The sequence below is a fragment of the Paenibacillus melissococcoides genome, from assembly GCA_944800085.1.
Taxonomy (GTDB): domain Bacteria; phylum Bacillota; class Bacilli; order Paenibacillales; family Paenibacillaceae; genus Paenibacillus_B; species Paenibacillus_B melissococcoides.
On record CALYLO010000009.1, the window covers coordinates 1 to 57450 of the forward strand.

Here is a 57450-nt window from a genome sequence, read left to right on the forward strand (position 1 = left end):
AGCTCGGTTTTAATATCCGTGAGGAATCCTTCTGCCTGGTCGGAACTATCAGAGAGGATGATCGGGTAATGTTTGTACTCATACCACCGAGTGCAAAGTGTCCTTAAAGGTGAAGTTTGTCGACTTCGCATGCCACGTGAGGCGGCTGTAGCACGGCGGCAGCCTTTCGCCCTTGATATCTTCTTCCCATCCGGCAAAGGGTTCAGGCCCTTCATGACTCCTTGAGTCCATATACTATCCAGCTCTTCGTGAAATTGCGGCGATTCCCTGACGAAGTAGTGGGGCAGATAAGCCCGCCCGAAATACCCCAGGTCAATGGCTCCTAGCTTCTTGCGCAAGCCATCCGGGCCTGTCAGTTCTGCGCCGCTTTGGTACTCCCTTAGCAACGTTTCCCGGTATTCGCGGTGCTGCTCATTACGCATGACGTAGTTTTCAAAGAGCTGCTTCTGATACTCCAGACTGAGTAGTTCTTCTTTGTCTGCCTCATCCTCCAGTTGCCGGAGGTACTCGTCCAGGTTAATCATCGGCCATCATCTTTTCCTTCGCTTTTTGCAGTACCGCCTTCAGTTCTCCGGCAAGTTGAGGATCGGCCTTGATGGCTGCCATGAGTTCTGCCTCCATCCCTTGGAATGCTAGTTCGATCTTCTTCTGCATGTCCTGGCGGACGCGGTCTTTATAGACCTTTGTTCTGGAGAGCGCGACCATAACGCGGGCCGCCTTATCCAGCGGCATGTAGTCCCATTCTTCCTGTGCTTGCGCCATCTTCTTCGTCAGCTCTCCGGCCATAATTTGTAGGCCGCCTTCGGTGTAATCGACGTCCGGATTTTTCCGGATCATCTCGACTAGCGCCTTTGTCTGTTCTTGCGCCTCCATAAGCCGCTGCGTCGCGTTCCCGACTCGGAGCGCATAGCGACCAATGGAACTCTTGGATACCTCGAATCCCTGGGCCTCCAGATACTCTGATATCTCCCAGTAGGTGTACCGTGTATCAAGAAGCATCGCGTCGACCTGATCCTTGATATGCAAAGGCAGGTCGTCAACTTTAGAGCGCGTGCGGTTTCTTCGTTTGCCGCTCATTAGATGGCGACTCCCGGATCATCCGGAGTTGAGCCCTCCAGTAAATCGATGCCCTTTACCGTTAGCCGGATTACGGCATCATTGGCATAAGCATTGTACGAATTCACACGCTCATTCGAATATTCGATGTAGCCCTTCTTGAATAAGTAATCCAGATGCTTGGAGATATCCGGGCTGATGATTACGCCATCGTTGACCATGACATTGACCAATTGCCTGCATAGGAGCGAATTGTTATGTCCTTTTGCGAGCGAGCGCATGATATAGCCCGAACCGCTTTATTATGTTGCACACCGTGATAGGTTTGTTCATCCATCTACCTCTGTCCTCCCAGCATGCTATCGTGTATTTTGTCGAGCTTCTTGTCGACGTTGTTCATCGTTCTAATGAAATCCTCCCGGGTCGTGTAGATGAACGGGAGATCGGAACGTAAGTCATCCAATTCTTTTTTCAATTCATCCACATCTTGAGCGTTTTTATTGATTTGCGTTTTGAGTTCTGCCATCGTCGTTTTTAAAAAGTAACCAATTGCTCCGATGCCTAGCATCGTCGCCGTCTGTATGATCCAATTCCACTCCACTAGCCAGCACGCTCCTTGAGCTCCAGCACCTTGGATTCAATCGTGCTCATGATGTACCCCTCTGCGTCGCCCAGGGTGTCATGTAGGGCCCGCATGTATTCGGGCTTGAGCTGGCGGACAATTTCCGAATACGCTTGAGGGGCAAGTTCCATTAATTCTTCTCTGGGTGACCATCCTTCCTTGACAGACTCCCGTAAATGACTGGCGACGGTCTGTTCAATTTGGTGGACGGTCTTGGTCGCAACATCATCCAATCGTTCAATAGCTGCCTGAACCAGCGCACGTTGCGCATCCGCATCAATTTTCGCCGTCTCTGCCGACAGCTTGGCGCTAGCCCGGCGTATGTAGTAAATCGCAAATGAAGACAGTAGAGTCAGGCCCGCCAGCGCCACATTCAATAACATCTCGTTAATTGCATCTTGCATCATGTAAGAGCCTCCTTTTTAGGCAATAAAAAAACCAGTAGGGCATAAGCCTCTACTGGTAGATTACCAAGTGTTTTCTTGCATGTCTGGAAGGGATTCCCCGATTTTTCGCCCCTCATTTTAGCTCGTCATCATCGAAAAGTTGGAGTTGATTCTCATCCCTCCGTGGAGAAACTGGAAGGATGCCGTCACAAATTTCTCTCACTCTACGTTCACTCAGTTCATACTTCTGTGCGATCTCTCGATGGTTATATCCATCATACTCTTGAATGATCCGCCTGTCACGTACCCGGCGGAAGAAGAAATCCAATGTGGGGATGTACACATGATCCCCTCCGGCCTTGCTGGCCAGCGTAATTAGGTTATCTAATCCTATCCATTCAGCATACTTACGGTATGGCATGGGCAGCATATCTGGCGTTAGCTCATCGAGCCATTCCATCCGGCGGATCACCTCCTCATATTATAGCAGGAGCTGAAAAAATCAATTTCTGCTCGTTGCGGCCTCCTTACGATACTGAATGGTCAGCATACGCCAGAAATCATAACTCCCGGTTTTCGTTTTCAGTTCATTCGCGTAATAGGCTGCCGCCTCTTTGGCCCATGAAGGAGGCTCGATGTCGCGCTTCTCCTCCAGCTCCTTCAGCCTCTTATCCTGCTTCTCTACGGTCTTGAGCAATTTGTCAAAGGCTTCTCTTTCTTCTTTGTTCATTCCTTGTTCATCCTTTCTGAGAAATGAGTTCACAAGTTCTTTAAACTGATGCCATCCAGTCCACTTGCCATTGTCATACATCAATCTGGGACATATTTTTCCGCTCCAATCGTAATGACGTCGCAGCCGTTCAACTCCCCAGCCCCTTTCAAGGAGCATCTTAGCGACAAGTTCAGCAGCATTCCGTAATGTTTGCTGATAGTTCCCAGATTCGCATATTTCAATTGCGATAGATGTACGATTGCCGCTTGCAGCGTTGCTGCCATCACCAGCATGCCATGCATTCTCAACGAGTGGGATACATTCAATAGCTTCGTGCTCGTCCACCACAATATGGTAGGATGCCGTTCGATCATTGTCTGGATTCGTCAGCCAACCACGTTCGTTCTTGGCGCTGCTCCCAGAATTACCTGTGTTATGAATAGTGATGGTGGTCGCATTCATCGGGTAACCAGGGCGACGATTCTTCATTGTATTTTTCGGGATATGATCTTGACGATAAATCACGTTTAACTCTCCCTTCCTTTGCCGAACTATTTTGATAATGGATTGAAAAGAATCTCCATTTTTTCCGGACTCTTTATCCAAGTTGATAGACGAGACGGGACGCTCCCCCGGTTGTTTTTGTAATTGGTGGAGAAGGCTCTCCAGGCTGACCGCTGCTGATCTGGCCGTCAGGGCAGCGGTCGAGAAAAGTACAAAACATCGATCCGGATCGGGCGGTACGGCGACAAGGCTCGGCTTCTGGACGGGCTTTCTTGCCATCAGTTTACCGCCCGTTGCACAATCGATTTAATCATGTGGCCGTTCCCGATCTGGATTTCGTTATCGAGTAGTCGGCGAACGCGATAACGCAAGGTTGAAGACAGGCGATGCTTCTCAATTACTTCGGCCTCCACGAGCTTCCGTCCGTCCCGCTGGTACCCGCCGAATCGATTGGGCACAAGTTTTGGAACGCGCACAATGTCGCCAACATTTGCCGATTCTCGCATAATGTTGATTTCTTTGACCCGTATCATAACATCCCGTTTGAGGGCTGCCAGTTGTTTGTTCGTGATTTTTGATACATATAAACTATAGTCACGAAGCCGGACGACGCGAAGGGCATAATCAAATTTTGCGCCATCGGCACATTCTAGGGCCAAGGCTTCCACACAAGCGAGACGATTTGTCCATTCAAACTTTTTAGGCTGCTGCACGGTCATTCCTCCCATTAAAATTTTTAGCAGTACCATTCGCCGCCTTTTCGCAGGTATTTACCGTTATGGCCCAGTTGTGGGGCAAGGATAGCCGTTTTTCCTTTGTAATCCCTGGCCCTGGGCTTCAGCGCATCGAGCCGTTTACGCTCCGCTTCAAGTTGCTGCGGCGTCAGTGTGTAAGTCGTTATTTTCTTATAGTCGTATTCGGTCATTGTACAGGCCTCCTACATCTTAAATCAGTCCATTAAATCGATAGTTCAAGGCCAGTGGGTCTTCGCCCACATCCAACAGCATTTTTCCGAGATACTTTTTCCCTTTCGGGCTCTTGGTTCGCTCGAACAAGCGGCCCGCTGTGGCTACGGATAAAAAACCAATCAATTCGGAAAAATACTCGCTTGTGTACACGATCGGTAATTGCTTTCGATACCGATAATCAACAATGCCATAAAACTCCTTAATCCAAGTGTCTTTTTGGCTTTCTTTGCAAATATCATCGACGAGAAGCAACTCGCAGTTGTAAATTCGCTTTCGGATTTCCTCCACCTTATACGCCTCGTCCGGGCTGTTGTAGTAGGAAAACCATTCCGTGAAGCTTTGTACCCAGTTGAAAAACAGAGGATATATGCCCAGTTCGATGAGCGGCGCGACCGTAGCCGTAACCAGGTGCGTCTTGCCGCTGCCGGATGTGCCCAAAAGCCCGAACCAAGGAACGCCTTTCAAGCTTTGGCCCTTCTTGATCCGAGCGACCAATCCATCCGAATATTCCCGCGCCAACTCGTATGCATCTATGACGCGTTGATCCAGGCCGTCCAAGTTGAAATTGTCAAAGGTCTTTAATTGCGCATCCTCGCTCATATTGGTGGTTTGCATGATCCGCTTCAGCTTCTTGCGTTCCATGCAGGCACATTGATAGGCCACGTTGCGAGCAGGGTCGTGGATGACGCCCTCGTCCCGGCATTTCGGGCACTCATAAGCCGAGTTTTCGGCGGAAGGCAGCTTCGGCGCTGATATCGATATCGCGTTTGCCTTGGCTGCCTGCCTGGCTGCCTGGATGCGTTCGAGCAAGTCCGGCATGACCTCTTTCAGACCTTGCATGAGCGGCACCGCCTTTCTTCAGAAGGTTGCGGAGAATGCCCCGGGTGTAGTTCTCTTTGATATTTGGATATTTCTCGATATGGATGGAGAGCGCTCTGATTACAAGACTAGGCTCATAACGCTCCCAATACTCGTATTCACGCTGCTTGATTCCCTCGGATATTTTCCCTGTTCCTCGTGTCCAGCGTATCGTCTCCCAATAGGCAAAAATGATTTGCCGTTGCGCTGGAGAGTAGCGTTCAAGAGCGTCTGGCATTGGACTCCACTCCTCCCCGTCGCTTCATTGCTTTCAGAGCTTCGATGACCTTGCTGGCCTGGGCAGGTGAGAGGTAGCTCGTATGACTTACGCCCTGCTGCTTCTCCAGGAAACGACGCAAACGGCGAGGGTCAGATTTCCAGCCTAATTCCTCGGCCAGCTTGTTAATTTGCCAGATTTGATTCGGCGTTGCCCGGGATGATGGCTTGGCTTTACCCAGCATCTGATTCAATCGTTCGATTACTTTAATGCCCTGGGCCTTGCTTAACGCCTTAATGCTCTCCGATCCGGTCATAGTCAAGACCAGGTCATGCAGCTCGTCGTTATTCATTCGGGCCTGCCTGGCAAGCCCGAATATGTTCTTGATTTGTGGATAGGTGATTTTGTCCATAAGGGCCCTCCTCACTCAGAAAAAGCTTCTAAGCCGACACTAATGCTGTCCTCGACGTACACCGAATTGCGTATCGTATCGATTTCTTCCGGAGTGAGATGGCCGAAGAAGCGTTCAACCAATTCGCCATGCTTCGCCAGGCGAATGGCGTCGAGCTCCTCTTCAAGCTCACCAGTTATGCCTACACTTCCGAGTAGCTGCTTGTCCTTCAGATAGTCGCCCTTTAGCTTCTTTTTTACTGCCTTTACTTTGTTGCTATCGAGCCCAAGGCCGCTCAGCACGTCATCAATAGAAGTGTCAAAGCAGTATTCGCCTTTGTAAAGGGCAATGAGCGCTTCCTTGAAACGTGCTTCTGTCTCGAATTTAACCTCATACTTCCGGCTGACTTTGGCTGCCACCACATCACCAAGCACTTCAACCAAGCGTTCATAATTATCAATTTCAAACTTTTCCTTGTATGTCAGGTTGAATCGGCCCTTGCTTCCAGGGATCTGATAGTGAGATAGGTTCTTATTGTCCATGACAAATATTCCAGCAGATGTAAGGGTGGCCTTCAGTTCATCCAGCCGCTTCTTGCTTCGCTTCATATCCTGTTCCAATCGGAGTGCTTCATCAACAAGGGGAACCAGTTCCGAATTCATCGCCCGTCCCCCCCTTCAAATGCATTGGCCGCTCTCCGTTCCGTAACATTGGCCTCCAGATTCTGAATGCACTGGGAGCACACAAACCGACCGGAATACACAACTAGCTCTTTATCGCTCCGGCAGAATAGGCAACTTCCTTGCGTCCGCTGTAACAGGATTGTGCCGTCTTCGCTATCGACGATAATATTGAACTTTTCGCCGCCTGATAGGCCATACTCCCGGCGTATTACGGCCGGGAGTGTTACGGAACCACTCTTGCTTAATTTTTTGTTATACGACTGCATACAACGCATCCTCCTCAATCATGTCTTCTACTGGCGTACCATCCTCACAGGGGATTGCAATCCGGTGCAGGTCATACAATGTGACAACCTGCTCAAGCGTTAGCTCACCGATTAAAAGTGCTAGTCTTGACGGCTTCTTCATGCCTCTGCTCCTCCATAAATGTATTCACAAGCCTGCCAGCAGCCACATGAAATGCATAATGCAGTTCACGATAAAGCCAGCACGCTTCCAGAACGGTCAATTCCTCACCTAGCCGCTGCCGCATATCCATCAACGCCTTTTCATATGGATCTCTGCTACGGATGCCCTCATCGTCAACGATGTAATCAGGTGAATCCCTCAAGGCAATACGGACTTCGTCCTCTGTCAACCCCGACACGATAGCGGCTGGACGTACCGGGACGGGAAGCATCACATGCTGTAAGAAACGGAACAAGCGTGCCACTGAATGATTCGAGTATTCATATCTCCACATCGTCATCCCCCCTACAGCATCATCATGTTGCTGGCCTTAGCGATAATGTCGACGGTAATTAGGGGAGCCCCTTCAGCGGAGCCGTGCATGTTTAATATGCGCAAGATGTTGTTCAGCGTCCGGTCGAGTAAGCGGAAGCATCCGTTTTTGTTGTTAGTTGCACGGACAATCATCTCCTGAATGGCATTTTCTTCGAAGTTGAAGTTTTGTAGGTAGCTGCGAACCTCGTTAGCGGATAGTCCCTTCAGTGACACATAGAAATCTACCCGGTTCGCAAAACGGCTGATATAGCCCTTGATTTGCGCTTCAAGCTTCGGTTCCCCGGCGATAATCATTCCCACATCTGACTGGTCGAAGATGGCACGCAGGATCTCCATTTTTTTCTGTGAATACTTGCTAACAAGCTTGTCCGCTTCGTCGATAATGAGCAAGTAGCCCGGATTGCAGTTGAAAAATTCACGGATACCGTTCACCCGTTCCCATATCGTGCCATAGCCAACGGGTAGGCCGAGAGCTCTTTCGATGGCCTTAACCAGATCGCGTTGCGCCATCGTATCGTCGCATTCGATATAAGCAACTTTAGGAGACCGCGCATAATACTTGAGCGTATGAGTCTTGCCGTATCCCGACTTCCCAACCACAATTCCAAGCCCGGTAAATGACTGGCAGGATTGGCAAGCCCCGATGATTGCCGTTGCGTCCCGACTCTCAACGAATGCAGGCTTGGCAAGTCGCATCGTGCCTGTTTGCTCGATGGCTGCCGCCACTTCTTCGCCTTGTGCGGAGATGAAGTTCGTTATTGCCTGCTCGATGTCAGTAGGATCGGAAGAGTATTTACCGCTCAGATATTGTGAGAGGGCCGAGCGAGAATAATTGATTTCTCGCGCCAGCTCCGTAATTGTCATGCCGTTTTTGTCCATCATATTTTTAACCTGTGCTGCAAGGGCTGTTGGTGTGCCACCTTGAACCGGATAAAATGCCACTGCTTCCATGTTCGTTCCCTCCAATTATCCAAGTTTACGGAGCGCCGCGAGGGCTTTCTCCGCTTGCCGTTGGTAAAAGTCATCTGCATCGTCTTTTCCTGCTTTGGCTGTTTTTCTGGATCGCAGCTCTTCCCGGAATTGCTGATCGTCCGGCAATGCGACCAGCTTCGTGTTCTGCTTCGGTGCTGCCTCAGCCTCATTTTTGAAAATGAACCCGGCTACGTCGTTTCCATATCCTTGATACTGAGGATCGCGTTCTTCTAATGGCGTCGTGTAGTATGTCAGGTCATCCATCGTCTGGCGGAGCTGACGCTTCTGCATTTTCAGGTGATCTTCCAGTGCCTTTTGCGGCATTTTCGGGGCGATGAGTAGCAATTCTTGACTGTACGCCTCGCAAATTTTTTGCCCGTCAACGGTATACACATAGAGCTTTGTCACATCATTCGGGTCCCATTTGATGTCAACTTTGTCCCCGATATAATGGCAGAGTTCATCGGCGCGGTACTCATATCCAAACTTTTTAATTCCAATGTTCCGGACAAGGACGCGTTCCGCCTTCATCATCAATATCGTTGCGTAGGACTTTGGCGGCGGCGCTTTGACATAGCGGTCGGCGTTCCAAAACACTTCCAGAGGCGTATGCCACTTATCGCCTTGTCCCTTGAGTCCACTATGGAATGAACGATGGTACTCGTCGCGCCACTCGCACCATAGAGCATAAAATTCATCCAGTGTCAGCAATTCGTCACGTTCGAGCATCTTCTTGATGTCCTTGTCCACTTTCGCCGCTGTCTTCGAACCTGTGAGCGTACCCGTGTAGCTTCCCAGCCACTTCTCGAACTTGCTAATCAGCGTGCCAAAAAACCGCTCGACTTGTGCCTTCGACCAAGGTTGGTATGGCAGGCTGCGCATGTCATCCTTGATGCCGATGCTACGATAAAAGCCTTTGGTCTCGCTGTCGAAGCTGACGCGTTCATTTCGCTTACGCCCGGTCATCGTCTCGGCGGTGTAGTCTTTCCCGTTGTCAATAAGCAGCCATTCTGGCACGCCGCCAATATCGGCGTATATCATGTTGAGCAGCGACTGCTTCAGCACTTGCGAATTTGCCTTGACACAAATTACATCGCCAACGATGCAGCGGCTTCGTGTATCTAGCCATGCGACGAGCTGCGGGCGGATGGCCTTGGTCTTGCCATTCGGGTATGTATATTTCACCCAAACATCGAATGTATGCTCGTCGCCTTGTACAAGCCCCATAACTGGCAACGCTTTTGTATTCCGAGACGCTTTGACCATTCGCTGATTCTTAAATTCACGCATGCCTTTTTCGGCAAGTAGACGCGCATTTTTGCCACGCTTTACATTCATCAGATATCCGATATAGCGGGCCACCGTTGGATATGATGGGATGTCCCAGCTATGCATTGATCCAATCTTCATAAGTTTGCTGTAGAGCATTTCAATCGTTCCGTTATTGCTCGCAAACGCGGGTTCAAACCATAAATTTTCGATGAAAGCTCTGACCTCCGGCGTAAGTGACGGAAATGTGTTTTTCTGCTTAGGCTTACGGCAGAGTGCCAGAACCTTGAAAAAGTCATAATTTTTCCCGTCCTGTTTGCTCATCTTCAGCGCCCAGGCACTTGCTTCCAAATAGCTTTGTGCATACCGATAGAGCGTGCGCTGACTCATTCCGTTTGCTTCCGCGATACTGACCGCAAATTCAGTCCGGTCACGGTCTCCATAGTTGAGAAACTCGCGGATGACCTTTGCCAACTCGACCGCTTCGTAATATGACTTACCGTGCTTCTCGATGTATTCAGCAGGATCAACATCGATGTACCACGGTATTTCCTTTTCATTGACATGTTCCTTGATAATGACATCTGCGCCTTCAATGCCTGTAACATGCTTATAAGCCTGTCTGGCCTTCTTGCTCAGCGTGGACATTGCAATAAGGACACGTTCCTTTCCACCACTTGCGGCAGCCTCTTTCTTTGCCTTGAAAGCCTCCGGGTTCCTTTGCACTTTCTTCTTTACTGACTCGTAGCTCACGCCCTCAAGCCCGGCGGCCACTTCCAGGGTAATGTATATTTCCGACAAGCTTGTTCCTCCTTTCCAAGTGAATCCGTTCATGCTACAATGGAGGAGATAAGTTTTTTGATGGGTTGCTTGGAGAGCGTCGACCTTGGAGGGGGGACGCTCTCTTCATTTATTGCACCCATCGATTTTAGCCTCCTGATGACCATGTTCCTCCACTTGTCCTTCTCTGTGATGTTCTAAGCCGTTCTGCTAAGCTCATGTAATTCTATGCCAAGGACTTGAGCTAGCTTAGGGATGAAGCTTTTTCCAGAACGTTCCCCAATCATAATCAGGTAGATATAGTTACTGTTCGTTCCTACCTGGGCCGCTAGTTCATATTGCGTCATATTCATTTCTGCGAGGCGCTTTTTGATGGTTACACCGATAGGTGATAGTTTGCGTTTTTTCATATATGCTCACCTGCTTTAATTCGTTCTTTGATGATTTCCCGTCTTTCAGCCTCTCGCCCTATCGCCCGTTGTAACTGGCGGTTTGCAGCGATTTTGGCGCTATACTCCAGCACCAGCCGTCGCAGTTCCTCAACGAGTTCACGCTCATGGGCTGCCAACATATCGCCATATGCATCAAGGGCGCTCCCTTGTGCAGTAGCTATTACTACCTCATTTCCAGCCGACGAAACATCTACACTTCCCACTAATTCACGAATAATCGTGTCAGTGGATTCGATTTGTTCCTTTAGTGTTTTACTCAAACTGGAACTCACATTTCATTCCTCCTTTCCAATTGAAGTGATTAATCTGTGAATCCCTTGCTTATTTAGTTTTCAAAGAGCAGGTAATTCGTATGTTTTCGACTCAAGTTGTGTGCTAAGATTTTGATATGATTTACTATCTATCATCATTATAGTTTCGATATCGTAACATGTCAACGATAAATGATTCGATTTCATAACCTTATTTAAGGGAGGGTTCCGTTATGGAAACAATCGGGAAGAGATTGCGTTTTTTAAGAGACAAGCACCAGCTTACACAAGAGAAGATGGCTGAACTGATAGGAAAAAAGAAGGGAAACATCAGTAATTATGAAAGTGATAATTATGAACCATCCGCACAAACGATTATCGCTATATGCAAAATATTTAATGTGTCTGCGGACTGGCTTCTTTTTGGGAAAAATAATGTTACGATATCAGAACAAAATGACGAACCTAAAAAGTTTCCGCCTGGTTTCGATATCGAATCAGAGGACTTAGAACTGTTGGCAAAGTTTCATCAATTAGGGGAAAGGCAAAAAGGGAAGATAGAGGGGCACATCGACGAAATGCTGGCAGCAAAGGATTCTGTCAGTTCTAGCAAACAATCATACTCGAAGAATGGAGACGGAAGAGAAGAAGCAGCCAGTAGAACTGCTTAATTTTTTGCGTAAAATGATAGGATTTCACATCATTTTTTGTCCCATTGCAGTACGCATTTTTTTGTTTATAAAAATGGAGCGTAACCCGCGCCATAAGTGCAATGGGACACACTTTAACTGAATTGTCCGAAATGTCCCTTTGATTCAACGATGTTTTTTGTATTTTTAGCGGCCTGGTCCGAAAATCTTTAACGCACGTGTAGCGAAGCCGTTAATCCGCCGAAGCCTTGATGTTGCCGGGTTTTTTTCGTTTTTTTAGTCTCCTATAACGCACGGCGACGTCGAAAATGACGCGCGTTATCACGAGAAGCTTCTTTCCGAGGCACTCCATCAATGATAAATTCCAAATGAAGCACAAAAAAACGCCGATAACCTTGATACATCAAGGCTTCCGCGCATTTTTTTTGAATTTCTTCTTCGTGAAGACGTTTATTTATTCTTTCATCATTTGTGTCTCAACTTTTATTCACTTAATCCCGCATAATCCCCGGTAGTATCGATGTTTCCCTCGTTTTCCCGGTTCTTTTTTGTCCCTTTGTCTTTGTCATTTATTCTGAGAGAGTACATAGCTGCTGTCACCTCATCGCATAAGGATTGTTATATTTTGTAGCAATCATGTTACTAGTGGGGGATAAGCAAAAACGAGCGCCCCCTGGACAGCTCAGGGGGCGCTCGCCGCTGTATGATCAACCTATGGGATTGATTGTGACAATCATCGCGCTTTTCCAAAACAATAAGAAATAGACCGCCCGGGTCAAGGATCGGTCTATTTCCACTTCCTGCAGCCACCGCCTTTGAAGCGGCTGCCATGCAAGGGAAGCAGTTGCAGCTGCTTCCCTTTTTAGTGAACTCCCTAATATCTAATTCCATTCTACTTGAACAACGTTACGTTTTCCAAGTCTTCAAGCCTATGAATCAGAGCTTCATGCGGCGGAACGATTCGTGCGCAGCTTCGATCGTGCGGTCGATGTCCTCGCCGGTATGCGCCGTCGTCAGGAACCAGGCCTCATACTTCGAAGGCGCGAGGCAGATGCCCTGGTCGAGCATATGGCGGAAGAAGGCGGCGAAGGCTTCGCTGTCCGTGTCCTGCGCTTCCTCGTAGTTCGTCACCGGATGATCGCAGAAATGCGTCGAGAACGATCCGCGAATCCGGTTGATCGTGAGCGGAATGCCGTAACGGTCGGCTCCTTCCTGAATGCCTTCCGTCAGGCGGATGGTCAGCTCCTCCATGCGCTCGTAGATTCCGGGCTCGGAGAGCACCTCCAGGCAAGCGATGCCTGCCGAGATCGAGGCAGGGTTGCCTGCCATCGTGCCTGCCTGGTAGGCAGGACCGAGCGGCGCGACCTGCTCCATGACATGCTTCCGTCCGCCGTAGGCGCCGATCGGCAGCCCGCCGCCGATAATCTTGCCCATCGCGGTCAGATCCGGCTCGATGGCCGCATGATCCGGGAAGGCGGCGTACGTCTGCGCCGAGCCGTAATGGAAGCGGAACGCGCTGATAACCTCGTCGTAGATGACGAGGGAGCCATTGGCGCGCGCGAGCCGGCAGAGCCCTTCCAGGAAGCCGGGCTTCGGCATGACCATGCCGAAGTTGCCCACGATGGGCTCGACCATGACGGCGGCCACCTCGTCGCCCCAGCGCTCAAGCGCCGCCTGCAGGCTGTCCAGGTCATTGAACGGCACGGTAATGACCTCTTGGGCGATGCTGGCCGGAATGCCGGCGCTGTCCGGCACGCCGAGCGTGGACGGGCCTGAGCCGGCGGCCACGAGCACGAGGTCGGAGTGGCCGTGATAGCAGCCGGCGAACTTGATGACCTTCTCGCGCTTCGTGTAGGTGCGGGCCACCCGGATCGTCGTCATGACGGCCTCGGTGCCGGAGTTGACGAAGCGGACCTTGTCCATGGAAGGGACCGCTTCCTTCAGCATGCGGGCCAGCTTGATCTCCAGCTCGGTCGGCGTGCCGTAGAGCGTGCCGTTCTGGGCGGCCCGGACGATCGCTTCCGTCACGTGAGGATGGGCATGCCCCGTAATAATCGGTCCGTAAGCGGCCAAGTAATCGATATACCGGTTCCCGTCCACATCCCAGAAATGAGCGCCCTGCGCGCGCTCCATGAAGACCGGAGCGCCGCCGCCGACGGCCTTGAAGGAGCGGGACGGACTGTTCACGCCTCCGACGATATGCTGCAGCGCTTCTTCATACAATTGGGCGGAACGTTGTCGGTTCGTAGTCATGGGGATGAATCTCCTTTATTGTCGTTGTTTTCTCCCGATGCGGAGTCCTTGATTTTGTCGTTCAGAGCATCTTGAATGTACTGCTTCAGCCGGTCATGGTCCAGGACTTGGAGCACGGCGGACTGATTGACCATCAGGTCTGCCACATTGTCCATCGGCGGAAGCTGATGGCTCGGACCGATCGTGCTGTCATATCCGAGCGCGGCGAGCTTAATGAGATCATCGGCGGTCAGATTGGTCTCCACGTAAGGGGAGACCTTATTGATGAGCATCGGAAGCTGGATGATCGACCAGGCGGACTTGAGCTTGCCGGCCACCGCCGTCAGCAGCTCGCGCTGCCGCTTCGTGCGGGCGAAATCGGACATGGCGTCATACCGGAACCGGACGTACATGAGCGCGGTCTCTCCGTTCAAGAGCTGCTTTCCTTTTTTCAGATCAATATCGAATTCATGGTTGTCCGCCTTGCTCGTGTACTTCATATCCTTCTCGACCTCGAATTCCACCCCGTCAATCGCATCGATCAGTTTAATGAAGCCTTGAAAATCGGTATACACGTAATACTGGACATCCAATCCGGTCAGATTGCCGACCGTCTTCATGGCGAGCTCCGGCCCGCCGTAAGCGAGAGCGGCATTGATGCGATCCTTGCCGAATCCGGGAATATCGACGTACGTATCCCGCAGAATGGAGAACAGATGCGCCTTGTTCGTGGCGGGATCGAAGGAGGCGAGCAGCAGCGAATCGGAGCGAGGCACCTCCTCCGCCTTCAGCCCCCGCGAGTCGCCCCCCAGCAGCAATATATTGACGCGCTCCGACCCTTCCCATTTCGGAGGCTCGACCTCCTTCGGTTCGGGGAGCTTGTTCACGACAGGCGCGAAACGGGATTGCTCCGGCGGCTTCTGGAGGCTGTTCAGACTATTGTACATCGCCCAGATGTAGTAACCGACGCTGCCAATGAGCAGTACGAGCAATACAACGAGTGCGTGCTTCCAATACTTTTTGATCATCGATAGGTCCTTTCCGCATCCGGCGGAGCAGTAAAATGATGGAGTCGTCTCCGGTGCATTCATTCAAGTCGATATACATGCTATATTTAAAGGTATGGATGTTATCCCCGCATCTTGTCTATTCATTATAAAATCTTTACGTTCCCAAAATCAATTCGGACCCCCGGGGTCATCCGGGGAGACTCGAGCATATAGGCATGGTTCGCTCCGTGGCGGACAAACAACCGGACAACCGATCGGAAAGGGTGAGGCTGACAACGATGAATGCGATTGAAGTACGGGATCTGCGCAAGACGTTCCGCGTGCAGAAAAATCGGGAAGGATTGAGCGGCGCCTTACTCGACTTGTTCAAGCGCGAATACAATGAAGTCATGGCCGTGAAGGACATTTCCTTCACGATACCGCAGGGGGAAATATGCGGGTATATCGGCGAGAACGGCGCCGGCAAATCGACCACCATCAAAATGCTGACCGGCATCCTCGTGCCGACGGCGGGCGACATTCGGGTGAACGGCTTCATCCCGCACGCGGAGCGGGAGCGGTTCGTCCAGGGCATCGGCGTCGTGTTCGGGCAGCGGAGCCAGCTCTGGTGGGATATCGGCGTTATCGAATCGTTCCGCCTGCTGCGAAAGGTGTACCGGGTGCCGGAGGCGGATTTCAAGCGGCGGCTGGACGAGCTGGTCGAGCGGCTCCAGCTTCAGGATCTGCTGAACCGGCCGGTAAGGAAGCTGAGCCTGGGGCAGCGCATGCGCTGCGAGCTGGTGGCGTCCCTGCTGCATCAGCCGTCGGTCCTGTTCCTGGATGAGCCGACCATCGGACTCGACATCGTCGTGAAGACGGAGATTCGCGACTTCCTCCTGACGCTGAACCGCGAGCATGGCACGACGATTCTGCTGACGACGCATGATCTGCAGGACATCGAAGCGCTCTGCACCCGCGTCATAATGCTGGATGACGGGCGCATTATCTATGACGGAAGCCTGGATCTGCTCAAGTCCACCTGGGGCCAAGGAAGAGAGGTCCGCTTCCAGTTCGCCAAGCCGATGCGCGCGGGCGATGCCGAGGCGCTTACCTCCGGGCTCGAAGGAAGCTGGACGGTGCACTCGCCATACGAAGCGAGCATTCATGTGCCGCTGGAGACGAATATTTCCGATGTCATCGGGCGCGTCGTCGGGGGAGCTTCCATCTCCGACCTGAAGATTATAGAGACGAATACGGATGACATCGTCCGCGAAATCTACAAGACCGGCAGCGCGGAGCTGCCGGAGGACGCAAGCGGTGCGGCCCAAGAGGGGAGCGGCACGGACGGAACCGGAACCGGTGCGGATGCCGAGCGGGAGAAGGATGCGGTGCTTCATGGCTAGCGCTTATCTCGATTTAATCCGCATCCGGTTTTTAACGATGCTGGCTTACCGGGTCAATTATTATTCCGGCATTCTCATTTATACGCTCAGCATCGGCGTCTATTATTTCACGTGGCAGGCGATCTATGGGGGGCAAGGCTCCTTAGCCGGCTTCACCGCCGGGCAGATGACGACCTATATCGCGGTATCGTGGATGGCGCGCGCCTTCTATTTCAACAATATGGACCGCGAGATCGCGAACGAGATTCGGGACGGCAGCGTCGCGATTCAGTTCATCCGTCCTTATAATTATTTGATTGTCAAAATGATGCAGGCCTTCGGCGAAGGCATCTTCCGCCTGCTCTTGTTCATGACGCCGGGCATGATCATTGCCTGCCTGCTGTTTCCGGTGGAGCTGCCGGCCGATCCGAAGCGCTGGCTCGTCTTCGCCTTGATGCTCTTTTTCAGCTTCCTGATCAATTCGCAGTTGAATATTCTTACGGGCCTGACTGCCTTTTTCGTGGAAAATATTGAGGGCATGATCCGGATGAAGCGGGTCGTCGTCGATCTGTTCTCCGGCGTGATCGTGCCGATCTCGTTCTTCCCGGGGTGGCTCATTACGCTGAACGAATGGCTGCCGTTCCAGGCGATTACGTTCCTGCCGAGCTCGGTGTTCACCGGCCGCATCGAGGACGCCCAGATCCTGTCGGTGATCGGGATACAGATTGTCTGGTTCGCCGTGCTGATCGTGCCCATTCTGCTGATGTGGCGGGCCGCGCGGCAGCGCCTGTTCGTGCAAGGAGGGTAGGGGCATGTACTATTTCGGTCTCGTGGGAGAATATTTGAAAAATTACTTGAAAACCCGTCTAACGTATCGTGCGGATTTCTGGGTCGAAGTGGTGTCGGATCTGCTCTTCCAGGCGACGAACCTCATCTTCATCTTCGTCATCTTCATGCATACGCCGACGCTGGCAGGCTGGACGCGGGACGAGATGATCTTCGTCTACGGCTATTTCATGATTCCGTACGGCGTGTTTAGCTGCTTTTTCAATCTGTGGAACTTCAGCGAACGCTATATCGTCAAAGGGGAGATGGACCGCATTCTGACCCGGCCGGCCCATAATCTGTTCCAGATTCTGCTGGAAAATGTCGACCCGCCCGCGTTGATCGGTTCCTTCGTCGGGGCCGTCATGATGGGTATCTGCTGGGCCCGGCTCGGACTCGATTTCGGCCTGATCGAGCTGCTGATGCTGCTCGTCATGCTGGCCGGCTCGGTCATGGTCTACTTCGGCGTCTATGCGGCACTGACGTCGCTCTCGTTCTACACGGATGCCCCGACCGGCATCCTGCCGCTCGTCTTCAATATTCAGAGCTACGGGCGCTATCCGCTCACGATCTACAACCGCTTCCTCCAGGTGCTGCTGACCTGGGTGCTGCCGTTCGCCTTCGTCGGCATCGTCCCGGCCTCTTACTTCGTGGAGGGCAAGGGCATGCAGCAGATGGCCTTGCTGACGCCGCTGATGGGCATCGCCTTCTTCGCGCTGGGCCTGACGCTGTGGAATGTCGGCATCAAGCGGTACCGCGGGGCGGGGTCCTAGCTATCGGTAAAGATATGTTACATGGTTCGAAACAATGCCGTCGATTCTGGCTGTCATGCCGGGGTCGGCGGTTTTTATTTGAGCGGTGCCGGATATACACGAACGAGACATGAAACCAATATTGATGTATTCACGATATCCGAACGTTCAGGCACGACAACCGAAACGTTTGAGCCGGCGTGCAATGCAAAGAACAAGCATACAAAGCTTGTACCAATAAAGTACAAAAAAAGTAAAATAATTAAGCAAAAATTATTAATTGGAATATTAGGGCGGTGTTTTCAGTAATCATGTAATGGCTGGCCAGCCGCAAATGAAAGAGCATAGCTCTACACACATACAGGGGACTGAGGAGGGCGAAATGAAAAAACTTAAGGTCGTTACTCTGTTTTTATTTGCGTTCATTATGTTTTTTTCAACATTCCCAATATACTCGTTTGCGGCTACGAATTATCCAGGAACCAGGGAAGCGGTTAAGGCCGGAGATGTTATTTTTTCGCCAAAAGGCAAGTCTACTTTTTTTGTGGGGCATGTCGCTATTGTAGGCACTGACGGCTATATTTATCACGCCTATCCTAACAAAGACGGCAAGAGGCGGGATAGCGTAAATAATTATTTTAATCTATTTGATTCCGGAAATGAATTTAAAGTACTTCGTCCCAAAAAACCAAAATCGTTAAATCCGGATAAAGCGGCCGAAATGGCAGAAGCCATCTACAAGGTAATCGAAAAGTATAATGTAATGGATATCAATCTAAATAATTTCGCAGATAACTACTGTTCCAAATTGATTTGGCAAGCCTACTTTTTTACTTCCTGGACGGATATCACGAATCAAGATTTGGAGTATAATTCACAAGCATGGATATATCCTAACGACATAAGGGATTCCGCTCATTTTAACACGGCAGTGTCTTTTAAAAAGTGAATGATTCCCAGGCAACCAGGAATGAAATCCCGGTTGCCTGGGCTTGGCTTTGCAGTTGTCCCAACTGCCGGCGCATTGCTTAGTCTTGTAAAAACTTTTGCAAAAAACAGAAGAAAAATAGATATAGTTGGGGAATATATATAAGGGTAACCATATCCATAATATGATGTACGAGAGAAAGGAGCCGCCCGCTTGAAAAAAGCAGCCAAGGTGTACGGCATAATCGCTGCAATGATTGTGCTTATCCCTGTCCTGATGTTCGCCTATATTCACTATCAGCTCGCTTCCCTCGAAAAAGCAACCTATGAGCATCTGATTGGCCGGCAAGGCTATGCCGACAGCGATATTCTTCGCATCGATACGAAAGTCAAATTCCTTTCCTTATATACGGCGGAGGTGGTCTTTGCCGATGAGCCCGATATTACCTATGACTACAAAAAGAACGAAAAGGGAGATATCATCCAAGTAGGCATGTCCGATCCGGAAGGAACGGATTGGAAAAATTACAAGCATAAGCATAAAGAGGCGTCGCCATAGCAAAGCGATAGCATGGGCTGCCTGGGGAGGACGGGCACTGAGACTGCAGGGATTGGTTGTTTTTTGAAAAAAGAAGCGTTCGATGGTAAGCTAGAGGCATCATGCAACGGCAGTCTTGGCTGCCGGGAAGGAGTGCTGCAAATGACACCATCCGATCAAGTTCAGCTCGGACAAGCCGTGCCGGACTTTACGCTTCCGTCCTCGACGGGCGCCGATATATCGCTGCGCGATTATGCGGGCAAGAAGGTCGTGCTCTATTTCTATCCGAAAGATATGACGCCAGGCTGCACGCAGGAGGCCTGCGATTTCCGCGATTATCACGGCGACTTCGAGAAATACAATGCGGTCGTGCTGGGCATCAGTCCCGATAACGTGAAATCTCATGAGAAGTTCATTGATAAGCACGGCCTGCCGTTCCCGCTGCTGGCCGACACGGAGCATCAGGTGGCCGAGCTGTTCGGCGTCTGGCAGTTGAAGAAAATGTACGGCAAGGAGTATTACGGCATCGTTCGTTCGACCTTCCTGATCGACGAGGAGGGCAAGCTGGCGAAGGAATGGCGCAAGGTGAAGGTGAAAGGGCACACGGAAGAGGTGCTTGAGGTGGTGCGCGAGCTAGGTTAGGCGGGTAGCAGCTGCTCAAAGTCCGGGAGGACATCGAGCAGCTTTTTTGCATGGAATGCGCCGCCGCAGCAGGGTTTACACATGCGATACGTATAAGCTTTCCAGATCCTCCGTCGGATTGCCGGCGTAAACAATGCGCCCTTTCCGTAAAATAGCGACTTGGTGCGCGATTTTCTCTGCCAGGCCGATGATGTGAGTCGACAGCAGAATGAGAGCGCCCTTGGCGCAGTACATCTGTAGCGTATCCCGTACCGTAATGACTTGATCCGGGTCCAGACCGTTGGTAGGCTCGTCCAGGAGGAGAATATCCGGTTCGTGAAGCAGCGTTGACGCCAGCGCCACTCTTTTGGCCGTGCCCTGAGATAGGGAGCCTATCGGATAACCGCTGTACGACTGCAGCCCGAATTGCTTAAGCCAGTGCTGCATGCGCTCTTCAAGCAGATCTTTGGGGACATTGCGCAGTCGGCCGATTAATCTCATCATTTCAAGGACGGTCAAGAACGGATACTGGAAAGGAAACTCCATCATATATCCGACGCGCTGTTTGTAGCGCTGATCCTGCCAGTTCAGAACCTGGCCATTCAGCGTAATGCTTCCTTGCTGAGGCTGATTCATCCCGGCAATGAGATGCAGCAGCGTCGTCTTGCCCGCACCGTTAGGGCCGAGCAGTACCGTGATTTCTCCCGAATGCAGGGTCCAATCCATCTCTTGAAGGATGGGGGTGGAACCGTAGGCATAGCCGATGTGATGCAATTGCAGCGATAGAGGCTCTGTCTTGCCCATCGCTTGAATCCCTCCTTAACCATTTGCAGGAATTTTGTCAGGAATGGTGCGGTATAACCGGATAAATCCAATCTGAATGATTGCGGTGAATAAAATAAAGAGAACAAAATGCAAGTGATGCAAATACAGGAGCAGAACCATGCCCGGCGTAATCAATAGCTGCCCAACCAAAGTGATGCGGCCGCTAGCCGTAAAGCGGTATCCTGCCAACAATCCAAAAGAGGCAAGCGTAGAAGCAAGAAAGGCGCTCTTGAGGAACAGCAGCGCCGAATCTGCCCAGGGACGCTCCATTCCAACTTGCCATCCAAGATAATGAACAGCGGCGATGCTTGTGCCCAGCGCCCAATAACAAAGCCATTTCACAGACAACATCGTACGCCATGCTTCCAAGGTAACCGTATATAAGGACATCCCTCTGCCTTCATTCGCGAAGCCTCTCACCGTCCAAATCTCATTGGCCAGCCAGATAATCAGGCCTGCGCCGATCGAGATAACCATGGGGCTATCAGCGGCAGCATAGAAGCAGAACAGCTCCAGGGCGAAGACGCAGAAGAGAAAGGGAACGGCGTCTTTGAAGCGGGTCACAAAGTAAAGCTCCTTGCGGAACAGCGGATAATGGGACAGCATGCGTGTCTTGACGCCAGTCTCTCCAGGAAGCGTCGAGCCCATCACTTGCGGCCAGGCGTATTCCGCGGCCCGGAATGCGCCAATGAATTGGAGCGCTATGATGATTGCCGCGCCAAGCATCTGTGCCGCAAGAGCAAGGGGAAGCATTACACCCGCCAGGTTAACGGCCAGCCACACCACACACAGGCATTGGAAGGGAAGGCGTCCCGACCTATAGGAATAGCCGCTCACTTCCGCGTAAGAGAATCCAAGCAGCATCAGCATGAGCCAGAGCCACATGTCTGCATGTGACGGGGTCCACATGAATTGGCCGATGATGATCCACGCGAGGAGGAGCAGGCAGGGCGCTTTTTTCCAAACCGTATAGGCGGTCAAAAAGGAACTTCCCCGTCCCGATGACCATAGAAATCGTGCCTCTTCAACATGGAAGCTGGCGGCAAACAAGCTGATGCCCGTTATGAAACCGATCAGCCAGCTTCCCAGCCGGATATAGATGGAAGGGAACTGACTGGATGCCAGCATGGCGGTCAGTTGAGACGCCCCGCGGGGTAGCAAAGCCAGAATCACCAGCAGCAGCACGATATCGCGCCGTGCCATCTGTTTTACGCGAGATAGATAGACGGTCTTATATAGCTGAAAGCTTGAGATCATAACATCTGCTCCCGTTAAGAAACAGGCGAGAACACATGATTCTCATCCTGCGAAGTATATAAATCGTAATATTTTCCTTGTAAACTCATCAATTCCTGATGGCTCCCCATCTCGGTTATTTTCCCATTATCAAGTACGATGATGCGATCAGCATGCCGAACGGTACTCAACCGGTGCGCGATAATGATTTGCGAGCAGGAGATATGACGCAAGGAATCGCAAATGAGTTGCTCCGACATCAAATCCAGTGAACTCGTCGCTTCATCCAGCAACAGGATAGCGGGACGATGCAACAGAGCGCGAGCGAGAAGGATCCGTTGCCGTTGTCCTCCGGAAAAATTAAAACCGTTCTCGGATACCATCGTCTGATAGCCTAGCGGAAGCCGCATAATGTCATCATGAATCGCGGCTTGTTTTGAAGCGTATACAATCATATCCATTGCAACGTTTTTATGGTACATTTGGATGTTCTCCATAATTGTCATATTAAATAAACGCGATTCTTGCAGCACGGCGCCGATTCGTTTCCGGAGTTCTTGTTTGTTCCATGTATTGATGCTCATGCCGTCAATTTTGATGATGCCCTTCATGGTCGTCGATTTGCCGGCGCCGTTCGGGCCGATATAGCTGACGAACTCGCCGCTCTCAATATGGAAGCTGATGCCGCGAACGGCTTCCTTCACGACATAGTCGCGCGAGAGAAGCGTCCGCAAGGCTTTGAAGCGCCCTTCCTTTGGAGCGGAACGGCGGAATTGTTTGTGCAAATCAGTCACGGTAATCACGCTTGAACCCCCTTATCATCCTTCTACGCTTGACTTCGTAACGCTAACTTCCCGTGCTCTGATATCGGGCCAGCCCGATTCTCCATACCCGCAAGGCAAGAACGAACAGGCCGGCGGCGATAAGCACCGACAGTCCGATCAGCCAGATGCCATAGCTGTTCCGCAAAATATACAAGGACGGGACATAGTTGGCGAAGCCGACAGGAATGATGCTGAGCAGCAGCCCCTGGAGCCAGGACGGATAAATGCTCATCGGGTATTGCGCCGCGGTGCGGGCGGCATCCTCGGTAATGTTTTGCAGCTCCTCGATGCGCGTAATCCAGAACCCGACGGACGCCGTCAGCAGGCCGATGGCGAAGAGCAGCACCGCGCCTGACAGGATGACGATCAGCGTAAGCGGCACCGCCGTCCATCCAATCTGCCCCTGCTGCATCAGCGTTCCGATGCATATCGCGAGGATGGCCGTCCCTTGAACCACTTCGCCCAAGCGGATCGAGAAGTTCTGGGACATCAGCGCCAGCAGAATCGGGATCGGACGGAGCAGCAAGCCGTCGAGCGTGCCGGTGACTAAATATTTCTCCAGGTGGTGCACGTCGGAGGCGAACATTCGGTAGATGGCTTTGGACAAGGAGAGGACGGCATACAAATAGCCGGCTTCCGCCAAGGTCCAGCCTTTGATATGGCCGAATCGGAGCAGAATGACCGCGAGCATAAGAAATTCGACTACACTAATGATGGCAGCCATAAGCGATGAGAACCAAAAATTGAACTTGTACTGCATCCGGCTGCGGATGCTTGCGCGCACGAGCAGCGCGTACATGCGAATCCATGTCATCCGCCTTGCACCTCCACCTTCCGTCTCATGATCCCGGTAACGGCGAGATATAGAGCGGTAAATAGAGCGCACCAGATGACGGAGCCTGTCAACGCGGCGGGCGCTTCCATTCCGAGGTAGATTCGCGTCGGCACATAGTGCAGGAACGGATAGAACGACGCTTCGCTGATGGCGGCGAGCCAAGAAGGCAGCCATTCAATCGGGATGAGGAAGCCGGACAGCAGCATGCTGAAGGCATAGTTCACCCAATAGAGCCAACGGGATTCGGTCGTCCAGAGCGCCAGAGCTCCGATCAGGTAGTTCAGGCAAATGGAAATGTACGCGGCAAGCGTCAAAGCAACAGCGGTCCACATGTACGTAGGGCTTGCTGAACATATTGCCTTTTAGGCCCACAGAGGCTGACGGCACAGATTCAGCAGCAGTCTGAAAATCGGCAAAAAGAGAACGCGCAGCTTGCGTTCGAGATTCATAACAAGCAGTTGCAGGGCAATGACCGTTTCGCTTGTCTCTCGAAGGCGTGCTCGAATACGCCCCAGTCCGTAGGAGCGTTTGCCTTCTCCGAATTTTCCTTCGATTGCGTTACGCATTGAAGCATCCTGTCTGGCCTGGTTCCGATCGGGTTCCGCTTCTTTCTTCGGACGCCCTAAGTTTGGACCACTCAAACGGATGCCGTGCTCCTTACAATAGCGAAGGTTCTCCCGATTTCGGTAGATTTGGTCGGCTAGAATGGCTTCCGGATAACACCCATATCGCTGGACGAACGACTCCACGGAAGCTTTCAGTGTCATGCTTTCGTTGAAGTTATCCCAGGACAGCTTCTCCATTCGAGCGTAACCGTCCACCAGACTGATCGCCAGCTTTGCTCCAAACTCGACGGGAGCATTCACTTTCCCGCGGACAATCGGCCGTACATGCGGTTGGGAAAGACTGACGATTCGATCTTCCACCGAGTGTGTCCGTTTGTCGTACATCTCTTGCTGTTGACGATACAGCTCGGAAATGACGAGCAATTGCCGATACTGCTGCGAACCCAGTTGATTCAAGCTGCTTTTCGCTGCCAGCATTTCGATGATGCGAAGATTACGCGAAACATAACGAAGCTGTTTGCCAACCGCTTTCCGGATGGCTTTGGCACCCGTTCGCCGTTTCTTGGCGATCTCGAGGTAGCGTTTGCGGGCGGTTTGACGATACGTTCTCGGTTTCTTGGCCTTCCCGACGAAAGGCTCGTGCAGAACATCGATGATCGCTTCGAGTTTTTCCCGCGCCTCGTTCAATAATTTCAAATCGGTCGGATACGAGATGTCGGCCGGTGCGCAGGTCGCGTCGAGCATCAAGGTGCCTTTGTTGCATGGTTTCTCTTTGCTTTTGCCGTCTTCATTAACGGATGTTCCATCAGAGCCATGGCCGCTGCCTGGAGGATCTTGAGGATCGCTCTTGTTTTGTTCCTGCTTCTTTCGCTCTGCGTCCTCTTCCAAAATCCAATCGTTGATTCGTTCAATGACATCCGCACCCAATCGCTTGCGGAAATGGGTCAACAGCGAGTGATGGAACGGAGGCTTATCTTGGAACGCCGGCAGCCCAAGGAAGTACTGGTAGTACGGATTTTCGGCGATCTGCTGGACCGTCTCTCGATCATCGAGCTGCATACGTTCCTGAATGTACAGCGCTCCCAAAGCCATACGAACAGACAAAGGGATCTGACCGCGCATTGATTTCTTGAACGACTTCGCGTAGAGTTCTTCTGCCCGCCACCACGGGATGATAGCGGCCAGTTGAACCCAACGGTTCTCCTTATTTAATTTACCGCCAAACGGCAAGTAGAAATCTTCGAACAACTGAAGCTGGCTTTCGGTTCTACGATACATGTCGGCTCACTCCACGTGCACGATTTTTTGCAAGAAATTCGCATTCTCCTTGCATTTTATTTCGAGTTAGAGTCCAGAAATCCTTGAAAAACCATTGAAAAATGATTGTTCAGCAAGCCCTACGTAGTCACGGATGAGGGGACGTGAAGCGGTAATACGAAGAAATAAAGCGCGTAAATCGGAAGAAACTTGTACACGAACTGATAAGCGATCTGCCCCCATTCTTTGCTCATCAGATGATAGAACAGATGAACAGGCCTGACGAGATCGAGGGCAATCTGCCCGGTTCGCACGGACTGATCCATGCCGAGTCCGTTGTTGAGAAAAGCGGCGACCCACAAGCTCGCCTGATTGAACGCGACATAGCTGAAGATGCCGTTCAATCCATATTCGCCCAGCGATCGGCCTTCTGCAATCCCTGTCCATATCGACACATAGATGAGACCGAACAGAGCGCTGGCGATGTTGTGCACAAGATGCGCACTCCGGTACTGCAAATTGCTGAGGTACATTTTACGTGCTAGCGTCCAAAAAAGCATTCAACACCTCCGGCATCTTCATGATTAGCGGCGTGCCTACACTACGATGGGAGCGAAATGCGTTTTGAGAGAGCGAGGAATATCGTACCAGAAGCTGGGGAAGGATGGCAAGCGTTTTTTCTGTTCCTTGCCTAGATTGTGCGAAGGAATTCAATCGTCTTGTCGATATATGCGAGTCTGATTGGGGAAAATAAGCACCGCGCGCTTTGGAATTGACACGATCGGGCGAAAAGAATATACTAAAATCATAAAGTTAATAGTTTTAACTATTCAATTTTTGAAGTAGATAAACGGAGGGAGGCGGATCGTTGGAAACGACCAGGGAAGAGCTGTCCAAGCTGCTGTCCGTCATGATGCACAAGTTCATCATCGCGTACAACCGAATCCTGGACAGCGATGTATCGGGGGCGCAGATCATGATGATGGAGATTTTGCAGCGCGAAGGCCCGAAGCGAAGCTCGGAACTGGCGGAAGCGCTTCAGGTCACCTTGCCGGCGATTACGAATCTGGCGAACAAGCTGGTCGCCAAGTCTTGTATTGAGCGCCGCATTCCCGAACATGATCGCCGCGTCATTCTGCTCGAACTGACTCCCGAAGGGGAGGAGCTGCTGGACGCGGTGAATGCGAAATATGGCCGGCTGACCGAATCGCTCTGGAAGGACTTCAGCGAAGCGGAACTGGCCAATCTGCATGCTTATTATGCCAGGATGGTCGCGAATCTCGATTTGCAAGAAGGAACCGTCAAGTAAGTCGCACCTCACTTCACATAAGGAGACGATCAACATGAATCAAGATACCAAAACAGCCGTAATCACCGGTGCCGGCAGCGGAATGGGTCGGGCGTCCAGCTTGAAGCTGGCGGAGATGGGCATGAACGTCGTGCTTGTGGATTACAATCTGGACGGGGCGGAAGAAACCCTCTCCCTCATTCGCGAGCAAGGCGGGGACGGCATTGCCGTGCAAGCGGACGTGAGCAAAGCCGACCAGGTAGAAGCCTACGTGAAGCAAGCGATGGACCAATACGGCCGCATCGACGTATTCTTCAATAACGCAGGCGTCATTCAGAAGCCGTTCCTGTTCGCGGACATTTCCGAGGAAGAATTCGACCGCGTCGTGGCAGTCAACTTCAAGGGCGTCTTCCTCGGCATGAAATATGTCCTGAAAGTGATGTCGGAGCAGGGCTTCGGCACGATAATCAACACGGCGTCGACCGAAGGCTTGAAGCCGGAGCACAGCGTGGCGGCCTATTCGGCGACGAAGCATGCCGTCGTCAGCTTGACCAAATCGGCTGCGCTGGAATATGCCCAAAAAGGTATCCGCATCAACGCCATCTGCCCAGGCGGCGTCAACACGAACCTTGTGGCAGGCTTCCAGGAGACGATCAAGACGACCGGCAACGTACCGGAAATCGCCTTCCCTCGCATCGGCCGCATGGCCGACCCGGCCGAGATCGCCAACGTGGTGGCATTCCTCGCATCCGAGGGAGCGAGCTACATGACCGGCTCCATCGTAGCCATCGATGGCGGCCTCACCCTGTAAGCCATATGGATGAGCATCCCGTCCTCGCCTGATGCAGGCGGGGACTTTTTTGGATTCGGGCAGCAAAAATAAAGACTCGCCATCCGGAAGAAAATATTGTATAATATAAGCAATTCAGGATTTGGTTTGAATACATAGGACATGATGGGAAGAACCCGATGCTAATTCTATTGGCTGAGGGTTTTTTATGTTTTTTAGGGCTGATCGGGAATAGCGTTGAAACACTAAATTTATCGTGGGAGTGATCATTCATGAAGGCAATGAAAAGAGTAATCCTGTTTTTTATCGTTGGTTGTTTGGCCCTTCCTGCATTGCTCGGTATTATGCCCACAGTGGTCAAGGGACAGGCCAAGGGAATGAGCTTCAAGGATGTATCGGCAACGCACTGGGCCAAGGACTCCATTTATGCCGCCGTAAATGCAGGATATTTCAAGGGCTATAGCAATGGAACATTTAAACCGGACGCGACCATTACAAGGGCGGAATTCGCTTCCTTGCTGTCGCGGGTATCGAAAGCGGAACCTTCTGCAGAAATAGAAAATGTCTTTAGCGATTTGAACAACCATTGGAGCAAAAAGGAAGTCGGGCGGGCGGTCGCTTTGGGATTCATCGATCCGAAGAACTACCCCAACGGCTTTCAACCCAACACGGCGTTAACCCGCGAAGAGATGGCCGTCTGGTTAAGCTCTGGCTTGGCCGCCATGGATGAAGACTACAAGCAGGCGCTGTTCGATACGAAGGAGACGCTGATCCCGGTCAAAGAATACTTCAAACCAGGCATTCCAGCGTCCAAAGCCGGACATATTGCGCTAGCGATGGGCACTAAACTGATGAACGGCTACCCGGACGGTTCCTTCGGCATGAAAAACACCACGACCCGTGCGGAGACATCGGCCATTTTGTTGCGGTTTGTGAAGGTAGCAAACAAGAAGGCAGATTCCTTCCCTGGTCTGAATGAGCTGCGGGCAGTGGGAACGGAGAAGAATAATTTGGAGATTGTGACGCCGTTTGAAGCTACTGGTATGGCAAGTACAGTAGGAAAGACGAGAACGTTTAAAAATAATGCTGGTAAATTAGTTTTTCATCGTATGATTGCCGTTAATGTAGATAATTGGAACGAAAAGAGTTTCTATGGTGACCTGTTTTTGGATGACTCCCACAAAGATTTTTTTAAAAAGAACAAGGGGTATTTTCCAATATTTGTAGAGATTACGATTTATCCAAAAACAAAGGGATTTGGCGTGGACCATTTTCGGGGTGGTATAACAAATTTAATAGGGGGGGCTTCTACACATAACGATCTATACAAAAAGTATGGGTATGAAACTCTTCCTGTCACAAAAGACCAAGAATTCTTTGCCAAGCACTCTTCAGGTGTCAAACTATGGGTCGTTAGATACCATAATAAGGAAGATGATGATCTCGGTAGTGCTAAATTTGATGATGGTTCATTATTGATGGTGTCGAAATAGAGGAGATAACATGAAAAAAGCATTTACAGTCATTTTAATCCTGTCATTGATGTTAATTTCCTTTAACAATTATAGTCCTAACCTTGTCTCAGCTTCGGATGATTCTCCGGAAGAAGAAAAGTATATACCTTGGCAAAAAGGGTATCCAGAAGAAGGAATAAAAGTAATCCCAGAAGGTTTAGCTCCTAAGACTCAAAAGATTAAAGTAACTGTAACGGGTAAAGACTACCCCAATCCAAAAACAGTCTGGACCGAAGGGGATAGGGGTCAATGGGTTGCAGTTACCAAAGAATTTGGAACTGTCGAAACGGTGACGGCTATCGGTACCGATGGAAACAAGTATCCCCGGGATGCTGCAGTGAAAGACAGAATAAATATGTATAACTATGCTCCAGAGAGTCTAAAAGATACAAAAAAGCATGCGTTCAAAAAAGAGCATGTTAAGGAACTCGGGTTAACTAATCTGAAATATACGCCCGCATTATCTTATAGCCCGGTCGGTAACCCACTATTCACCAAGGGAAAACTCTATGCTGAGCTTAATACAATTACCGGTCATAGCCATATAGTCTCATATTATCGCCAATACGAAATAGGGCATCAAGGTCAACCTAAATATCAGGCCCATTACTATGTCGATCTTAAAGCAGTTTTCGAAGGCTATGTCACAGAAACAAAAGAACTGCGAGTCTCGTCTGATGCAAATATGAAAATCGGAGAATCGAAGAACTTAAAGGCAGAAGTCAGAACCCAGGAATATGACATGACGGGTTTTACGAATTGGCTGGATATCACCCGTCGGACGGAACAACTGGAATGGAGTTCGGATCGATCTTCTGTGGCGACGGTAGGGCCTGACGGAAAAGTAACGGCTGTCGGAAAAGGGACTGCCAAAATAACAGCCAAATGGAAGAGTTACCCCTATTATATTTATGATTATGTGACGGTTACCGTTGGCGATATTCCTGGTAAGCCGGATCCGACGAATCCCCCAGATCCTGCAGGATCCTGCACCGCTCCAGTGCCTGGAACGAAAATCTCAAATCAGGTAATGGAGCCAGAGGCGAGTGCCGTGATCAAGGCAGATAATCGGGGAAGTGAGCAGTTCGATGTGCTTATGGGCATCCCTACATCGGAATACCTTTACGCTAATGCTTTTGCCTATAATTACTTGTTCAAGAGTTCGTATGTGCAGATGACTGGCAAATGTACATTTGAAGTTCCTGTAGAAAAGACGTTTATTAAGAAATGGAAAGAGCCACGGACAGACGATGAGGGGAAGCCCACGCAAGAAGACATGGAGGAAGAGGAGACCGTCAGTGATGTCGTGACCGTTGAGCGTCCGTATTCATTTTGGGTAATTGATAAGCTGGAAGTTTACAAGATCCAAGAAGCCAAGCTGCAAAATACAGCATTGCCAGGTGGAGAGGTCACCTTACAGCCCCAAAATTATACGCCGCCGGATTATCGTTTCAAGCATCAGGGCGGAATCGTGAAGGAACCGGAAGCACAGAGTATCGTTCTTCCCTCGCAAACCGTTGGCAAAGACATCCCCAGCTACTCAGGCGAATTCAAAGCCGCTGCCGAGAAGGCGATCGGTAAAGTTCGTGTCCAAAATGATTCGCTTTCATTTCAGGGAAAGACGATTATGTCAGGGCAAGCGGTAGATGAGAACGGCTCCTCTCCTGGAACCATTCCGTCTCCAACCACGATAAGCGAAAACATCTTATATAAAAATCGTCTCTTAATACATAGCGATAAAGTGAACGCAAAAAATGTGCCGAGCAGCGGTACGGTTTATTATAAGCTGCTTCCGGAACAGATTAATGGCGGCACGGATCAGGAATTCCCGATTCCGGGCATTAATCCGGTCACCATACATACCCCGGTTGTGACATATGCTTCCGTGTCGGATGATCGGACGCATAACCAGAAGACGAAGCCGAACCCGAACCGGGCAGCGCTCATTCTGGAGCGGCCGTTCACAGTGCGCCTGCCGACGAGCGGGCAGCATGTCTCCTACCCTGGATATGGCAATCGTGATTATGCGAAATATGTCCGCACGAAGCAGGTGTGGTTCCCGTTCGATGTGTACTCTGGGGACCGAAGCCGCTTTATTCCAAAGCGGACCTGGATCGACATTCCGGTGAGTCAACTGGATACGACGTTCTTCCTGCCGGTGTGGGTCGATGAAGGGAATTATTCTGTCCTGTTCCGGACCATCGCCGAGAACGCACCGGTGGAGCTCGATACGCAGCCGAACGCCAATACCCAGTTGAGGAATCATGTCTCCACCGACGTGGTCGAGGTGGAAGTCATTGGCCGGCTTTATGATTTCCGGGTGACCGACATCGCCGATTATAACTGGGAGAAGGTGTTCCGCAAGCGGGTCGGCAGCCATGAGCCAACCGGCGCCTCCTACTGGGTCGGGGCGAATGGCATCGACGGGGAGCCGCGCGGGAACCGGGCGCCGTATACGCTGCCGATTCGGCCCGGCAGTCATCCGCTGCAGGGCTACCGCAATGTGGTGGTGAAGACAGGATATCATTTCAAATTCGATCTGAAAACAAAGGGCAATATGTGTGCGACTTGTTTTGCTATAACTGAATAACTTCAGGAAAAGCAAGGACTTTATAAAGAAAAGTCTAACTTTCTATCCGAGAACAGGAATGAGGAATCCATGTTTTCCAAAACTGTTCCGTTGAGACTCCTACATGCGTCTTGTTCGGCAGGGCATGAGGTATGAAGCTAGGTGAAGTCGGCAGAAGGAAGCTGGAGCCACCAATCAAGGAAGGTATGCTTACTGATATGCCGGACGGCTGAAAAATTGCCTATGGTGAGAATGTTCAAAGGGGAACTGACGAAACTCCGAATGTAAGAATCTAAATGCCTACCTCATGGAAACATGTTGACCAATGAATGTTGGGGCAAGTGGCGTAAAGTACAATTACATGTTAGGAAATACGCTATACCGAACAATGGCGGTATCAAGCTTGCAGGTTCAAAGGAGTCACCTAAGGGCAGTATGCATAGCTAGGATAGAAGGAACAAGGAAAGCAAGGGACGTTGCAACAATGGACTGCCGTCCAAGACGGTTGCTATAAGGTTACACCGAAATGCATTTACCCTTGTGAGAGTAGGGGCACGACCAATGAAACTTCCGTAATAGAAGTGGAGGAACAGCCCTGAGTCTTGTTACTTGACAACAACTTTCCAAAAGTGAACTGTATCGGTCGGGTATGAATGTGGGGACAATCTCTGCAAGGGGGTTGCCACAATACAGGCTCTGCGTTATTGGGATTACTATAATCTAACAGATACCTTTACAGACTTACACGAGCAGGCCAAGCAAGGAAAAACATTCAAACGTCTCTATGAACTAATCACATCAAGAGAAAATATCCTTCTTGCTTACCGTACAATCAAGTCAAATAAGGGATCTAAAACAGCAGGAACAGATGGCAAAACAATCGAGAATCTTAAAACAATGACAGACAGCGATCTTGTGAACCTTGTTAAAACAAAACTTAAGAATTACCAACCTAAAAAGGTTAGACGGGTCTTTATTCCAAAACCTAATGGGAGAAAGAGACCACTGGGAATTCCATGCATTCTAGATCGGCTAATACAGCAGTGCTTTAAGCAAGTACTTGAACCAATCGCCGAGGCGCACTTTTATAAACATAGTTATGGGTTCAGACCATTGCGCTCCACCCATAATGCATTGGCTAGAGTTCAATTTTTGATTAATAACGGGGGACTTCACTTTATCGTAGACATCGATATCAAAGGATTCTTCGATAACATTAATCATTCAACCTTGCTAAAGCAGATATGGAATCTTGGAATACACGATCGTAAGGTTTTACGGATTATCAGTCGAATGCTAAAAGCTGTAATAGAAGGTGAAGGTACTCCTGTAAAAGGAACCCCACAAGGAGGAATTTTATCCCCTTTACTTTCTAACATTGCACTGCACGATCTTGATACAATGGGAGAATTTCCAAACAAAACATGCATATACGAAGAGGAATAAATATAATGCTCTTAAGAAGTCAAAGCTTAAAGAAGGATTCATTGTCAGATACGCCGATGACTTCAAAATCCTCTGTCGTGATTGGAAAACGGCCCAAAAATGGTTCCATGCCGTAAAACTTTATTTGAAAGATCGCCTTAAGTTGGACATTTCCCCTGAGAAATCAAAAATTCTGAATTTGAGGAAACAGAAATCTGAATTTCTCGGCTTTACAATTAAAGCTACAATGAAGGGGAAAAAGGCAGTTGCACATACCGGTGTGATTGAGAAGAAAAAACAACAGATTAAGATACAATATAAGAAACTTATTCAACATATTCAACAATCACCCTCAGCCGGTAATGTGCACAAATTCAATAGTTTTGTTCTCGGGATTCACAATTACTTTAGGAAAGCAACGCATGTGTTCATTGAGTTCTCACGACTTGCCTATGACCTGAAAAAGTTCACTTATAATCGTTTGAAACGGGCTGGTAAATACGAACATCCTGATAATCCACCTCCGACATATAGGAAGTTTTACTCAACCAGTTATCGCACGTTCAAGGTGGATGGAGTCTACTTATACCCGATAGTAGATGTAACTACCTCTAACAATCTGAACTTCAGTCAAGAGATAACTCCATTTACTGTCGAGGGGCGGAAGAGGATTACTAGAAAACTGGTTGGATTTGTACAATCAGAAATCATTATATTAATGAAATCAGACAATCCTCAACGCAGTGCAGAATACTTGGATAATCGGATTAGTAGGTACAGTATGGTCATGGGAAAATGCGAAATCACAGGTATATTCCTTTATGCAGACGATGTGCACTGTCATCATTATCTTCCAACTTACCTTGGTGGAGATGACAGCTACAATAACCTGAGGATCCTTCATCAAGATGTCCATACACTTATTCATGCCACAAACCAGGAAACGATTATGAAACTCATAAACATGCTTGGCCTAACAGGCAGCATGATTAAAAGGGTAAACCAATACCGCAAAATGAGTAACTTGGGCACTGTTGTTTAATTCAAGTAGCAAGATGGAACGCCGTGTGCGGTGAAAGTCGCATGCACGGTGTGGAGGTGGGGAAAAGGTGGCGAGCTATTCAAAGCCTTACCTATACCTATTCGGTCCGAAGGACAGTATTCGCGTTACGCCAACCTTCTACTACGCGAGCAAGGATGGCAAGACCCGCTTTCCGGTTGATTTGTATTACCACAGCAATGACCGCTACTTCATCCGCGTCGGATCGCAGGAGGATGAGGTTGGGCGTTATGTCATCCTGAATGAGCGGCTGCGCAATGTGCCGACGGAGCAACTGATCGATTCGGCAAACTACAAGTATGATCATGAGCGACAAGGAGCGTCTTTGAGCCGCCAAGCCTATATCGAGCAGTACATTGAAAAATGGACGAAGCGGAAGACGCCGGTCGGCGGCTACGGCGGGCTGCTGCTGCCGGAAGCCGTGCGCACGTTCATCGGGCCGAAGTCGAATCTTCCGGATTCGGTCGACGCCCAGCAGGCGAACGCATCGATCCAGCAGTGGTACGGCGAGTACAGTTTGCCGGCCGCAGTCTATATCGTCAAGGCGGGGACGGATATTGCCGAGTATGGCCGCACGCATGGAGGATTGCATGAGAAGTCGCCAATCTTTCTGCGGGATGGCTACCTGATCGTGAACTTCAATATTGAGTCGATACGGGAGGGGCGCGCCGCAGCGCCGCATTTGCAATATATTCAGGCCCCGCTGATGAACCAGTGGCGGTTGGAAGGATTTGAGAGGAATATCCGGGATTCGTTCAGTCACGCCTTTGCATTGCAGGACGGGGATGTGTTGTTCTACCACGCGAACCTGTCGAGCCGGGATGATTTCGGAGCGATGGTGCCGCATTAACCTATTTAGAATTGGATTGTAATACCTTGGGGTGGAAGCGTTGCTTCCGCCTCTTTTTTTATTGCGCTGGGGATAGGATTCGGGATGAGAGGCGCCGTCTCGAACTGGCCGCTCGAAACCGTAACATGTGGGTCTCTTCCTCTTATGATCGATATCCCCGTCGTTTCAGGAGGAACAAGTATCCTACCGGCTTATTTTGAATACCCCCTTGGTTCAGAAATGCCGATTATCCCGGTAGCCAAGAGATGATGTGGGAATAATTTGAGATTTTTTGCTCCTGACTGGGTGGGATATTCATGAAAAGAAAGCGTAAGGGAGAGGGCGAAAGCGGGAATGATGTAACGCAAGACGATAGCGGAAACTGACTAGCTGCAGAAAGTGCTCAGCGAAGAAAGTGTTCAGCTTTGATGCCAAGTGAACAGCAAGTATGGAAAATATCAAGCCTGACTGATTGGGAGAGTGATGAAAAAGACAGCGAAGCATAAAAGCTAAGCAACGGCCACCCTGAGTGAAAGGGAGAGTGATCAAAAGGCTCTGAACACGAAGGAACTGGAAATAGAGATTGCATTTTCTTATGCATAGATATACGAGATATATAGTGATTCTATGTATTAGGTTATTCACTGCATTAAGTTTGCGAAGGAGGAAGCGATGAACCCGAAGGTAAGCAAGGAACTGTTGAAGGGCAGCACCGCGTTGCTTGTATTGTCGATGCTGGAGAAGGAAGAGTTGTGCGGTTACGAGCTGACAAAGCGGCTCGAGACGGCCTCCTCCGGCTTGTTCACCTTGAAGGAAGGCATGCTTTATCCGATTCTTCACGGGCTGGAGAGCGGCGGGCAGGTGGAGGCCTACTGGAGCGAGGCGGCGGTCCGGGCGCGCAAATATTACCGCATTACTGATGCCGGTCGCAGCCTGCTGCAAGAGAAGACGGAAGAATGGCGCCTGTTCAGCGGGACGATGAACAGGGTGTTGGGGGAGGTGTAGGGGAATGCCAGATACAGAGCGAGACATCCGTGCGGCATCCCGTGCGGCATGCCGGAGGCAGCCGAGCGGTTCGTGCAAGATGTATTGGGACGAATCAAAGCGAAGGAGATGAAGCCGGAGATCGAGGCGGAGCTGAGGGAGCATCTTCTGTCTCGAATGGAAGAGCATACGGACCGTGGAGTCGATGCGGACGAAGCCGCGCGTGAAGCGGTTCGGCAAATGGGAGCGTCCTCCATCGTGGCCGAGCATATGAACCGGATTCATCGCCCGCATATCCCTTGGCTCATGTGGATTAGCTTGGCGATATGGATCGGGGTAAGTCTATTCGGCCTGTTCCTTCTGCAGAGTGAAGCGGGCGTACAGAATTCGGTTGGACTAGGCGCCCGATCTGTCATCTTTGCCCTGCTCGGCATACTCTGCTTCGTGGCCGGGATGCTCATCGACTACCGCCGGCTTCGCCGCCTCGCTCCTTGGATGTATGGGGGGATGGTAATCATGCTGGTTGGGACGGGGGCAGGTATGGGGGTTACCGTTAATGGGATGCTAAGCGTTCGGCGGCCTCGCCCCAAAAGATATGTTAAGCTGATGCTGTATGCGTTCACAGCGTTGCCTGTGCTGCTGTATGTGATGGACGGCCGCTTCCCGCAGTTGATCATCTATAGTCTTGGCATGATGTTAGTGCTCAGGCAGCTCCGCTGCCGCCCGGCTGTATGGTGGAGGCTGGCCGCATGTGCCGCGGGAGGAGGAGCAGTGCTGTGGTTGACATCGGATTATGCCCGTTCTTATTCGGCCGACGCTTGCAGGAATGGATTGAATTTTTTGGAGGTGCTGGGTCCTGATTCTGATAGCCGCTTTGTCATGCGGGAGATTCACAGAGCGGTTCAGCACATCATAATTTGCTATTACGGCTCTTCCGTTCGACGGGAGGGCTCTTTTTATGGAGAACTTCTTATTTTTCCAAGGAAAACGTTGTAAACAAAGCCGGGGCGGCGTATGATGATAGACGCGGCAGGAGGTGTCATCTTTTCTCGCAAGGCTCATATAATCTATCAGAACGATGGAGAACGCATATGCTCTCGAGCAGGCAAAAGAATGGCGGACAGGGCGGGGCATTCTGGCTGGAGGGCGTCTGGGTTCGGCGATGCTGAGGTATAGAAGGGACAGGCTGTCATATCCTGATCCGCGCTTGCATGGGGGCTTTCATGAATAGTTATGAAAAGAGGGGGAAGTTCGGATGAAAAAGGAACCACCGGGGTTGTGGCAGGAAGCGAAAGGCTGGATAGGGCGGCTGTCGACGGCCGCCTGCGCCTTGCTGATGATCGCTGCGCTGTGGGCGGCTTGGGGAACGAAGGAAGCGTCGGAGCCGATCGCTTACGCCGCATCGCCTGCTTCTCATCAGGCGGTAGCGATGGCATATAACGCGGAGGCGGCAGCCGCGCGCGTGGATGCTGGCGAGGCGGTGTCCATGCCGGTAAGCGGAGAGAAGGAAGAAGCGGTCGCCGCTCTATACGTCCAAGGCAATGACTCTGAAAACGGCAAGGCCGCCGTACAATTGGCTGCGGCTAAGAAACCGGACACCGGGAAGCCGTCGCCGGGCGTGGAAGAGAAGAAGCCGGACAAGGTCGTCTATTTGACGTTCGACGACGGCCCGAGCGTACATACGAAGGATGTGCTTGATATTTTGGCCAAGGAGCAGGTAAAGGCCACCTTCTTCGTGTTGGGGCAAAATGCGAAGCGCGACCAGGAGATGGTCAAAACGATTGCGGAAGCGGGACACGCCATCGGCAATCATAGCTATAATCATGAATATAAGGAGCTGTACGGCAGCTTCCGTGAATTTTGGCGCCAGATTCGCGAGACCGGCAAGGTGCTGGAGGACATTCTGGGCTATGAGCCCCAGCTCGTCCGGGCGCCAGGCGGAACGGCAATGAATTTCGATAAGCAGTATTTCGAGCTGATGCAGCAGGCGGGGTACTTGGTCTATGACTGGCATGTCGACAGCGGCGATTCCAAGCGGCGGGGCGTGCCGGCGAAGGAGATCGCGTCGTCGGTGAAGCAAGGGGCGCTGCTGAAGGAGACGGTCGTGCTGATGCATGACGGATCCGGGCATGGGGAGACGGTGAAGGCGCTGCCGGAGATCATCCGCTATTATAAGGACATAAGGACAAAGGCTATTCGTTCGGCGTGCTGTCGCCGGAGGTGGAGCCGGTTCAGTTTCATGTCGCTTCCACGAAGCGTTGGGCCCGGTCCCCGGTCAGCAGCGCCTGGGTTGAAGCGAACATCCAGCCGGTCAACGTAGCCGGACCTGTAGAGCCTGAACCGAAAATGGCGATGGATGTGCATACCGATCAGGGAAGCCTTCATTTGGAGCCGGATCAGTTCCTGAGCCATGAGGAGACGACCTATGTGCCGCTGCGGATGCTGGTCCAGCAGTTGGGCGGAACGGTGCGCTGGAATGCGGAGGCGAACCGGGTGGATGTCGATTGGAACGGGAAGGCCGCAGGCTTCGATCTGACTGGCGCGCAAATTGTATTTGCCGATGAGGACGAAGAGACCGTGCCGTTGAAGGCAGTAACGGAACGTTCGCTCACCTGGGTGCCGCTGCGGGATGTACTGAATGTGTTCGGCGTTAAGTTGACTGCATACGAAGTGACGCCTTTGCAGGAGGACGCGTGATTCTCTTCTATTATCTTGGCAAAGCAGCCTCTCACAGGTTTACAATCTATCAAGCTGGGCGATACTGATTCATAGAACGGCCCGGGACGGTTCATCGAACGTGCATGCACGCGAGGGACTCGTTCCGGGTTTTTTGTGTCTTGTTATCGTTTTGTAGGAAAAAGGATGCTGCTAGGTTAAGAGGGAGGGAAACTACGAATGGAAATGAGTGGACATCAGGACCGCACCGTGGAGCAGGATGTATGGCTGGCGTCGTTCGCGGAGCGGGGCTGGCCGGCGTTCCTGGACCGGATGGGGCAGGTCGTCGTCGGCAAAAGGGAGGTCATCCGCCTGGCCGGCTTGGCGATGCTGTCCGGCGGGCATATTTTGATGGAGGATGTGCCGGGCGTCGGCAAGACGCTGCTGGCCCGGGCGCTCGCGCGGACGGCAGGAGGAAGCTTCCGGCGCATCCAGATGACGCCGGATATGATGCCGGCCGATATTACGGGCAGCATGGTATGGGAGCCGGCCTCGGGCGGGCTGCGGTATAGCGAGGGAGCGTTGTTCGGCAACGTCGTGCTGGCCGACGAGCTGAACCGCGCGCCGGCGCGAACTCAATCGGCGCTGCTCGAAGCGATGGAGGAAGGGACAGTGACGGTGGACGGGACGACGCGCGCCTTGCCGCAGCCCTTTTTCGTCATTGCGACGCAGAATCCGTTGGCCTTCGAAGGCACGTATCGAATTCCGGAGGCGGAGATGGACCGCTTCGCGATCCGGCTGTCGCTGGGCTATCCGGGAGTGGAGCAGGAAGCGGACATGCTCCTCCATCAGCAGGAGGAGTCGCCGCTCGCGCGCGTGAAGCCGCTCTGGACGCCGGAGGAATGGCAGTTGCTCGTCCGCCGGATCCGCGAGGTGCATCTCGATGCGGCGCTATGCAGGTACATGGCGGACATCGCGCATGCGACCCGGGCGCACCCGGCGGTGAAGCTGGGCATCAGTCCGCGGGCGACGCTGTCGCTCATGCGGGTGGCCCAGGCTCACGCCTGGACTGAGGGGCGCACCTATGCGCTTCCGGAGGACGTGAAGGCGGTGGCCCATCCGGTGCTGGCGCACCGCCTTCATCTGCAGCGCGAGGCGCTGCTTGCCGGGACGACGGAAGCGGATGTCGTCGCCGAGGTGCTGCGCACGACGCCGGTTCCGGTCTTCCCGGCGGCACAGACCGGAGGCGGCAGATCCGCGGCGAAGTCTTCCCGCCGGGACAAGCGGGGGATCCCGGCCGCCGGTGCCGCGCCGATGGTGCAGGTGACCCTGGCCGGCGATGGAGCGGCGCAGCCGTCCGCCGGGCGGTTCCGGCTCGGCGGGTGGTTCCGGTGAAGCGGACCGCATTCCCTATTGGCCGCTTCCTGCTCACCGCCGCCGGCTGCGCCGTGCTGGCGACAGCGGGCTGGGCCCGGAACAGCCCGGCGGAGCTTTTTGTGGCGGCCCTGCTGGGCGCCATGCTGCTGAACGGCGTGCGGCTGCATGTCATCGGCCGGAAGCTCGCAGGCGTCCGGCTTGTCAATGAGCTGCAACAGGCGGAGCATGGCGTGCCGGGGGCCGCTCCCGGCAGCCTCGCCTTCCGCGTGGCGTTAAGCGGCGCGAAGCGCTGGCCCGTGCGCTGGCTGACGGTGGAGGAGGCGTGGACGCGCACAGGCGGAGACGGCGGCGTCTGGATATGCCGCCGCCTGTTGTTCCTGCGCCAGGGCGAGGAGACGCGCTGCACCGTCTCCTTCGAGGGCGCGCCGCGCGGTGTGTACCGCCTGTCGCGGACCGAACTCGCCTATGGCGACCTGTTCGGCTGGTTCGGCGGCCGGGTGCGGCTGGATATCGCGCTGGCGGCGGCAGAGCCGCAGCCGGTGCTGGTCATTCCGCCGCCCCCGGTGCGCGCCGCCGCGCTGCCGCCCGCTAAGCCGGCAGCCGCGCATGAGCCCGGCCCGCCGCCGCTGGCCGGCGCCGCCGACGCGGCAGACGGAGGCGTGCCTGCCCCGTCTGCCGGAGGAATGCGCGGCGTCGAGCTGCAGGCGTACCGGCCGGGCACGCCCCTGCGCGCCATCGATTGGCGCACGTATGCCAAACGGCGTGTGCTCGCGGTCCGCGCACTGGAAGCGGACGGCTGCGCCCCGGCCGACATCGCCATGGATGATGTTCCATGGCGGTCGGAGGCTCAAGCCGGACAGCACGCGCCTATGGAGGCGGTGCTGTCCGCTGCTGCCGCGGCCGTGCGCGCCGCTGCAGAGGCCGGGCGGCCCGTTCGCCTGCTGCGGCTGAGCGACGGGGCCGTCGCCGCCGGAGCCCGGCAGGCGCTGGCCGCCTTGGCGGCGGAACGGCCCGGCCCTGCGGCGCCGGTCGGCTGGGATGCGCCGCAGCCGCCGGGCGCCGGGCCAAACGGCGCGGCGCGCTGGCACGCCGCTGAGCCCTCGCCGCCGATCCGCGCGGTGACGCTGATCAGCTACCGGGAGGATCCCGTTGTGCTCGACCGGCTGCATGACGCGGCGGAAGAGGCGCGGCTAGACGGCTGGCTGACGGCCGCGCGCTGGCCGCAAGCAAGCGCCGCGGCAGCGCCGGCTTCGCCGGGGGCCTTCCTCTGGATGGAACAGTCTGTATCCTGCGCCAGCATAGGAAGGAGGGAGAGCGATGCGCTTACGTTATATCGGCCGATCCGCCAAGCGTGACGGCCAAGTGACACTGCGCCCGTTGGTCAGCGGCAGCGAACCAACCGGAAGGCGGACCGCGGCCGAATGGGCGAAGCAGGCCGCCTTCACCGGGCTGCTGTTCGCCTTGTTCGCCGAATGGTTCTATCCGTTGAAGCGGCTCGGTCCGCATATCGATTTGCATGATATCCGTCCGTTTTTGGGGGCGATCGCCATCTTTCTCGCCGTGGGGCTGATCGTCCGGAGCCGAACCCTGTCGATCGCGCTCCGCAGCGTTACGGCGATCGCGGTAACGGCGTGGATGTTCGGAGCCGCTTCCCTGCACTATGCGGCAGCGGGTGACGGCGGTCTCCTGGGCGCTCTCCGCGAGTCGGTTGCGGCAGGCGTCTCGATGCTCGGTTCCGCGTTGGCTGCCGATGCGGAACGGTGGATGGCGGGGGAGTGGCTTCGGACGAGCGGCGAAGTCCGCACCTTGCTGTTACTCGCCGGTTGGGCGATGCTGACGGCCTCCATACAGGCGCAAATGCTGACCCGGCGGACGGTGCTGTTTTTCAGCGTGGCCACGATCTGCTATCTCTTCGGGTTTCAATGGGGCTACGGCCTCGAGGTGACCGAGGCCGTCATTCGCGCGGCAGGCTGGGGCCTGCTGCTGTCCGCCTGCCTCCATCTTGACCGTCGGCTGGCCGAGGATACCGAGCGATCGAAGACACCCGGCATCCGGCCTGTACGATGGCTGGGCCAAGCGGCGCTGGTGACGCTGCTCATCGTAGGCATCGGCTTCGGCCTGTCCCGGATGCCCGACTGGACACCGCCCGAGAGTCTGCCTTCGCTGCGCGAGTGGACGCAATCGCTGGCCGTCTCGGCGAATGAATGGGGCGCGGCCCGTTCGGCAGCGGAGAATGCGTCCTTGCGGGGCACGACGATAGGCACGACCGGATACAGTACGGATGATACGGAGCTGGGCGGCGCGCTTCGCGATGATCCCCGCATCCTGTTCACGGCGGAATCGCCGGAGCCGACGTATTGGCGGGGAGAGAGCAAATCGCGCTATACCGGCCGGGGCTGGGCCTCAGCGGACACCGCACAAGAAGAAACGGTGGATGGATCCGGGCGGCTCCAGCTTCCCGATTCTCCGGTGTCGGGATGGTCCGAGCCGTTGACGCAGACGGTTCGCTGGCAAGCCTATGTTCCGCATCTGCCGCTTGTCCTCGGCGGCCGGCCGGAACGGCTGGTGTCATGGATGCCGGACGGGGAGACGGAGGCTCCGCCCCAAGGGGGGACGACGCTGCGCTACGACCCGCCAGGCGAACGGTATGCCCCTGGCGCGAGTGCGCCAGCCGGAGCACGGCTCGCCTATCAATATGAGACTCGCGTGCTCAGGGCCGATGCGGCGATGCTGCGGGACGTGCCGAAGCTGTCGCCTGAAGAGAGGGCGCGATGGAGCGAGGAGCTTCAGCTCCCGGCTGAACTCCCGGAGCGGGTGCGGGAGCTCGGCGATCGGCTGGCCGAAGGATCGGCGGGGCCGTATGAGACCGTGCGCCGCATGCAGTCATTTCTGCTCCAGGAATACGCCTATACCAAAAGCGATACCGAAGTGCCGCCGGCGGGCAGGGACTTCGTGGATTATTTTCTGTTCGAGGCGAGACAGGGCTATTGCAATCACTTCTCGAGCGCGATGGCGGTTCTGCTGCGCACCCAGGGCATTCCGGCGCGCTGGGTGAAGGGCTTCGCGCCCGGAGAGCAGACCGGGCCTGGGCAGTATACGGTCCGGGCATCCGATGCGCATGCCTGGGTGGAGGTGTATTTCCCGACGGTCGGCTGGGTGCCGTTCGAGGCGACCCCGCCTGCGGGAATGGCCGCAGCGGCAGAGGTTCCGGCGGACGCAGTGATAGCGGCCGTACCGGGACAAGCGGCACTTGCAGCCAATGGAGCGGCTGCCTCGGATGGAGACGCCGATGCGGCGTTCGTTACGTCAGCGCAGGTGCGCGAGCTGCTGGAGCAATCGCTTCAGTCGAAGGAATCGGCGTCGGGCTGGGAACGGGTACGGCGCTGGGGGGAGACGGCGCTTCATGCCGGGAAGCAGGGGCTGAACGCCATCGGGCAGCATCTCGCTGCGGAATGGGAGGCCTTGACCCGAATCGGGACGCTTCGCAGCGATGAACAGGCGGAGGCAGGGGCGGGGATGTTGGGGCTGCTTCGATTTGTGGCCCTCCGCCTGCCGGTCCTGGCAATCGGTGCGCTGTGGCTGGCTCTGGTGACGGCGTGGTTTATGCGGAAGCATTGGCGGCGCCTGGCTCCGGAGCGCAAGCTGCGGCGTCTCCTCCGGCTGCAGCAGCGCAGCTTCCAGAATGAACGGCTGCAGGAAATGGGGCGGATCGCCTGGCAGCTCCTTGAGCGGAAATACGGGCTGCGCCCGATCGGCATGACCTGGAGCGAGTATATTTCCGAGAAGCGCGACGATCCCGAGCTGCTGCCGTCGGCGGCTGATCCGGTGCTGCAGCAGTTCATCCGCGACTGCAATGCGCTGCTGTTCGCGGGCCGGCATGCGGAGAGAGCCGTACGGCAGCGCTTCCTGGAAGGCTGCGCATTCGTGCTGCGCCAGTGTACATGAGTGAGGAGGCGCGGTTCACATAGAGATTGGCGGCAAGAGAGACGGAAGGGGCGGCGACCAGGATTCGGCCGCCCTGTTCGTCTTGGGGCGTCTTTGCGGACAGCTTGGAGTTCTGGCCGCTGCGTTCCTGCCTAACGATAGCTGGTGTTGTATGACCAGGTCCCTTTTCAACCGCCGAGACGGGCAGTATAATTTACCATATGATCCTAAGGCAGTGAACTCGAATTTAGATAGACATGGGGAGGCGGAGCATGGCTACATTAAAAGATATTGCTGAACGGGTCGGCGTCTCCATCTCCACCGTATCACGGGTGGTGAACGGGGATGACAGCCGCCGGATAAGCGACGAGACGAAGCAGAAAATATGGCAGGCTGCCAAGCAGCTGAATTACCGCGCCAAGCCTGCCCAGAAATCAGCCGCCGGGGCGAAGCGGTCGCCGAAGCATTCCGCGCCATTGACGATCGGCTGCATTTTGTCCTTGCCGGACAATAAATATAATCATCCTTATTTTTCCCCCATCATCCAGGGAATCGAAGCGAAGCTGATGGAGGAAGGGATCTCGCTGGCGTTCCTTCATACCCAGGCGGAGTTGAAGAGCGGCGCAGTGCGGGAAGCGCTAATGCACGATCGGGCGTTGAACGGCGTCATCTGCATCGAAGGGATGGAGCCGGAAATGTACCGCTGGCTCAAGGAGCGGGTGCCGGTCATTATTGGCATCGATGTGGCGGATCCGGACATTCCAATCATTTCCTATGACCGGTTGGATGCGGCTCGCATCGCCGTGCGCCACCTGCTGGAGCTCGGGCATACCGACATCGGCTTCATCGGGGGCGCGGGCCTGCTCGGGCGCATGGAGCGGGAGAAGCGGTACCGGGGCTACAAAATGGCATTGAACGAAGCGAATTGCTCCTTCCGTTCCGACTGGGTCATCGATGCCCAATGGGATGCCGACCGGAGCTATCAGGGCATGAAGCGCCTGCTGGAGCGGCAAGAGCGGCCGACGGCGATGTTCTGCGCGAGCGACATGATGGCGATTGCGGCCATGCGTGCCGCCACGGAGCTGGGGCTGTCGATTCCCCGCGATATCGCCTTCATCGGGATCGACGACATTGAATTTTCAAAATACAGCTCGCCGCCGCTCTCCTCGGTCCATATCCCGAAATACGAGATGGGCTACACGGCCGCCAAAATATTGCTGGACAGCTTGCACCAGCCATATCCTTACCCGTTCCGGATGCTGCTGCCGTTCCATCTGCAAATCCGGGAATCGAGCCGGCCGCCGGAACGAAAAGCGCCTGCGGACGGGTAGACGGGACGATGCTCTCATCTCCCGCCCAATCGCGCTTCCAATCCTGGAACCTTCAATGAAGCCATGCCTTTGTTGGAGGTTTTTTGATGCGTTCGGTAATGTTGGAGCTTTCCTTCCGCCCTGATAGGCGGCGTGTTCAAGACCGTGCCTTGCTGATTGGATGAATGGAGCGGACAGCGATCACCTCTTCAATCTCCTTAGCTTCGCTCTCCCCTTCGTTCAGAAGCGGCACTCGCAGGCAGAACAAAGGATTCGCTGGGACTTGCCCGGAACGCCCGAGGATATCGGGGTTGGGGGTTTCACTTCTCCCTTCTTTTTTGCTCCTATTGTCGTCATCCGAGCGCATTTGGAATTTTCTTTCCTGACAGGAAGGGAGAGTGTAGCAAAGAACCGGGAGAACGGTGCTGAAGGAGAAATTACCTGACCGGATGGGAGAATGAAGATAAGGCGAGATACCTGACCGGACGGGAGACTGAAGAAGAAGGAGAGTTACCTGTCCGGACGGGAGAATGGAGATAACGGCGATCTACTGACCGGACGGGAAAATGGAAAGAGGGTGGATTCCCAGACCGAGCGAGTGAATAGAGACGACAGAAAATCGCCTGACCCAATGGGATAATGCATGAAAGGAAGGAAGAAGGCAGAGGCTATCTCGTTTGAAGCTGGACCGCAGGCAACGCAACGCCACGAGGCACTCCATCACTGGAGCGCCTTCTCAATTGTTCGGAGAACGGGCAGCATGTTCCTGCTATCAAGCTATCTATTTTCATAATATCTATTTTCATAATCCATAGTTATCTGTTCGCGGACGGGTAGTGCAGCAGGGTCATGTAGCGTATGGTGCGGTCGGTGCGGTTCGTATATGTATGAACCTGGTCGGCGGTGAAGCGCATCGTCGTCTTCGGCTCCAGCACGTATTCGTCGCCGCCCAGCGAGACGTGAAGCACGCCGTCAATCACCATGATGAACTCTTCGACGCCGTCGTAGTGGGCTTCCGACACATGGGAGCAGCCCGGGTCCACCTCCACGCTGTACACCTCGAATCCCTTGTCCTGTTCAAAAGGAAAGATAGGAAACGTGCGGTATGCCCCTTCTTCCTCCACAAGCGGGGTAATATCCTCTATCTTAACGATCGACACGCTCGGCGTCGATTCTTCCATCAGGGTTGCGAAGGAGATGCGCAGGCCATTCACAATTTTCCATAATACTGAAATGGTCGGATTCGATTCCCCTCGTTCGATTTGCCCGAGCATGCCTTTGCTGACGCCGGACATGTCCGACACCTGGTCCAGGGTCAGTCCCCGCGATTTGCGGATCTCTTGCAGGTTTTTCCCGATTTTTTTGTGGATCGGTTCTTGCATGGCGGTTCTCCTCTCCCACTCTGTACCGGATATCTGAAAACAATACAAAAGACCATGTACAATATAATGCACATTTGTGTAGTATATTATACAACAGCATGAAGTATTGGTATCCGTTTTCTTTCTATTGTATGTAAAAAATAGGGGAGGAGCAATCCGTAAATGACAGCGACGATGATCGGTTTGGTCAAGGCAGAACGCAAGCCTGGAGCCGTCTTGAAGGAAGTCCCGGTTCCGGCGTACGGCCCGGATGAAGTGTTGGTTCGCGTCAAGGCGTCCTCCATCTGCGGAACGGACGTTCATATTTATAAATGGGATGATTGGGCGGCCCGCACGGTCGTCACTCCGAATGTGTTCGGCCATGAATTTGCCGGCATCGTGGAGGCTGTCGGCGACCGGGTGACGAACGTGAAGGCGGGCGATCACGTATCGGGGGAAGGCCATGTCGTCTGCGGCGTCTGCAAAGCGTGCCGCACCGGCAACGCTCATGTCTGCCCGCATACGCGCAGCTTCGGGATTACGCTGCCTGGCTGCTTCGGCGAATACGCCGTTCTGCGAGCCAGCAATGTCATCCAGAACGATCCGCAGCTTCCGTTTGAAATCGCTTGCTTGCAGGATCCGCTCGGCAATGCCGTGCAGACGGTGCTGGCCGGAGACATTGTCGGCAAGAGTGTCGCTGTCGTCGGGGTCGGCCCGATCGGGCTGATGGCGATTGCGGTCGCGAAGGCGTGCGGCAGCGGAACGATTATGGCGGTGGACATCAATCCGTACCGGCTGGAGATGGCGAAGACGATGGGGGCCGATGTCATCGTCAACAGCAAGGAAGTGAATTCGGTGCAGGCGATCCGGGAGGCGACGAACGGGGAAGGCGCGGAAGTGGTGCTGGAAATGTCCGGCCATCCCGATGCGATCCGCGACGCGTTGAAGGCGGCGGCCCAAGCCGGCCGCGTCTCGCTTCTGGGCATTCCGAGCAGGGAGGTAGCCTTCGATCTCGCGGAGGATGTCATTTTCAAAGGATTGCAGCTGGTAGGCATTACCGGGCGCCGCATGTATGATACGTGGTATCAGCTCAAAGGTCTGCTCGAACGGGGCCGAATCGATCTGACGCCGATCATTACGCACCGGCTTACATTGGACCGGTATGACGAAGCGTTCGACTTGATGTCTTCGGGGAATTGCGGCAAAATTGTATTTATCCACCAGCAGTAACAAATACAGAGACGGAGGTGCGGCAGCATGGCCGGATTTGATGTGATTGAGCAGCAATTGAAGGAATTGAAGGAGTCGGGCCGCTATCGTCCGCTTACCGTATGGGAAGGCGGATCGGATTCCTGGATGACGCTGCAGGGAGGCAAGCGCGTCCTGCAAATGTCGTCGAACAACTATTTGGGGCTGACGCAGCATCCCGCATTGAAGCAGGCGGCAGCGGACGCGATTGCGAAGTACGGCGCCGGAGCCGGTTCCGTGCGGACGATTACGGGCACGCTCGACATCCATGACGAGCTGGAGCGCCGGCTGGCCGAATTCAAGGGCACGGAGGCGACGCTGGTATTCCAGTCGGGCTTTACGACGAACCAGGGGGTGCTGGCCTCGATTCTCGGGCCGGACGATGTCGTCATCAGCGATGAATTGAACCATGCCAGCATCATCGACGGAATTCGCCTGACGAAGACGAACAAGCGCATTTATGCACATAAGGACATGGATCAGCTCGAAGCGGCGCTCAGGGAGAGCGGCGGCTTCCGCCAGCGGGTCGTCGTCACCGACGGGGTATTCAGCATGGACGGCGATATCGCCCCGCTGCCGCATATCGTCGAGCTGGCGGAACGGTATGACGCGATCGTCTATGTCGATGACGCCCATGCCAGCGGCGTGCTCGGCAAGCATGGCAAAGGCTCCACCGATCATTTCGGCTTGCATGGCCGGGTGCATATCCAGGTCGGCACGCTGTCGAAGGCGATCGGCGCCGTCGGCGGCTATGTAGCCAGCTCGCATTCCTTGAAGGACTACTTGACCAATGTGGCGCGCTCGTTCCTGTTCAGCACGTCGCTGCCGCCTTCGGTAGCGGCCACCTGCCTTGCCGCGATCGAGGTGCTCAAGTCGGAGCCGGAATTGACCGAGCGGCTGTGGCGCAATGCCAACTCGTTCCGCAGCATGCTGCAGGCGGAAGGCTTCGACACCGGCGTGAGCGAGACGCCGATCATTCCGATTATCGTGGGCGATCCGGCCCGCACGAATCAATTTTCCCGCCGCCTGATGGAGGAGGGGATCTGCGCCCAGGGCATCGTCTATCCGACGGTCGCCATGGACAAAGGACGCGTCCGTCTCATCGTGACGGCGCAGCATACGGATCAGGACCTCGCATTCGCCCGGGAAGTGCTGACGAAGGTCGGCAAAGAGTTCGGACTGATTTAATTTTACGTTTTAGATATGTTTGTTTCGCCACTCTCTATCTATGCAGGAAGGAGGGTGGCTTTTTTCACCATCAATGCCAATAAACGTTTCAAAAATATGATTCTCCATTACGTAGAGTGGTTAGCGGACTTATTTACAGAGAGATAGTCGGGAATGTCTCCTGTTCCACCACCATAGCAACCACGAGGAAAGCTTTCAAAGAATCAAGAATTCGTAACCTTGTTTAAAGGTACAATCCTTGATGTAAAATAAAATCAGCCCTTCCGATTTCCCATGTTTCGGGAAGCGAAAGAAGGGATCAAAGTCTCGATGGACGCCAACGGCCGGGCAACTAACAACAGCCAAATAGAGCGCTTCTTTCGATGGCTCAAGTATGAGTGCATCCTTCTTCAAGAATTTGAACCCTCGTGCGCTACGTCATGGGATAGCTTGCTACGTCCAATATTACAATCAGGAGCGCCCTCACCAGTCACTTGGCGAAGCGCGTCCCGTGCAATTTTACGCCGATAACGACAAGAAAATCGCATCTTGAATTTCGCTGAAAGGAGGACATAGCTTATTTCTCAAAAAAACGTGTTTTGACAATGAGGAGCATTATTAATATCACAAACATGATCCTACGCACAATGGCAAAATTTCATGAAGTCTTTAATTCTTCTGTTACGTAAAAAGGAGTATGCAGGCGTTCTGTATAGCCATGTATTCAGGTAAACATATCAACTACAGTGAAGTCCGTTGTCTTACGTACAGGCCGTGAGTAGTACAGATAAGATTCAATAACTCTCGATCATTTTTGTTTACTACAAAAACTTTTAATACCAAGCCATTAATCCATACCGTCATTTTTATTTTTTTAAAAACAAAACAAGAGCAGACTTTATCTTTTAAGGAGAGTTTGGTTAAAAACTCAATATCATCAAACGTATCCAATGAAACAAATTGTTCTTGCTTTTTCTTTGTTTTTTCTAAAAGTCTATCAAAATAACTTTTCTCGGAGGGAAACTGTTCCAATAATTGATCAATACGCTGGACAATATTACTATAAATTATAACATCGCTTAAGCCCCACAACTGTTGTACTACTTCTAAGTAACGTTCTTCGATTTTTACATATTTTTTCATCAACAACTCATTTTTTTTACATTTATCGTAAAAAATCTCTAGGGTATCACTTGCAGGATATCTAAGTACTCGCGGAAATTGATCAACAATAAATGTTTGTGAAGGAAATAAGGCATCGGTATCCAACCACAGCAAATCTTCTTGATTCTCTTCCAGTATTTTTAGCGCTGCATGTGGATCCTCCCACAATTTGTCCGTAAGAAGAAAACCAATATTTTGTTTGTTCATACCAAAACCACCTTTTATTTATTTTTTGCATTGTTCTCGCATTATTTCGCTAGCAGCTTAGCTGCGCGATGCTTGCCCGTACTATGTATGATTCTCTGATTGCCGCTTAGAAAGACCGTTTCTCTACTTAAATTTCACTTATTCGACATGCAGATTGAATTTCCTTTCCGCTGTTTTCCAGCCTTAATTCAACTTATATCGAACAACCTATTTCTATGGGTGTCAACTCATATAAAAATCTTACCGATCGGTAGTGATTCATTCATCACCGTAACATTGATTTTCTCGCTTTAAATATACTCATGTTTGTTTTTTATATCTTTCGGCATCCAATATTTTGCGTTCGGAAGCATGGGGGCTTCTCATAGAAACTTTAATCAAACTATATTTACAAATAAAGCAATATATCATGACCTATGCAGTTTAAGTAAGTAACTGGTAATCAGTGATCACGACAAACTGTTGAACATACTTCGGTAAATATCGCAAAAACCTTTTGACATTTCAGAAACACCCCCATAATCGAGAAGGATACCTTTATTTACAGGGTATATCTTCCAGATTATAGGTGGTGCTTCCATGTCAGCGTTGCAAAACCGAGGTTCAAAGAATTAAATCACGGCGAATGTACCGGAGCACCCATTCTGAAGAGCTTGTGGGAGCGATTTGACTTCTCTCTGTTACTCACGGGGTCCGGCATTATGAAACGCAATGGTACTCCTTCATGGCTCATTTGCTTTCTCTATGTTGTCGGTCTCGTTTTCAATTGCTCCTCCGTCGTTCAGATGGCACAGTTGGCCGACAAAGACGCTTTGCTTAAGGCGATGTTCCAGCCTTGGAAACTTGCGCAGTACACCTTAAGCCGCTTCTTTACGAAGGGATTCGCTTGGACGACATTCGGAAAAAAACGTGTCTCGCGCTTGCAGCAAGATCCTTTAACTGCTCTTACCGATGGGGACGTTGTGAATCTCGATGACACGCACAGCGCACATCCTTTTGCCAAAGTGATTCCGTTTCTCAGTTGGCTCTATGACCACTCCACCAAAGCCTATGTCTGGGCAACGAATCTGGTGGTCTTGCAGGACGTTCTGAAAAGCGGATTAGAGTACCCGTTGTTTTACCGGATTTGGCACAAGCCCGAAACGAAAGGAGAAGGTCTGACTAAAATCGATTTAGCCAGGCAGATGCTGCTCATGCTGCGTGAATCCGTTACCTGCCGGTTGTGGGTAGCCATGGATCGCTGGTACCTGTGCAAGCATTTCTTTTCGTTCCTTGAAGAGAATCATTTTGATTGGGTCACCAAGGCCAAGCGCAACATGGCTTTGTTCCGTAAAATGATCGAACCTGGCACTCGTCGGGAACGTTACGTGCCGCTGACTCCGGGCATGCTGATCCGGGAAGTCTTTAAGGAACTCACAAATCAAGCAACATCCGATCTCAGCTCCATTTCAATACCGGGCATCTACATGAAGCGTCCATACATCACAGTGAATCGAAAAGGAAAGCAAGTGACCAAGCAACGCTATGTTCCGGTGGCTGCTGTTGCTGCTATGCGATTGAAGGAAGAAGATCTCACGGGATCGGACTCGATTCAAGCTGAACAAGAAGAAGAGCCGGCCACTTACAAAGGCGCCTATTTGTTGATCAGCAATCGCCACGATGTTCCGGAAGACGTGGTGCAAACCTATGCCAAGCGCTGGCGCATCGAAGTGTTCTTTCGCGCCGTCAAACAGGAATTAGCTTTTGAGAAATGCCATTCCGAATCTGAAGCGCATCACCACCCCCACTTCGAGCTATTGTTTGCCGCTGAAACCCTCTTGGCTGTGGCGCTCTTTGACTGAACAAAGAAAAAACGAGTGATGATGAAGGCTACACCCACGGCAAAATGGTTCGTGGCCTCTTCCACACTCGTTGTCAACAAGACTTATTGAACTGTTTTGGCCAGAGCATTATCTAATGCTTCTTTGGGTTACACCAAAACCAGAAATCTACCAAGCTTTACCACGAACTGCATAGCTCCTGGGAAATAATATATCAATTACAAGGATTGCTATTCCCATCAATATTAAAAGGAAAAGATGTATTTAGGTTTTATTTACACTCAGATTACAAAAATAAGAGAAAACTTCTGGACGAACCTTACATAGATGAATTCATGTCCTCGTCGGAAAAAGAACTAATGGAACATGTTTGGAATACGAGATTCGGTCATTTGTCTGTTGGAGAAAGACGATACCTTTGTATATTAGCTACAACTCTAATGAAAAGAAAACTTTATTTATTTGATGAACCTACATCAGGGGTTGATCCAGAGGCAAGAATTCATATTTTAAAAAGAATAGAAAAGTTATTAACCACGGATACTATAGTTCTGCTATCAACCCATACGCTACACGAATTTGAAGATATCAATTGTAAAATTCACCTACTTCATCAAGGGCGGATAAAGTTCCAAGGTTCCTATGCTGAATTTGTTGAAAGTACTCAAAATCATAATCCTGATATAGCGTTTTATAAAAATGTTCAACCTCTTGACAGTCCCGGATGATGCGGCAGCCATGAACGTTTTTGCGAAACATAACGGCAGCGGCAAACAGATTAAAAAGCGAGTCTCGGCATGTCCGACGGCTCGTTTTTTTGACATAATATTTGCCCCAAATTAATAAAGAAATTTTTACGTTTTTGAACGATACCGGTTGACGCTGGCGAATCACCCGATATATAATGTGCACAAGCATAAAAGAAAGCCCTTACATGGGCGATTGTCGGATACTGGCAATCTGTTTGTCCGCAAGTTGTTTGTGCAAATTTGCGCAAGGATATTATGCGCAAACGCGATAAGAACGCTGCCTCGAGTTATAGCCTGTCATTGATCCGTTTCATTGCGCTGATGCGCGAAATCTTATTTTCCAGAGGTTGAATACTCCAAGGTGAAAAGGGGACAGAATGATGCAGCAAGTACGCATAGGAATGATCGGAGCCCGCGGACGGGGCGGGATTGCGAAGTATTGGCACAAGCCGGACGGCCGTTCCGTCGTCGTCGGCGCGGCGGATATTTATCCGGAGAAGCTGGAGGAATTCCAGCAGGAGATTAACCCGGATGCCTTCGTGACGACTGATTACCGCGAATTGCTGGCGCGGGACGATATTGATGCCATCGCGGTCACTTCGCCCGATTATTGCCATGAAGAGCATGCGGTGGCTGCGCTGAAGGCCGGCAAGCATGTCTTTTGCGAGAAGCCGCTCGCGATCACCGTCGACAGCTGCGACAACATCCTCAAGGCGTGGCAGGAATCCGGCAAGAAGCTGATGGTCGGCTTCAATATGCGGTATATGAATATGTACCGGACGATGAAGGAGATTGTCGATTCCGGCGTTATCGGCGAGATCAAGGCGGTATGGGTGCGCCACTTCGTCGGCTGGGGAGGCTACTTTTACTTCCATGACTGGCACGCGAACTCCGCCAATTCGACCGGACTGCTTCTGCAAAAGGGCTCTCATGATATCGACATCATTCATTGGATTACCGGGCGCTATGCGACGAAGGTGTCGGCCTTTGGCGGTCTCGATTTCTACGGCGGCGACAAGCCGAACGATCTGACTTGCCCGGCATGCGATGAGCGGGAGACGTGCACGGAGGTCAGCCCGGGCCGCCTGATCGAATGCGCCTTCCGCGAGGAAGTGAATGTGGAAGACAATAATGTGGTCATTATGGAGCTGGAAGGCGGCATTAAGGCATCGTATTTGCAATGTCATTTCACGCCGGACTATCAGCGCAATTATACATTCATCGGAACCGAAGGGCGGATGGAGAACAACGAGCTGGAGAACAAGGTCTACGTGTGGACCCGCCGCTCGAACAATCCGCGCGAGCTGTCCAACCGGGTGTACGAGATTAAGGAAGCGAAGGGCTCCCACGGCGGCGCCGATCCGAATATTTGCAAGGACTTCGTAGATATGATTCTCGACGGCAAAATGCCGGTCGCGACGCCGCTGGCGGGCCGCATGAGCGTGGCTGTAGGCTGTGCAGCGACGGAATCGCTGCGCGGCGGCGGAGGCGTGGTGCAGGTCTCTCCGGCGCCGGATGCGGCCGTTCTCCAGGGAAGCGGCAACTGATACCCAAGAAGGAAGCAGGTTCTCGCATCTCCTGCGGCGGATATTTTTGCGGCATGGGGAGACGGGAACCAACACCTTACCTTTGATCTTGTTAAAAAATTACAAAAAGTATAATTGATGTATTTAAATTGAAACGGCCAAGAGAAGGCCTGCAGTCAATGGGGAGAGAAAGGAGAGTGAATGAAGAGTTGAGCAAAGCGGGGGTTACAACGGAAAGCTTCCCGGCGGTTCGGGCGCGCAGATCTTCCCGGGTCTGGCGCTCGATCAAGCGCAACTGGCAATTGTATGCGCTGATTACGCCGGTCGTTGTCTACTATATCGTCTTTCATTATTTGCCGATGTACGGCGTCCAGATCGCGTTCAAAGACTTCATCGCTTCCAAAGGAATCTGGGACAGTCCTTGGGTGGGCTTCAAGCATTTCGAACGGTTTTTCAGCAGCTATTTCTTCGAACGGATTATTGTGAATACGCTTACAATCAGTCTGTATACGCTGCTGGTCAGCTTTCCGATTCCGATATTGCTGGCCTTGATGCTGAATGAAGCGAAGGCGCAATGGTTCAAGAAGACCGTGCAGACGATTACGTACGCGCCGCATTTTCTGTCTGTCGTCGTCGTGGTCGGCATGCTGTTTATTTTCCTGAACCCGAGCACGGGCATCGTCAACCATCTGATTGTCGCCTTGGGCGGAGAGCCGATCGCCTTCATGACGGATGCGAATTGGTTCAAGACGCTGTATGTGCTGTCGGATGTGTGGCAGACGATGGGCTGGAGCTCGATCATTTATTTGGCGGCTTTGTCCGGCGTCGATCACCAACTGCATGAAGCGGCGACGATTGACGGCGCGAGCAAGCTGCAGCGCATCTGGCACATCAATATTCCGACGATTGCCCCGACGATTATTATTTTGCTTATCCTCAATCTGGGGACGGTCATGGCGGTGGGCTTCGAGAAAATTTTCCTGATGCAGAACAATCTGAATCTCGCCAGCTCGGATGTCATCTCCACCTATGTGTACCGCAGCGGGATACTGGATGCCCAGTACAGCTTCTCCGCCGCTGTCGGATTATTCAATTCGGTCGTGAACTTCGCGCTCTTGATTCTCGTGAACTCGATCGCAAGACGCGTTAGCACGACGAGCCTATGGTAAGGAGGGGGTTGCCATGATCGATCGCTCTATCGGAGACCGTATCTTCGATGCCGTCAATTACGTCCTGTTAACGCTGATCATGCTCATTGTGCTCTATCCACTGCTCTTTGTCCTGAGCGCCTCCGTCAGCAACCCGGAGACGGTGCTGCGCGGCGAGATGTGGCTGATTCCGAAGCAGATCAACTTCGACGCATACGCCAAAATTTTTCAGAATAAAGACATTCTCCTTGGTTACGGCAACACGATTCTATACACCCTTCTCGGCACGGCCATCAATCTCATCATGACGATATGCGCGGCGTATCCGCTCGCCCGCAAAGACTTCCTCGCCCGGGGGCTGATTACCGGCATGATCGTATTCACCATGTTCTTCGGCGGAGGGCTCATTCCTACTTATTTGCTCATCAAAAACTTGAATATGCTCGACACGCTGTGGGTGATGGTGATTCCGAACGCCGTCGCGGTCTGGAACATCATCATTATGCGCACCTTCTTCCAGCAATCGATTCCGGGCGAGATTCAGGAGGCGGCCATGATTGACGGATGCAGCCATATGCAGACGCTGCTGCGAATCGTTCTGCCCCTGTCGATGCCGATTATCGCCGTCATGGTGCTATTCTACGCGGTAGGCCACTGGAATTCTTATTTCAACGCGCTGATTTACTTGTCCAGCAAGGACAAATTCCCGCTGCAGCTCATTCTCCGCGAGATTCTGATTCAGAGCGATTCGGGCGACATGATCAAGCTGACGTCGGAATCGGCTGTGAAGATGAAGATGAGTGTAGAGGGATTGAAATATGCGGTGCTGGTCGTGGCGAATTTGCCGATGCTCGTCCTATATCCATTCCTGCAACGCTATTTTGTCAAAGGCATCATGATTGGAGCTCTGAAAGGGTAAGCGACTAAAAGTGATAGACCAATAGCAAAAGGGGGAAGTGTAAGTGAGATCAAAAAAATGGCTGATGACGACGATGAGCGTGCTGCTGAGCTTCTCGCTGCTGATTACGGCATGCGGGGGAAGCGGCGGCGGAGGGGGAGCCGATGCCGGCGGCAGCGATGAGCGGCTCGCCAAGATGAACAAGGAAGGGATGCCGATCGCCAAGGAAAAGATGACGATGTCCGGCTTCGCCGCGAAGTTCTATGCTTCGGCGGACTGGAGCAAGCTGATGCTCTGGGAAGAATACGAGAAGATGACCAATATTCATATCGATTGGGAGACCGTGCAGGTCGACAGCTTGAAGGAGAAGCGCAACATCAAGCTGGCCGGCGGCGATTATCCCGAGATTTTCTTCGCCTCCGCCTTCGCCAAGAGCGATCTGATCAGGTACGGAAGCCAGGGCACCTTCCTGCGGCTGAACGAGCTGATCGACGAGCATGCTCCGAATTTCAAGGCGTTGATGGACAAATACCCGATCGTGAAGCAGGGCATTACGATGCCGGACGGAAGCATTTACGGACTGCCGACCGTGTTCGATCCGGACTTCAAGTCGCTGTTCTACGGGACGCCGTGGATGAAGAAGGAATGGCTCGACAAGCTGGGGCTGAAGCCGCCGACCAATCTGGAGGAGCTGCATACGGTGCTGAAGGCGATCAAGGACGGCGACCCGAACGGCAACGGAAAGAAGGATGAGATCCCGTGGGGTTCCCGGGGCGTCTGGATCATGATCAACTTCCTGAAGGGCTCGTTCGGGCTGAACAAGAACGGGACGGCGAATCCGAACGTCGACCTCGATCCGGAGACCGGCAAGCTCCGGTTCGTGCCGGCGACGAAGCAGTACAAGGAGCTGCTGCAATATGTCGCGAAGCTGGGCGCCGACGGGCTGTTCGATCCGGAGACGTTCACGATGAAGGACACCGACCTTACATCCAAGGCGACGGCCGGCGTGTACGGGTTCCTGGACGGCGTCAATCCGGAGGCCGTCTACAATCAGGAGGGCTATGTCGGCATGCC

At 52.6% G+C, this 57450-nt stretch carries 56 protein-coding genes and 4 pseudogenes (1 of these 60 only partly in view); 30 read left to right on the forward strand and 30 right to left on the reverse strand.

The genetic code is table 11. From position 1 onward, the window contains the following. The 18 genes and pseudogenes from OCY70_RS26330 to OCY70_RS26410 form a co-directional block, all read right to left on the reverse strand. Positions 1 to 524, reverse strand: a pseudogene (locus OCY70_RS26330) (phage terminase large subunit); the annotation flags it as partial. After that, positions 517 to 1077 (reverse strand): DUF3486 family protein, encoded by a 561-nt coding sequence (locus OCY70_RS26335; protein WP_261944921.1) that lies wholly within the window; start codon positions 1075 to 1077, stop codon positions 517 to 519. The gene OCY70_RS26335 and the pseudogene OCY70_RS26330, both read right to left, overlap by 8 nt. Continuing rightward, complete coding sequence (locus tag OCY70_RS26340) at positions 1077 to 1337, reverse strand: hypothetical protein (RefSeq protein WP_261948814.1); 261 nt, start codon at positions 1335 to 1337, stop codon at positions 1077 to 1079. The genes OCY70_RS26335 and OCY70_RS26340 overlap by 1 nt, the downstream gene beginning before the upstream one ends. A gap of 56 nt (positions 1338 to 1393) precedes the next feature. Beyond that, a complete protein-coding gene (locus OCY70_RS26345; protein WP_213431481.1) occupies positions 1394 to 1657 on the reverse strand; it encodes a hypothetical protein in 264 nt (87 codons plus the stop codon). Next, positions 1657 to 2085 (reverse strand): guanylate kinase, encoded by a 429-nt coding sequence (locus OCY70_RS26350; protein WP_306433995.1) that lies wholly within the window; start codon positions 2083 to 2085, stop codon positions 1657 to 1659. Before OCY70_RS26350 ends, OCY70_RS26345 begins: the two co-directional genes overlap by 1 nt. Positions 2086 to 2197: 112 nt before the next feature. Next, complete coding sequence (locus tag OCY70_RS26355; protein WP_213431483.1) at positions 2198 to 2524, reverse strand: Mor transcription activator family protein; 327 nt, start codon at positions 2522 to 2524, stop codon at positions 2198 to 2200. Positions 2525 to 2566: 42 nt separating this feature from the next. Beyond that, a complete protein-coding gene (locus OCY70_RS26360; RefSeq protein ID WP_261948815.1) occupies positions 2567 to 3559 on the reverse strand; it encodes a peptidoglycan recognition protein family protein in 993 nt (330 codons plus the stop codon). Continuing rightward, positions 3559 to 3993 carry a hypothetical protein gene (locus OCY70_RS26365; protein ID WP_261945068.1) on the reverse strand — a complete coding sequence of 145 codons (435 nt, stop codon included), beginning with the start codon at positions 3991 to 3993 and terminating at the stop codon, positions 3559 to 3561. The genes OCY70_RS26360 and OCY70_RS26365 overlap by 1 nt, the downstream gene beginning before the upstream one ends. 23 nt (positions 3994 to 4016) lie before the next feature. Beyond that, positions 4017 to 4205, reverse strand: a complete 189-nt coding sequence (locus OCY70_RS26370; protein ID WP_213431369.1) for a hypothetical protein — start codon at positions 4203 to 4205, stop codon at positions 4017 to 4019. 19 nt (positions 4206 to 4224) lie between these two features. Then, positions 4225 to 5088, reverse strand: a complete 864-nt coding sequence (locus OCY70_RS26375; protein ID WP_213431368.1) for an ATP-binding protein — start codon at positions 5086 to 5088, stop codon at positions 4225 to 4227. A 239-nt stretch (positions 5089 to 5327) separates the two neighbouring features. Beyond that, entirely contained in the window at positions 5328 to 5735 is a 408-nt protein-coding gene (locus OCY70_RS26380; RefSeq protein WP_213431367.1) for a regulatory protein GemA, read from the reverse strand. Between the two features lie 11 nt (positions 5736 to 5746). Beyond that, positions 5747 to 6376: an ABC transporter permease gene (locus tag OCY70_RS26385; RefSeq protein WP_261945070.1), complete on the reverse strand. Its 630-nt coding sequence runs from the start codon at positions 6374 to 6376 to the stop codon at positions 5747 to 5749. Next, positions 6373 to 6672 (reverse strand): AbrB/MazE/SpoVT family DNA-binding domain-containing protein, encoded by a 300-nt coding sequence (locus OCY70_RS36310; RefSeq protein ID WP_390905277.1) that lies wholly within the window; start codon positions 6670 to 6672, stop codon positions 6373 to 6375. Before OCY70_RS36310 ends, OCY70_RS26385 begins: the two co-directional genes overlap by 4 nt. A gap of 95 nt (positions 6673 to 6767) precedes the next feature. Beyond that, positions 6768 to 7139: a hypothetical protein gene (locus OCY70_RS26390; protein WP_261945207.1), complete on the reverse strand. Its 372-nt coding sequence runs from the start codon at positions 7137 to 7139 to the stop codon at positions 6768 to 6770. Between the two features lie 11 nt (positions 7140 to 7150). Next, positions 7151 to 8131, reverse strand: a complete 981-nt coding sequence (locus tag OCY70_RS26395) for an AAA family ATPase (protein WP_261945208.1) — start codon at positions 8129 to 8131, stop codon at positions 7151 to 7153. 15 nt (positions 8132 to 8146) lie between these two features. After that, positions 8147 to 10222, reverse strand: a complete 2076-nt coding sequence (locus OCY70_RS26400) for a Mu transposase C-terminal domain-containing protein (RefSeq protein ID WP_261945209.1) — start codon at positions 10220 to 10222, stop codon at positions 8147 to 8149. A gap of 176 nt (positions 10223 to 10398) precedes the next feature. Further along, positions 10399 to 10611 (reverse strand): helix-turn-helix domain-containing protein, encoded by a 213-nt coding sequence (locus OCY70_RS26405; RefSeq protein WP_213431526.1) that lies wholly within the window; start codon positions 10609 to 10611, stop codon positions 10399 to 10401. Next, a complete protein-coding gene (locus OCY70_RS26410; protein WP_261945210.1) occupies positions 10608 to 10925 on the reverse strand; it encodes a hypothetical protein in 318 nt (105 codons plus the stop codon). The genes OCY70_RS26405 and OCY70_RS26410 overlap by 4 nt, the downstream gene beginning before the upstream one ends. A gap of 212 nt (positions 10926 to 11137) precedes the next feature. On the opposite strand from OCY70_RS26410, the gene OCY70_RS26415 reads away from it, so the two are divergent. Next, on the forward strand, positions 11138 to 11575 hold the full coding sequence (locus OCY70_RS26415) for a helix-turn-helix domain-containing protein (protein ID WP_213430720.1): 438 nt from the start codon (positions 11138 to 11140) through the stop codon (positions 11573 to 11575). 915 nt (positions 11576 to 12490) lie between these two features. Here the strand turns inward: OCY70_RS26415 and OCY70_RS26420 are convergent. After that, complete coding sequence (locus tag OCY70_RS26420) at positions 12491 to 13807, reverse strand: glutamate-1-semialdehyde 2,1-aminomutase (protein ID WP_213430719.1); 1317 nt, start codon at positions 13805 to 13807, stop codon at positions 12491 to 12493. Further along, on the reverse strand, positions 13804 to 14814 hold the full coding sequence (locus tag OCY70_RS26425) for an LCP family protein (protein ID WP_213430718.1): 1011 nt from the start codon (positions 14812 to 14814) through the stop codon (positions 13804 to 13806). The genes OCY70_RS26420 and OCY70_RS26425 overlap by 4 nt, the downstream gene beginning before the upstream one ends. Before the next feature lie 260 nt (positions 14815 to 15074). On the opposite strand from OCY70_RS26425, the gene OCY70_RS26430 reads away from it, so the two are divergent. From OCY70_RS26430 to bcp, 6 genes are all read left to right on the forward strand, one after another. Further along, entirely contained in the window at positions 15075 to 16178 is a 1104-nt protein-coding gene (locus OCY70_RS26430; protein ID WP_213430717.1) for an ABC transporter ATP-binding protein, read from the forward strand. Further along, complete coding sequence (locus OCY70_RS26435; RefSeq protein ID WP_213430716.1) at positions 16171 to 16965, forward strand: ABC transporter permease; 795 nt, start codon at positions 16171 to 16173, stop codon at positions 16963 to 16965. The genes OCY70_RS26430 and OCY70_RS26435 overlap by 8 nt, the downstream gene beginning before the upstream one ends. Before the next feature lie 4 nt (positions 16966 to 16969). After that, positions 16970 to 17755 (forward strand): ABC transporter permease, encoded by a 786-nt coding sequence (locus tag OCY70_RS26440; RefSeq protein WP_213430715.1) that lies wholly within the window; start codon positions 16970 to 16972, stop codon positions 17753 to 17755. Between the two features lie 361 nt (positions 17756 to 18116). After that, entirely contained in the window at positions 18117 to 18683 is a 567-nt protein-coding gene (locus OCY70_RS26445) for a hypothetical protein (RefSeq protein WP_213430714.1), read from the forward strand. Positions 18684 to 18875: 192 nt separating this feature from the next. Next, a complete protein-coding gene (locus OCY70_RS26450; protein ID WP_213430713.1) occupies positions 18876 to 19220 on the forward strand; it encodes a DUF3139 domain-containing protein in 345 nt (114 codons plus the stop codon). A 141-nt stretch (positions 19221 to 19361) separates the two neighbouring features. Continuing rightward, on the forward strand, positions 19362 to 19841 hold the full coding sequence (gene bcp, locus OCY70_RS26455) for a thioredoxin-dependent thiol peroxidase (RefSeq protein WP_213430712.1): 480 nt from the start codon (positions 19362 to 19364) through the stop codon (positions 19839 to 19841). A gap of 75 nt (positions 19842 to 19916) precedes the next feature. Here the strand turns inward: bcp and OCY70_RS26460 are convergent, their stop codons facing one another. The 7 genes and pseudogenes from OCY70_RS26460 to OCY70_RS26490 all read right to left on the reverse strand — a co-directional run. Next, on the reverse strand, positions 19917 to 20624 hold the full coding sequence (locus OCY70_RS26460; protein WP_213430711.1) for an ABC transporter ATP-binding protein: 708 nt from the start codon (positions 20622 to 20624) through the stop codon (positions 19917 to 19919). Between the two features lie 15 nt (positions 20625 to 20639). Then, positions 20640 to 21902 carry a hypothetical protein gene (locus tag OCY70_RS26465; RefSeq protein ID WP_213430710.1) on the reverse strand — a complete coding sequence of 421 codons (1263 nt, stop codon included), beginning with the start codon at positions 21900 to 21902 and terminating at the stop codon, positions 20640 to 20642. Positions 21903 to 21916: 14 nt separating this feature from the next. Continuing rightward, positions 21917 to 22684, reverse strand: coding sequence for an ATP-binding cassette domain-containing protein (locus OCY70_RS26470; protein WP_213430709.1), 768 nt, complete (start codon positions 22682 to 22684; stop codon positions 21917 to 21919). A gap of 43 nt (positions 22685 to 22727) precedes the next feature. Then, complete coding sequence (locus OCY70_RS26475; RefSeq protein ID WP_213430708.1) at positions 22728 to 23519, reverse strand: ABC transporter permease; 792 nt, start codon at positions 23517 to 23519, stop codon at positions 22728 to 22730. Then, positions 23516 to 23878 (reverse strand): annotated as a pseudogene (locus tag OCY70_RS26480) (hypothetical protein); the annotation flags it as partial. The gene OCY70_RS26475 and the pseudogene OCY70_RS26480, both read right to left, overlap by 4 nt. A 24-nt stretch (positions 23879 to 23902) precedes the next feature. Then, entirely contained in the window at positions 23903 to 25384 is a 1482-nt protein-coding gene (locus tag OCY70_RS26485; RefSeq protein WP_261944494.1) for an IS5 family transposase, read from the reverse strand. 122 nt (positions 25385 to 25506) lie between these two features. Continuing rightward, a pseudogene (locus OCY70_RS26490) lies at positions 25507 to 25923 on the reverse strand (hypothetical protein); the annotation flags it as partial. 308 nt (positions 25924 to 26231) lie between these two features. On the opposite strand from OCY70_RS26490, the gene OCY70_RS26495 reads away from it, so the two are divergent. From OCY70_RS26495 to OCY70_RS26560, 14 genes and pseudogenes are all read left to right on the forward strand, one after another. Beyond that, positions 26232 to 26672, forward strand: coding sequence for a MarR family winged helix-turn-helix transcriptional regulator (locus OCY70_RS26495; protein ID WP_213431222.1), 441 nt, complete (start codon positions 26232 to 26234; stop codon positions 26670 to 26672). A gap of 34 nt (positions 26673 to 26706) precedes the next feature. Then, positions 26707 to 27462, forward strand: a complete 756-nt coding sequence (locus OCY70_RS26500) for an SDR family NAD(P)-dependent oxidoreductase (protein ID WP_213431223.1) — start codon at positions 26707 to 26709, stop codon at positions 27460 to 27462. Positions 27463 to 27713: 251 nt separating this feature from the next. Then, positions 27714 to 28934: an S-layer homology domain-containing protein gene (locus tag OCY70_RS26505; RefSeq protein WP_213431224.1), complete on the forward strand. Its 1221-nt coding sequence runs from the start codon at positions 27714 to 27716 to the stop codon at positions 28932 to 28934. A 10-nt stretch (positions 28935 to 28944) separates the two neighbouring features. After that, a complete protein-coding gene (locus OCY70_RS26510; RefSeq protein WP_249725656.1) occupies positions 28945 to 31545 on the forward strand; it encodes a DUF5704 domain-containing protein in 2601 nt (866 codons plus the stop codon). A 666-nt stretch (positions 31546 to 32211) separates the two neighbouring features. Next, positions 32212 to 33991, forward strand: a pseudogene (gene ltrA, locus OCY70_RS36315) (group II intron reverse transcriptase/maturase). Positions 33992 to 34058: 67 nt separating this feature from the next. Continuing rightward, a complete protein-coding gene (locus tag OCY70_RS26520; protein WP_306433921.1) occupies positions 34059 to 34859 on the forward strand; it encodes a hypothetical protein in 801 nt (266 codons plus the stop codon). A gap of 651 nt (positions 34860 to 35510) precedes the next feature. Further along, positions 35511 to 35843 carry a PadR family transcriptional regulator gene (locus tag OCY70_RS26525; RefSeq protein ID WP_213427394.1) on the forward strand — a complete coding sequence of 111 codons (333 nt, stop codon included), beginning with the start codon at positions 35511 to 35513 and terminating at the stop codon, positions 35841 to 35843. 48 nt (positions 35844 to 35891) lie between these two features. Then, entirely contained in the window at positions 35892 to 36818 is a 927-nt protein-coding gene (locus tag OCY70_RS26530; RefSeq protein ID WP_261948816.1) for a permease prefix domain 1-containing protein, read from the forward strand. A gap of 259 nt (positions 36819 to 37077) precedes the next feature. Next, entirely contained in the window at positions 37078 to 38142 is a 1065-nt protein-coding gene (locus tag OCY70_RS26535) for a polysaccharide deacetylase family protein (protein ID WP_249724800.1), read from the forward strand. Between the two features lie 26 nt (positions 38143 to 38168). Further along, positions 38169 to 38519, forward strand: a complete 351-nt coding sequence (locus OCY70_RS26540; protein ID WP_261945212.1) for a copper amine oxidase N-terminal domain-containing protein — start codon at positions 38169 to 38171, stop codon at positions 38517 to 38519. Positions 38520 to 38717: 198 nt separating this feature from the next. After that, positions 38718 to 39872: an AAA family ATPase gene (locus tag OCY70_RS26545; protein WP_213427392.1), complete on the forward strand. Its 1155-nt coding sequence runs from the start codon at positions 38718 to 38720 to the stop codon at positions 39870 to 39872. Beyond that, the gene (locus tag OCY70_RS26550; RefSeq protein ID WP_213427391.1) at positions 39869 to 41209 is read left to right on the forward strand and encodes a DUF58 domain-containing protein; all 1341 of its coding nucleotides are present in this window, start codon (positions 39869 to 39871) and stop codon (positions 41207 to 41209) included. The genes OCY70_RS26545 and OCY70_RS26550 overlap by 4 nt, the downstream gene beginning before the upstream one ends. Beyond that, positions 41172 to 43799 (forward strand): transglutaminase family protein, encoded by a 2628-nt coding sequence (locus OCY70_RS26555; RefSeq protein WP_213427390.1) that lies wholly within the window; start codon positions 41172 to 41174, stop codon positions 43797 to 43799. Before OCY70_RS26550 ends, OCY70_RS26555 begins: the two co-directional genes overlap by 38 nt. A gap of 251 nt (positions 43800 to 44050) precedes the next feature. Continuing rightward, positions 44051 to 45109 (forward strand): LacI family DNA-binding transcriptional regulator, encoded by a 1059-nt coding sequence (locus OCY70_RS26560; protein ID WP_213427389.1) that lies wholly within the window; start codon positions 44051 to 44053, stop codon positions 45107 to 45109. Positions 45110 to 45903: 794 nt separating this feature from the next. On the opposite strand, the gene OCY70_RS26565 is transcribed toward OCY70_RS26560, so the two are convergent. Then, entirely contained in the window at positions 45904 to 46470 is a 567-nt protein-coding gene (locus OCY70_RS26565) for a helix-turn-helix domain-containing protein (RefSeq protein WP_213427388.1), read from the reverse strand. A 162-nt stretch (positions 46471 to 46632) separates the two neighbouring features. Here OCY70_RS26565 and tdh point away from each other — a divergent pair, with 162 nt between their 5' ends. Both tdh and OCY70_RS26575 read left to right on the forward strand, forming a co-directional pair. Continuing rightward, on the forward strand, positions 46633 to 47679 hold the full coding sequence (tdh, locus tag OCY70_RS26570) for an L-threonine 3-dehydrogenase (RefSeq protein WP_213427387.1): 1047 nt from the start codon (positions 46633 to 46635) through the stop codon (positions 47677 to 47679). A gap of 27 nt (positions 47680 to 47706) precedes the next feature. Continuing rightward, positions 47707 to 48885: a glycine C-acetyltransferase gene (locus OCY70_RS26575; protein ID WP_213427386.1), complete on the forward strand. Its 1179-nt coding sequence runs from the start codon at positions 47707 to 47709 to the stop codon at positions 48883 to 48885. 195 nt (positions 48886 to 49080) lie between these two features. Here OCY70_RS26575 and OCY70_RS26580 read toward each other — a convergent pair whose 3' ends face one another. Beyond that, positions 49081 to 49278: a hypothetical protein gene (locus OCY70_RS26580; protein ID WP_213427398.1), complete on the reverse strand. Its 198-nt coding sequence runs from the start codon at positions 49276 to 49278 to the stop codon at positions 49081 to 49083. On the opposite strand from OCY70_RS26580, the gene OCY70_RS26585 reads away from it, so the two are divergent. Continuing rightward, the gene (locus OCY70_RS26585; protein WP_213427385.1) at positions 49259 to 49417 is read left to right on the forward strand and encodes an integrase core domain-containing protein; all 159 of its coding nucleotides are present in this window, start codon (positions 49259 to 49261) and stop codon (positions 49415 to 49417) included. The two genes, OCY70_RS26580 and OCY70_RS26585, sit on opposite strands and share 20 nt — an antisense overlap. A gap of 188 nt (positions 49418 to 49605) precedes the next feature. Here the strand turns inward: OCY70_RS26585 and OCY70_RS26590 are convergent, their stop codons facing one another. Next, positions 49606 to 50235: a hypothetical protein gene (locus tag OCY70_RS26590; protein ID WP_213427384.1), complete on the reverse strand. Its 630-nt coding sequence runs from the start codon at positions 50233 to 50235 to the stop codon at positions 49606 to 49608. A gap of 701 nt (positions 50236 to 50936) precedes the next feature. Between OCY70_RS26590 and OCY70_RS26595 the strand changes: the two genes are divergently transcribed. The 6 genes from OCY70_RS26595 to OCY70_RS26620 all read left to right on the forward strand — a co-directional run. Next, positions 50937 to 52076 carry a transposase gene (locus OCY70_RS26595; protein ID WP_213427383.1) on the forward strand — a complete coding sequence of 380 codons (1140 nt, stop codon included), beginning with the start codon at positions 50937 to 50939 and terminating at the stop codon, positions 52074 to 52076. A 206-nt stretch (positions 52077 to 52282) separates the two neighbouring features. Next, positions 52283 to 52783 carry an AAA family ATPase gene (locus OCY70_RS26600; RefSeq protein ID WP_249724796.1) on the forward strand — a complete coding sequence of 167 codons (501 nt, stop codon included), beginning with the start codon at positions 52283 to 52285 and terminating at the stop codon, positions 52781 to 52783. 401 nt (positions 52784 to 53184) lie between these two features. After that, positions 53185 to 54351 carry a Gfo/Idh/MocA family protein gene (locus OCY70_RS26605; RefSeq protein WP_213427381.1) on the forward strand — a complete coding sequence of 389 codons (1167 nt, stop codon included), beginning with the start codon at positions 53185 to 53187 and terminating at the stop codon, positions 54349 to 54351. A 158-nt stretch (positions 54352 to 54509) separates the two neighbouring features. Continuing rightward, positions 54510 to 55499 carry an ABC transporter permease gene (locus OCY70_RS26610; protein ID WP_249724794.1) on the forward strand — a complete coding sequence of 330 codons (990 nt, stop codon included), beginning with the start codon at positions 54510 to 54512 and terminating at the stop codon, positions 55497 to 55499. Positions 55500 to 55512: 13 nt separating this feature from the next. Beyond that, positions 55513 to 56397 (forward strand): carbohydrate ABC transporter permease, encoded by an 885-nt coding sequence (locus OCY70_RS26615; RefSeq protein ID WP_213427380.1) that lies wholly within the window; start codon positions 55513 to 55515, stop codon positions 56395 to 56397. 43 nt (positions 56398 to 56440) lie between these two features. Beyond that, on the forward strand, positions 56441 to 57450 hold the 5' portion of the coding sequence (locus OCY70_RS26620) for an extracellular solute-binding protein (RefSeq protein WP_213427379.1). Its footprint extends 622 nt past the window's final position; 1010 of the gene's 1632 nt are visible here — the first part of the coding sequence; it begins with the start codon at positions 56441 to 56443; its stop codon lies off the right edge, out of view.

Bases quoted from the DNA above. Each gene is read 5' to 3' on its own strand.
- OCY70_RS26335 (WP_261944921.1), bottom strand. From the start codon at position 1,077: ATGAGCGGCAAACGAAGAAACCGCACGCGCTCTAAAGTTGACGACCTG.
- OCY70_RS26340 (WP_261948814.1), bottom strand. From the start codon at position 1,337: ATGCGCTCGCTCGCAAAAGGACATAACAATTCGCTCCTATGCAGGCAA.
- OCY70_RS26350 (WP_306433995.1), bottom strand. From the start codon at position 2,085: ATGATGCAAGATGCAATTAACGAGATGTTATTGAATGTGGCGCTGGCG.
- OCY70_RS26355 (WP_213431483.1), bottom strand. From the start codon at position 2,524: ATGGAATGGCTCGATGAGCTAACGCCAGATATGCTGCCCATGCCATAC.
- OCY70_RS26360 (WP_261948815.1), bottom strand. From the start codon at position 3,559: ATGGCAAGAAAGCCCGTCCAGAAGCCGAGCCTTGTCGCCGTACCGCCC.
- OCY70_RS26370 (WP_213431369.1), bottom strand. From the start codon at position 4,205: ATGACCGAATACGACTATAAGAAAATAACGACTTACACACTGACGCCG.
- OCY70_RS26375 (WP_213431368.1), bottom strand. From the start codon at position 5,088: ATGCAAGGTCTGAAAGAGGTCATGCCGGACTTGCTCGAACGCATCCAG.
- OCY70_RS26380 (WP_213431367.1), bottom strand. From the start codon at position 5,735: ATGGACAAAATCACCTATCCACAAATCAAGAACATATTCGGGCTTGCC.
- OCY70_RS26385 (WP_261945070.1), bottom strand. From the start codon at position 6,376: ATGAATTCGGAACTGGTTCCCCTTGTTGATGAAGCACTCCGATTGGAA.
- OCY70_RS36310 (WP_390905277.1), bottom strand. From the start codon at position 6,672: ATGCGTTGTATGCAGTCGTATAACAAAAAATTAAGCAAGAGTGGTTCC.
- OCY70_RS26390 (WP_261945207.1), bottom strand. From the start codon at position 7,139: ATGTGGAGATATGAATACTCGAATCATTCAGTGGCACGCTTGTTCCGT.
- OCY70_RS26395 (WP_261945208.1), bottom strand. From the start codon at position 8,131: ATGGAAGCAGTGGCATTTTATCCGGTTCAAGGTGGCACACCAACAGCC.
- OCY70_RS26405 (WP_213431526.1), bottom strand. From the start codon at position 10,611: ATGAAAAAACGCAAACTATCACCTATCGGTGTAACCATCAAAAAGCGC.
- OCY70_RS26415 (WP_213430720.1), top strand. From the start codon at position 11,138: ATGGAAACAATCGGGAAGAGATTGCGTTTTTTAAGAGACAAGCACCAG.
- OCY70_RS26420 (WP_213430719.1), bottom strand. From the start codon at position 13,807: ATGACTACGAACCGACAACGTTCCGCCCAATTGTATGAAGAAGCGCTG.
- OCY70_RS26425 (WP_213430718.1), bottom strand. From the start codon at position 14,814: ATGATCAAAAAGTATTGGAAGCACGCACTCGTTGTATTGCTCGTACTG.
- OCY70_RS26430 (WP_213430717.1), top strand. From the start codon at position 15,075: ATGAATGCGATTGAAGTACGGGATCTGCGCAAGACGTTCCGCGTGCAG.
- OCY70_RS26435 (WP_213430716.1), top strand. From the start codon at position 16,171: ATGGCTAGCGCTTATCTCGATTTAATCCGCATCCGGTTTTTAACGATG.
- OCY70_RS26440 (WP_213430715.1), top strand. From the start codon at position 16,970: ATGTACTATTTCGGTCTCGTGGGAGAATATTTGAAAAATTACTTGAAA.
- OCY70_RS26445 (WP_213430714.1), top strand. From the start codon at position 18,117: ATGAAAAAACTTAAGGTCGTTACTCTGTTTTTATTTGCGTTCATTATG.
- bcp (WP_213430712.1), top strand. From the start codon at position 19,362: ATGACACCATCCGATCAAGTTCAGCTCGGACAAGCCGTGCCGGACTTT.
- OCY70_RS26460 (WP_213430711.1), bottom strand. From the start codon at position 20,624: ATGGGCAAGACAGAGCCTCTATCGCTGCAATTGCATCACATCGGCTAT.
- OCY70_RS26465 (WP_213430710.1), bottom strand. From the start codon at position 21,902: ATGATCTCAAGCTTTCAGCTATATAAGACCGTCTATCTATCTCGCGTA.
- OCY70_RS26475 (WP_213430708.1), bottom strand. From the start codon at position 23,519: ATGACATGGATTCGCATGTACGCGCTGCTCGTGCGCGCAAGCATCCGC.
- OCY70_RS26485 (WP_261944494.1), bottom strand. From the start codon at position 25,384: ATGTATCGTAGAACCGAAAGCCAGCTTCAGTTGTTCGAAGATTTCTAC.
- OCY70_RS26500 (WP_213431223.1), top strand. From the start codon at position 26,707: ATGAATCAAGATACCAAAACAGCCGTAATCACCGGTGCCGGCAGCGGA.
- OCY70_RS26505 (WP_213431224.1), top strand. From the start codon at position 27,714: ATGAAGGCAATGAAAAGAGTAATCCTGTTTTTTATCGTTGGTTGTTTG.
- OCY70_RS26510 (WP_249725656.1), top strand. From the start codon at position 28,945: ATGAAAAAAGCATTTACAGTCATTTTAATCCTGTCATTGATGTTAATT.
- OCY70_RS26525 (WP_213427394.1), top strand. From the start codon at position 35,511: ATGAACCCGAAGGTAAGCAAGGAACTGTTGAAGGGCAGCACCGCGTTG.
- OCY70_RS26530 (WP_261948816.1), top strand. From the start codon at position 35,892: ATGCCGGAGGCAGCCGAGCGGTTCGTGCAAGATGTATTGGGACGAATC.
- OCY70_RS26535 (WP_249724800.1), top strand. From the start codon at position 37,078: ATGAAAAAGGAACCACCGGGGTTGTGGCAGGAAGCGAAAGGCTGGATA.
- OCY70_RS26540 (WP_261945212.1), top strand. From the start codon at position 38,169: ATGGCGATGGATGTGCATACCGATCAGGGAAGCCTTCATTTGGAGCCG.
- OCY70_RS26545 (WP_213427392.1), top strand. From the start codon at position 38,718: ATGGAAATGAGTGGACATCAGGACCGCACCGTGGAGCAGGATGTATGG.
- OCY70_RS26555 (WP_213427390.1), top strand. From the start codon at position 41,172: ATGCGCTTACGTTATATCGGCCGATCCGCCAAGCGTGACGGCCAAGTG.
- OCY70_RS26560 (WP_213427389.1), top strand. From the start codon at position 44,051: ATGGCTACATTAAAAGATATTGCTGAACGGGTCGGCGTCTCCATCTCC.
- OCY70_RS26565 (WP_213427388.1), bottom strand. From the start codon at position 46,470: ATGCAAGAACCGATCCACAAAAAAATCGGGAAAAACCTGCAAGAGATC.
- tdh (WP_213427387.1), top strand. From the start codon at position 46,633: ATGACAGCGACGATGATCGGTTTGGTCAAGGCAGAACGCAAGCCTGGA.
- OCY70_RS26575 (WP_213427386.1), top strand. From the start codon at position 47,707: ATGGCCGGATTTGATGTGATTGAGCAGCAATTGAAGGAATTGAAGGAG.
- OCY70_RS26585 (WP_213427385.1), top strand. From the start codon at position 49,259: ATGAGTGCATCCTTCTTCAAGAATTTGAACCCTCGTGCGCTACGTCAT.
- OCY70_RS26590 (WP_213427384.1), bottom strand. From the start codon at position 50,235: ATGAACAAACAAAATATTGGTTTTCTTCTTACGGACAAATTGTGGGAG.
- OCY70_RS26595 (WP_213427383.1), top strand. From the start codon at position 50,937: ATGAAACGCAATGGTACTCCTTCATGGCTCATTTGCTTTCTCTATGTT.
- OCY70_RS26605 (WP_213427381.1), top strand. From the start codon at position 53,185: ATGCAGCAAGTACGCATAGGAATGATCGGAGCCCGCGGACGGGGCGGG.
- OCY70_RS26610 (WP_249724794.1), top strand. From the start codon at position 54,510: ATGGGGAGAGAAAGGAGAGTGAATGAAGAGTTGAGCAAAGCGGGGGTT.
- OCY70_RS26615 (WP_213427380.1), top strand. From the start codon at position 55,513: ATGATCGATCGCTCTATCGGAGACCGTATCTTCGATGCCGTCAATTAC.